Source organism: Helicobacter sp. WB40, from assembly GCF_027859275.1.
GTDB classification, from domain to species: Bacteria; Campylobacterota; Campylobacteria; order Campylobacterales; family Helicobacteraceae; genus Helicobacter_D; species Helicobacter_D ibis.
Genome location: NZ_JAQHXS010000002.1, coordinates 1 through 56,632, shown reverse-complemented (window position 1 = coordinate 56,632; position 56,632 = coordinate 1). Strand labels below are relative to the sequence as shown.

Here is a 56,632-nt window from a genome sequence, read left to right as displayed (position 1 = left end):
AGCATTTTGCGAAGTTGATTGTAGCCAGTCTCCTCTATTTGACTTTATGTTTATGCTACCATATACTACTTCTAACAGATACTCTCCATTATGTCCTAAAACATCAGTTGATACAAAACAACCGCTTTGAGATAGAGTGTTTTCTAGCATTGTCTTTATAGCATTTTCATCAATATTTAGCTGATTATACTCACCACTTTTGATACTACCCATTTTGTATGCAACAATTGGTTTATCGCATTGTTTATTTACTTTTATATTTGGTAAAACACTTGGTGGCTTGGAACATGCTACAAACATTGCACCAAGAATCAAAGTCATTAATTTTAATGTGAGATTTTTTGTATTCATTTATAACCCCTTTTGCATAAATGCTCTATTATATTGATAATTCTTTTTAACTTTGATAAAATCATAAATTTTATTAATGGATATTCATTTGGTTGGGGTTTTTTCAAAAAAATTAATTTTATTTCAATTAGTATTATTGTTGTTTACAATTGTTGCGTGTTTGTTTCAATACAATCAAGTTGTTACAACTTCAAAAAAGCAAGATGTATTGACATATTATATAAACATTAGTGGCAAACAGAGGATTCTAGCACAAAGAATCGTGTTTCTATCTCAAGTTATAGCTACAAATCAAGTCTTACATAGAGATAATTTTATTGCATTATCGGAGCTTAGGGATTGTATTATTCAGTTAAATTCAATACATGAAGTTTTACAAAACTTTGTTGTTTCTGTTGTGCTTACAAAAAAGGAAGTCTCAACCTTAAGTGATATTTACTTTGGTAGCGGGAATCTATCTTTAAAAATCCCAGAATTTTTAGAAGAAGCAAACAAGATTTTAATAGCAAATGATACAAACATTATTTTGCAAATAAACCAAAATTTACTATATCTATTAGAGGGAGATAATGGGTTGTTAAATACATTAGAGTTAGCCACACTTAGTAATCAGCTTTATGCACAAAACTATATAAAGCTTACTGCATTTAATAATAAGCTATTTTTGTCTTTTATAGGTATTTTGATTTTAATAGAATTTTTTATTCTGCTTAGAATATTTTTAAAAAAGGATTAATGGGTTAAGCAGATAGCTATCTGTATTGATTGTATATTCTATGATTTTTAGGATTATAAGCCCAAGTAGTCCAGCAAAGAAACCCGCCAATAAATCATCTCCTACAACGCCAAGTCCACCTTTTATATTTTTATCTACTTTGTTTATTATAGATGGTTTCCATATATCAAGGATTCTAAAAAGTATAAATGATAGAAATAATGATATGATGCTTAACCCAAGCATTGAAATTGCAATCCATACTCCTGTTAATTCATCTATTACAATTTCTTTTCTATCATGTGATAATCCATTTTGTTCATAGGAATCTATTATTCTAATTGCAAATACACCTAACAAAAGAGCTAGTAAAAATAATGTGCTAAGCGAATATGAACCAACTAAAAAGCCAAATGGCATAGCTACAAGCGTCCCTATTGTTCCGGGTGCTTTTTTTGATAATCCACTAAAAAAGAGTGTTAGATAACACTTTTTAATAAAGTCATTTTTGTCTTTAAAGTCTAAAAAAAAGTTCTTTTCCATTGTTATTACCTAGTTTAAATTATCCATTTTGTATAAATCTGCAATTTTGATATAGAAATCTTCTTCATTTATATCCTCTATGATTCCTCTATTTGCAAATAATGCACTATACTTTTTGATAAACGAACTAAACCTATCGGGGAATATATGACTTAGAATCTTAGCTGATACCTCCTTTCTTACTAGTAAAGTAGGTGGTATCAGCCCAGATTTTAGCATACCTTGTATAAAGCCAGAATCATAAGTTATATGATGATGTTGTCCATGTGGGCATGTTTTATTGCTTACTATCCCATAGCATTCATTGCAATAGAAAAACTCATTAACTATTTTTACTTTTATCTTTATATCTTTAGCAGTGTCAAAAATGGAATGTATTTTTTGATTGTCATAATATAGTGTTAGGTTTGGGTAGTTTTGTCCTATCATTATTTTATCGCAACCCATATTTTGAGAGATAATAGATTCTAATATAATGCCATGAGCACCAGCAAATAGATATATATCATCAAGTGGAACTATTAGGACTTTATTTTTTGGCAGGAAGTTTTCTATTACATATTCTAAGCATTTTTTTCTTATTTCAAAGTCAAGGAATTCTTCATTTTGCTCTCTTAGTAACATTAAGACTAATAATTCATTATTATCTAAGATTAGCCTAAAAATTTGTTCATGGATTCTTGTAACTGGTGATGCATTTAGCACCATAGATGTTGCTTTTTTTATTTTTAGGGATTTTTTTAGTAGCGGTATTTTTGATTTTGAGATTCTATCATGAAATATGTCGTCTTGGCTTATTATGATTTCATAATCCCCGCATATAGCATAATTACCAAGTCTATGCAGGATTTGTTTTGCTTTGGGTGAGTATATATCGCCACTCATGATTTTAAATAATCTTTCTTGCTTGTTGATTTTGAAAGTTTGACTTGTTTTTATGTATCCATATACTTTGCGTTCGCATATTATGTTGATAATTTCGCCTTCTTTTGCATTTTTTATTACTTCTTCATTTCTTCTTCCAGATGGTGCTAATATAAACGAAAATGGAAAGCTTTTTTGTTTGTATAATCCAGTGCTATCAACTTCATTCATTTCAGCTTCATTCATTAAGTGTGTTACTGGATATAGCAATCCCTCTTGACACAATAATAGTGCAAAAATTGCTTCTTTATCAATAAAAATAGACTTATTTCTTTTTAGATATTCCATATTTTTTTCTTTTCTCCCAAAGGCTTTTTCTTGACATACCAAGTCGTTTGCTAAGCTCTGTATCTGTATATTTGTCTTCAAATTTTAATATCATTGTTTTTGTGTATTCGTCTACGCTTAATATATCGTTTTGGTAGTCTTGTTCTGTGTTTGTTTGGACTTCATAAATGTTGCTAAACCCTTCTAAATCGCCACTAAGTGAAGATAGAATTACAGGAGTATTTTTTAGCATTTTTATACATTGTTCTTTATCCTCTCTTTTTAGTGTTTCAAATCCTATAACATAGGTTAGTCGTTGTCTTGGCAGATTCTTTAGAGCATGTTCATAATTTTTGTTTTTATAAAGAGAGATAAAGCTAATTGGTAGTTTTTTAAAGATTGCATAATTTACTACACATATATCTATTATTTTTTGTGAGATTCCTTTTATTATTAGCGGATATGAGACTTTTGTGTTTATTGTGTAGTTTGCACTTAATAAAGAATTGCAAAAATAATCTCTATAAAATGCAATTTCATTTTGTAATTGTCTATATGATGAATAATGTTCTATTTTTCTTATTAGTTCATCAATCATAAATGGCTTTACTATATAGTCGCTAGCACCAGCTTTTAGTGGTTTTGTAACTGTGTCATCATTTATATAAGGTATCATTAAAATTATTATTGAATCTTTGAAGTTTTCTATTAGAGGATAGAAGTTTTGACCTGATATGCTAGTAGATAGTAAAATTATATCCGCCTTATCGTGCTGCAATGCCTCTTTTGTGCTTGATGCTACTTCGCAGTTAAACCCAAAATAGCTTAGCTTAGATGATATGCTTTGTGCTAGATAAACTTCATTTTCTATTATCAGAATCTTCATAGATACCCCCTAGATGATTTTTCCAATCAAAATATTCCAATACCACATTACATTGAACCAATATGCCTTCAGCTCTGCCGATAAAGCCTAATTTTTCTGTTGTTGTTGCTTTTATATTTATGTGTGTTAGTGGTACATTTAAGAGATTGGCTATATTTTTTTCCATATCTCTTTTGTGTTGTGATAATTTTGGTTTTTGAGCAAATATCACTATATCCGCTTGTCTTATCTTGTATCCAACATTTATACTAAATTCGACTATTTTGGTTAATAAAATTGCAGAATCTGCATCTTTATAAGATTCGTCGGTATCACTAAACCACTCTCCAATATCACCAGCACCAATAGCACCTAATATAGCATCGCTAACAGCATGTAATACAATATCTCCATCGCTATGTGCAATTATTTCAAATTCACATGGTATTTTAATTCCACCTAAGATTATTTCATTACCCTCTCTTAGAGCATGTATATCGCTTCCAAACCCAACAAGAATCTTTTTGCTAGGAGGTTCTAGTGTTAATTTATGTATATCTTCTATTGTTGTAATTTTGTGAGATTGTTTATCTCCTTTTATGTATAGAATCTCACCATTGTTTGCTTGGATAGCACTACTTTCATCTGTGTATAAACCAAGTTTGATTGCTTCTTTTAGCTTTGAGGTTTTACTTAGTTGTGGTGTTTGTATTAGTTTTATATCCTCTCTTTTTAGATATTTATTATTGTATTGTGCAGTATCATTTATAGGTAAATATGGCACAACACAATCGTGTTTTCCTATATTTTGTAATATTTCATTAAATATATTTTTTGGAATATTGCTTCTTGCTATGTCGCTTACTAATATATATTCACTCTTTATTGTGCTTATTGCATTTTGCAAAGATTCTTGTCTTGTGCTTCCGCCACCTATTAGAGTGAAGTTTAGGCTATAAGAATCTAAAAATTTTTGCATATAAAATAGTTCATCATCAGATCCAACAATTATCATTTCGTTGAAATTGTAGTATGTGGCAATATTTTTTGCTACAACTAGCCATAATGGTAGCTCATCAATTCTAAGCCATTGTTTTTTTGGGGCTTGCAGACTTTCTTTAAATCTGCTACTCTTCCCAGCACCAAGTAATACTAATGCAACGCTATACAACCTCTTACCCTTTTAATTTTATATTTTAAAGTATTCCATGTGTTTTTTGAGTTGATTAGAAATGTCTTGTAGATTATTAGCTGCATTCGTTGAATCTTCCATTAGTTTTGAAGTATTTTTGGAATCTGTTGAAATATCTGTCATTTCAGATGATATGTGTTGCATACTATCTTGCTGTTCTTGTGTTGATTGTGCAACTTCTCTTGCTTTTTCTAATGAATCTTCAGCTTGAGTATTTATTTGCTCTAAGATTTCATTTGCTTCATTTGCTAGCCTCATTCCTTTTTCTACTTGAGGGATAGCCTCTCTTATTGCGTCTACTGCAGTTTGAGTTTCTTTTTGGATTATTTCTATCATTTTTGTAATTTCAGAAGTAGCCTCTCCAGTGCTTTCTGCTAGTTTTCTTATTTCATCTGCTACTACTGCAAATCCTCGTCCAGCCTCACCAGCTCTTGCTGCTTCTATTGCTGCATTTAGTGCTAGAAGATTCGTTTGATCTGTGATTTCTTTGATTAATTCTGCACTTCCGCTAATTTCTTGTGAATATTTTTCTAGTGCTCTTATGTGGTCTGCTGAATTAGAGACAGTTTGTGTGATTGCTTCTATTTCTTTTATTGTGGTTAGCATAGCCACTTTGCCTTGTTGCGATAGTTTTGTAGTTTGTTCTGAATTATCCTCTGTTTGTTGTGCTATTTGTGCTACTTGAGCAATTGTTATTACACAGCTATTTATATTTTTTGTTGCTTCTTCTGATTTGTCTAATTGTCTATATGATGAGCTTTGAGCCTCTTTTGAGCATTTTGACACTTCATTGGCCTTAATTCCTAGTTCATCGGAGCATCTTGAAACTTCAGAGACTATGTCTCTTAATTTATTTTGCATATGCACCATGCTTGATAGCATACTATTTTGGAATTGCACTTTTATGTTTGTATTTAGATTTCCATTTGCTATGCTAAGAACAGCTTTTATAGCTTCTCTTGGCTCACCACCTAGAGATGAGACTATCAATCTTGCAATATATCCAGCAATCAAAACTGCAAGAATAAAAGCTATTGCGGTAAGAATCATATTTAGTGTTAGATAATCTTTAATAGAAGAACTAGCCAACTCTGATAAATTTTTATTTTTAGCTTCTTGATAATCTATGAACTCATTAATAACAGCAAGCCATTCAGTAAAATATGGTCTAGCTAATTCTAGCAATAAATCATGTGCTTGTTCAGTTTGGTTTGATAATCTAAGTTCTATTATTTTATGAATTATAGGAGCAGTTTTTTCTTTTGTTTTGATGATTTTTTGCAATATTTCTTTATCTTTGTCATCTAACATATTTGGCATTGTTGCCATTTCATTCATTTTCATAGCAGATTCACTGTAGAAAGCTTCTAGTTTCTTTATTTCTTCTATTGTTTTTTGCATCTCTTGTGTATCTTCGTCATGTAGTAATACTACATCTCTTACAGCTATGGCTCTATCATGAACACTACCTCGAAAGTTGATTGCGTATCTTTGTTTAACAGAATTTACATCACTTATTTGTATAAGCGTATTATTAGCAAAATTTACTTTTGAATACCCTATTATCGTGAGTATTAACATAAACAATAGTATAGAACCAAATCCAATTCCTAGTTGAGCTTTGAGCGACATATTTTTACCAATCATTTAATTACCTTTGCAGTCTTTAGTGATTTTTGTTACAAGATTATACAAAAATAGCTTATAAAAATATTAGATATTAAGAGAAAATAGTTAAGGATAAAAATTATTGTCTTAATGCTTTGGCAATTAATTCTAGTGGATGTAAAAATGTAATATCAATTTTTTCATTATGTATTACATTGGTAAGTTGCATTCTGCACGCACTGCACTCCGCACTTACATATTTTGCTTTAGTTTTTTCTATCATTTTGGCTTTTTTGCTACCAACTTTTCTTGCAAGTTCAAATTTTTCGCTCTGTATAGTTACTCCGCCAAATCCACAACAAGCAGAAGAATCTTCCATTTCTATTATTTTATATGCTTTTGATAGTAAGGTTCTTGGTTCTTTGTAGATTCCTAGAACCTTTCTTGAATGACATGGGTCATGATATGTGATTTCTTCAGTTGTCGCATTTTGTTCTAGCATTGTTATTAGATTCGTATTATCTAGCAGATATTTGGTTGCCATTTGGAATTTTGGTTTTAGCTTTTTTATTCTATTTTTCATCTCTTCATCATTTTTCATAAATCTTTCCCAATCCTCTATCATCATAGCAGCACATGTAGCCTCTGGGATAAGTATTGCTTCTACTTCATCTATGAAGCTCTCAAAATATTCTACATTGTATCGAATAAGAGAATCTACACTATGAAAATCACCTGTAAAATACATTGGAGCACCACAGCATTTTTGGCTTTTTGCTATTTTGATGTTTATTTGTAGTTTTTCTAATATAAATAGTAGCGAATCTCCAACACTCTTATAATTATTATTTGCAAGACAACCTATAAAAATTGCTACTTTTTTATTTGAATCTTTTTTGATTATTTCTTCGTTATTTGAGGCAAGAAAGCTTTCTTTTTGTATGTTTGCTATTACTCTATTTTTTAAGAAAGGAAGTTTTATTCTTGGGATTAGACATGAAGAATCTTTTGATGTTTTAAATAAAATTGGCACAAAAATACTACCAAAAGATAATATTCTATCCATTACTTTTCTATTTTTTAGCAGATAAAATATTATTTTTTTGAATCTTGCTATACCGAATTTTTGGGCTATTTCATATCTTATATTTTCTATTAGTTCATCAGTTGGGAGGACATTTGGGCATACACTTACGCACGTGTTACACAAAAAGCAAGATTCAAAGATATTTTTTGCATTTTTATCTAATGGTAGATTGCCTCTTTCATATGCACCTAGCAAGTCTATAAATCCTCTTGGCGAAGTTACTTCATCGCCGTTGATGCTAAATATAGTGCAACTTGGAATGCACTTTCCACATTTCACACAAGAATCTGTAGTTGGTAAATAGCTAAATGAAGTAAAATGCACTTATATCCTTTATATTGTTTTACTAAATACTTTTTTATTATCTTCTATTTTATTTAGATATGAATCAAACGCCATTGCGATATTTCTTATCATTAGTGTACCTGTTGGACTTACTTCTATTTTATTATCTGCTATAGATATTAATCCAGCTTCTTCTAGTTCTTCTAAGTTATTTAGAGATTCTTTAAAATAATCTTTGAAGTTGATGTTAAATTCATTTTCTATGCTTTTGAAGTCTAGTTTAAAGTTGCTCATAAGATTCATAATGACTGCTTTTCTGCATATATCATCAAAGCTTAACTTTATTCCTCTAAAAAATGGTAGTTTGCCCGAATCTATTGCTTTTTGATAGCTTGGGAGATCTTTGTGGTTTTGTGCATAATAGTCAAGCCCTTCTCCTATTGAAGTTATGCCGATTCCTATTGTTTGTGTGCCACCTTTTGTGCTATATCCTTGGAAGTTCCTTCTTAGCTCGCCTTTTTGTATTGATTTAAAGAGTTCATCATTTGGCTTTGCAAAATGATCCATACCTATCATTTTGTATCCGTTTGATTGTAGGAACAAAATAGTATTTTCTAGTATTTGTAGTTTTTCGTCTGGAGTTGGAAGCTTGGTTTCATCTATTTTTCTCATTGTTTTTTTAATCCATGGGACATGAGCGTAGTTAAAAATTGCAAGTCTATCAGGATCTAATTTTATGCATGTCTCTAGTGTGGTTTTAAAAGTCTTTAGATTTTGATATGGCAAACCATAAATCAAATCAAAATTTATAGATTCTATTCCATATTTTCTCGCTATATTTGTTGCGTTTTCTACTAAGGCTAATGGTTGGATTCTATGAACTGCAGTTTGCACCTTCTCATCAAAGTCTTGCACTCCAAAGCTAAGTCTGTTGAATCCGCCATTTTTTAATGCTTTCATTTGATCTTCATTGAAGTATCTAACATCAACTTCACATGCGATTTCAGCATCATTGCTGAAGTTTGTAAAAGTGCTTTTTATCATGCTTATAATACATTCTAATTCTTGTGCATTAAAAAATGTAGGAGTGCCACCGCCAAAGTGTAGTTGATGAACACTCTTGGTGCAGTTTATGGAATCTTTTATAATATCTAGTTCTTTTTTTAAATATTCTATGTATTTTTGTTTGTTTTCATCTTTGCTTGTATAAATTACATTACAACCACAAAAATAACATGCGCTTCTACAAAATGGCAAATGTATGTATAAAGATAATGGGCTTGTGTCATTTTGTAAATCTTTTATATAAGATTCATATTTATAATCTTCGCTAAATTCTATTGCAGTTGGATAGCTTGTGTATCTTGGTCCTGCTTTTGAGTATTTTATAAATTTTTTAAAATCAATTTCTTGCACTTAAGATTCCTTATAGTTCTATGTCTTTAACTAAGTTTACAAAATTTAAAAATAAATATGGATATTTCTTTTTAATGTTTTTTACTATCACTTTTGGGTCTTTTTTGTAGTTTTTTACTTCCCTTATAGCTATACACCACACATCATCAAAATCTATTGGAGTATTTTTGTGAATCTCTTTTTCGAGCTCAAATAGATATTTATCGATTTCTAAGTCCTTTGCTAGTCGCATTACAGATTCCATTGCTTGTGGCGATAGTAGGTAAAATTCATTGTCATTGGCGTCTTTTATGAAAGCTAGATTCGTGCTAATATCTATTGTTTCGTTTATTTTTTGTGTATTGCTTCTAGCTTTTATTGCTTGTTGTTTTATGTTTGTATAATCATTTTTGTTTATTGTTAGTTGTTTTGATGTAGCCAAATTATAACTCCTTTTTGTGCGTGAAGCCTATTTTCTGCTTCTAAAAATACTCTGCTATTTGAGCCTTCTATAACTTCTGTGCTAACTTCATATCCTCTATAAGCAGGCAAACAATGCAAAAATATCGAATCTTGTTTTGCATGTTGCATTAGCGATTCATCAATACAGAATCCTTTAAAGTCTTTTATTCTTTTTTCTTTTTCATTTTCTTGTCCCATTGATATCCAAGTATCTGTATTTATCACATCGCAGTCTTTTATTGCTTCTTTTGGGTCATTGGTTAAGATTAGTTTAGCACCAGAATCTTGCGCAAACTCTTGTGCTTTTGCGAGAATATTACTATCCACTTCATAATTTTTAGGAGAGGCGATTCTTAGCTCGAATCCCAACTTTGAAGCCAACATAAGCCATGAGTGAGCCATATTATTACCATCGCCTATGTAGCATACTATTGGGTTTTTATCTTTGTTGCATTCTTGCATTGTTAGATAGTCTGCTAGTAGTTGCATTGGGTGATAGCTATCGCTTAGCCCATTTATCACTGGGACTTTTGAGTATTTTGCAAATTCTTCTAATCTACTATGTTCAAATGTTCTTAGCATTATCATATCAACCATTGATGATATTACCCTAGCAGTATCCATTATTGGCTCTCCACGACTTAGTTGTGTGTCATTGTTTGATAAAAATAATGCGTTGCCACCTAGTTGCTTTATCCCAACTTCAAAGCTCACTCTTGTCCTTGTTGAGTTTTTTTCAAATATCATAGCTAGGGTTTTGTTTTGCATTTCTGTGGAGAATACGCCCTTTTTTGTGTTCTCTTTTAGGGATTTTGCTATTTTTAAAATATCTAAAATTTCTTTTTTGTTAAAATCTGCTAGAGTTAAAAAATGCCTCATCTTTAACCTTAAAATATCGTAGTAAAATGGTATTTTACAATAAAAAATATAATTTATTTTAAAAGTTCCAAAAATACTAAGGGGTAAATATGCATGAATTTTCAGTAGTTTCATCTTTGCTTGATAATTGTGAGAAGATTGCAATTTCAAATAATGCTACAAAAATATTATCTGTATATGTTCAAATAGGGGAGAGAAGTGGGGTGAATCCTAAACTGCTAAAAAGCGCATTTGAGGAGTTTAAAATTGGAGGAATATGTTGTAATGCAAAATTATTTATAGAATATCAAAAGGTTGTATTGGAGTGCAAAAAATGTGGCAGTGTGTATGAGAGCAAAGAGATTGAATATGTAAAATGTGACATATGCAAGGAAGAATCTTTAAGCATAGTAGCAGGTAATGAAATGTTGCTTATGCGATTGGAGATGGAATAGATTCTAATATCTGTGGAATCTTTCGAATTGTTTTTTGAAAGTAGGGTAGAATTCCTCCATAGCCATGCATAACCTTTTATAATCCTAGTTATTGAGCCATTAGTAGTAAGCAATTCTCTCATAAAACTATAAAGCTCATATGCAACATAAATACTATGCACCAATCTTTGATCTTTTTCGCTTAAATCTTCGTATTCTTTGCCTAGATTTAGTAGATTATCGATATATACAATCACTATTTTGTTCTCAAGCAGACTTGTTGTATTCTTTGATAATGTAATGATTCTGCCGTAGTATTCTTGATCCATTTCATCAAATTTTTCCCTTATATATGAATGGCATGCTATTACGCCGATATTTTGGGTTTTTGTTTCACTTTTTTTAGTTCTTCTATTACGCTTGTGATTAACTACTTGTTGAAACCAAGTTTAGCAAAGTCATGTATTGTAAAGTTTGTATTTTAAAATGATTGAACTCTCTTATTAGTTCCATGATTTTAAATCTTTGTTTTTTTGGCAACGTTTTATAACCCCCCCTTTATTGCAGATATAATAGTTTCTGCTTTACCTCTCGCACAGCTTTGGATTTGGGGGAGGTGGTAAGGTTGTAAATTTACATGTATTATATGACTAGTTTATTAAGTAAATATAAATTTATAGTAAATATTAAATTTTATAGATTATAATCAAGCTATATACTAATAGTATTATTTACTAATAGATAATTAATATTATATAAGTATATTTTTTACTTTTGTGATAGTTTTCATAATTTTTAGGAATCTTACAAGTTTATAATTAGATTCTAAGTAGTTCTAAAATACTGGATTTATTGGCAAGACTTGAGTAGTTTAGTTTTTATTTAATGGTCGGAAAATCTAAAAGATAAATTTTAGTAAATTTTTAAACCATTGCCAATATTTATTTTTATTTGGAATCTTGGCAATTTGTTATTTTAATTTTAGTAGTTTGGAAAGGATTTGAAGTTTGTGGTTTTAAGAGTTTAAAAGTGGGAGAGGTGGAATTACATCATTCCACCCATACCACCCATACCACCCATACCGCTCATATCAGGCATAGCTGGTTTGTCTTCTTTAATTTCATGCACTGTTGCTTCTGTTGTTAGAAGTAGGCTTGAAACTGATACTGCATTTTGTAGTGCGATTCTTGCAACTTTTAGTGGATCAATAATTCCTGCTTCAAACATATCTACATAGCTTCCATTTGAAGCATCAAATCCATTATTTGCATTTGAATCTTTTTCTACATTATTTACTACTACACCATCATCAAATCCTGCATTTGTAGCAATTTGCTTAATAGGAGCTTTGATTGCTCTTTTTATTATTTCATATCCGATTTTCTCATCACCACTTAGATCTAAATTAACCTTAGCAGCTGCTCTAATTAATGCAGCTCCACCACCGATGATGATCCCTTCTTCAACAGCAGCTTTAGTAGCTGATAGTGCGTCATCTACTCTGTCTTTTTTCTCTTTCATTTCTACTTCACTTGCAGCACCAACTTTAATAACTGCTACACCACCACTTAGCTTTGCTAGTCTTTCTTGTAGCTTTTCTTTATCGTAGTCGCTTGTTGTGCTTTCAATTTGAGTTTTGATTTGTGCGATTCTTGCTTCTACTGCATTTTTCTCACCAGCACCATCTACAATAGTTGTATTATCTTTGTCAATTACGATTCTTGAAGCTTGTCCTAGATCTTCAATACTTGCATTTTCTAGTGTTTTACCAAGTTCTTCGCTAATTACTTCACCACCTGTTAGAGTAGCAATATCTTTTAGCATTTCTTTTCTTCTATCACCAAATCCCGGAGCCTTAACTGCTGCTACATTTAGCACACCTCTTAGTTTATTTACTACTAGAGTTGTTAGAGCTTCTCCTTCAATGTCTTCTGCGATGATTAAAAGTGGTTTGCCACTTTTCATAGTAGATTCTAAAAGTGGAAGAATATCTTTCATAGAAGTGATTTTCTTATCTGTTAAAAGAATATAAGGGTGCTCTAATTCTGTTTCCATTTTATCGCTATTTGTAACAAAATAAGGACTTAGATAACCTCTATCAAATTGCATACCCTCAACAACGCTTAATTCATCATTGATTCCTTTTGCTTCTTCAACAGTGATAACACCATCTTTGCCAACTTTTTCCATAGCTTCAGCGATTAAATCACCTACTTTAACATCAGAGTTTGCAGAGATTGAAGCAACTTGTGCGATTTCTTTTTTGCCTGAAACTGGTTTTGACATTTTCTTTAATTCTTCTGTGATAGCTTCAGCTGCTTTATCCATTCCTCTTTTTACTTCTACTGGGTTTGCACCTGCAGTTATGTTTCTTAGTCCTTCTTTAAAAATACTATATGCTAGAACTGTTGCAGTTGTAGTTCCATCACCTGCTGCATCTGCAGTTTTACTTGCTACTTCTTTTACAAGTTGTGCTCCCATATTTGCAATAGGATCTGCTAATTCGATTTCTTTAGCAACTGATACACCATCTTTTGTTATGCTTGGAGCACCGAAGCTTTTTTGAATTAATACATTTCTTCCTCTTGGTCCCATTGTTACTTTAACAGCATCGCTTAGTTGCTTTACGCCTTCATATAGTCTATTTCTTGCGTTATCTGAAAAATTAATTTCTTTACTTGCCATATCTTACTCCTTAAATTAAGCTAAAACGCCTAAAACATCTTCTAATTTTAAAATTAAATATTCTTTTCCGTCTAGTTTTACTTCTGTGCCAGAATATTTGCCAAATACAACTTTATCATTTACGCTCACTTCTTTTACTATGCTACCGATAGCTTTTACTTCACCCATTAGTGGTTTTTCTTTAGCATTATCAGGTATAATAATTCCAGAAGCGGTTTTAGTATCTTCTTCAAGTCTTTCTACTAAGATTCTCTCTCCAAGTGGTTTGAAATTCATAGGAATACCTCCGCATTTATTTAAGATTAAAATTTTAAAAAACACTGAAATTATATTTCAATTTTCATATGTTGTCAATACATTGAGTAAAAAATATCATTAAATATTAGTCAAATATACTAAAGTTATATTAGTTTTTATAGCTAATAATTATAAAGTCTATTTAGTTAAAGTTTCGTATGTTGTGTAGAGTTTTTAATTTACTGATTTATAATATTTTAAAATAAGTAGAAATATACTTATGGGATTTGACAAAAGTAGTGAAAAAGGATTTTTATGGAAAAAGTGTATTCTAAAAAAGTTGAGAATTTATCTGAATCTATAACCATAGCAATTAGCACACTTGCAAGGGAGCTAAAAGAACAAGGGAAAGATATATTGTCATTTTCTGCGGGTGAGCCTGACTTTGATACGCCAAAGGTAATTAAAGATGAGGCAATTAAGGCTATGGATAGTGGATTTACTAAATATACTGCAGTTGCTGGAATACCTGATTTGCTAAAAGCCATTAGCTTGAAGCTAGAAAGAGATAATAATCTAAAGTATGAAACAAACGAAATAGTAGTAAGCAGTGGTGCAAAGCATTCTTTATACAATGTCTTTGAATCTCTTATTAATGTGGGTGATGAAGTAATAATTCCATCTCCTTATTGGGTTACATATCCAGAGCTTGTTACATATTGTGGTGGTAAAAATGTATTTATACAAACAACACAAGAAAATAATTTCAAAATAACAAAAGAACAACTAAGAAATGCAATAACAAATAAAACAAAGTTTCTAGTATTGACAACTCCTTCAAATCCAACTGGTATGGTGTATTCTAAAGAGGAGCTAGAAGATATAGCAGATGCACTAAAAGATACTAATATTTGGGTTATAAGTGATGAGATATATGAGAAGTTAGTATACGATGGTAAGTTTATTTCAACTGCTAGTATTAATTCTCACATGCTTGAGAGAACAATTACCATAAATGGTCTTAGTAAGTCTGTGGCAATGACTGGTTGGAGAATGGGGTATCTTGCTACAAAGGATAAGAATCTAAGAAAACTAATAGTTAATCTTCAAAGTCAAAGCATGTCAAATATAAACTCTATTACTCAAAAGGCTTCTATTGCGGCACTTGATGGTAGAGCTGAAACTGATATAGAAAATATGAAAATCGCATTTAAAAAAAGAAGAGATCTAGCGTGTGAGTTATTCTCTAAAATAAATGGTCTAAAGGTTAGTAAGCCAGATGGTGCATTTTATTTATTTATAAATTGTGAATCTATCAATAAAAATTCTATGCAGTTTTGTAAAGATTTGCTAGAGAGAGAAGGTGTAGCAGTTGTTCCTGGTATTGGCTTTGGTATGGATGGATATTTTAGATTTTCATTTGCTACTGATTTAGATTCTATAAAAAAGGGAATAGAGAGAATATATAAATTTTGCAAATCATAGTAAAGTGCATTATTTGGAGGAACTTGTCATCTATTTGCTATAAAAATTAAAAAATATTATGGCAAAAAGAGAAAGGTATTTGGTATTTTGTGTATCCACACTTTTGTGGTTGTAGCAATCAAAAATGGAACAATATTTGCTTTAGATTCTAGTAACTCAAATTAAAGGGTAACTTATGAATGTGAATGATAAAAATAATTCTATGGTTAGTTTGTTAAGTCAGTCGTATAATAAGCAAAATAGCAATACAAATGATATTTCAGGTTATCAGCCAAAGGATTCTAATTCTATTTTTGGTGCTCAGAAGAGTAGCGAAACTTCAAATATCTCTAGTCTTTTTGATGCCGGTTCTATGTATCTTCCAAGTAGCGTAGAGGATAAATTTGAAGTAAGTGGTGAATTAGCAAAGTTACAACATTTTTCATCTAGCTTTGATGATGATTTAAAAGATTTAGGTCAAGCAATGTATGATAATGGAATTTTGAATGCAGAAGAAAAAATGGGATTTGATATTATTTTGAAAAATAATCCGACATTAGATGCAGGGGTTACGCAAAATTTACTGAAAAATCCAAATTTGACGCAAGAGAGTTTTAATTTGCTATCTGGTGTTGATAAGAAAATTAGTGCAGTTAGATATTTTGGCGGTTTTTAATTTCTTAGAATCTAAATTTAGATTCTAAGAAATCTATACATTAAATCTAAAGTGCATTACATCGCCATCGCATACTACATAATCCTTGCCTTCGATTCTTAAGACACCAGCTTCTTTAGCCTTTTGTTCTCCACCATGTTTGATAAAGTCATCATAAGATATTACTTCTGCTTTTATAAATCCTTTTTCAAAGTCATTATGTATGACACCTGCTGCTGCTGGAGCTTTATCGCCATTTTTGATTGTCCATGCTCTTACTTCTTTTACCCCAGCGGTAAAGTAGCTAATTAGCCCAAGCTTTGCAAATCCCAAATGTATTATCTTATCCAAGCCACTTTCTTTTACTCCTAGCTCTTCTAAAAACTCGACTTGTTCTTCATTACTTAAGCCTACTAATTCTTCTTCTATTTTGGAGCATAATTTTATTACATCACAACCATTATCTTGTGCGTATTTTTTGAGTTCTGTTACATACTTATTATCTTCTTTTAGAGATTCTTCATCTACATTTGCACCATATATTATTTCTTTATTGCTAAGAAGTCTTAGTTCTTTATCTAGTAATAAGAATCTATCGTCATCTTTTTTGCTGAAGATTCTAGCTGGTTTGCCATCTTCTATGTGTTTTAGTAACTCTATGGCTAGTTCTAAATTTGCTTTTGCTTCCTTATCAGTCCCACTTTTTGCTAATCTAGTTAGCTTTTCTACTCTCTTTTGCACGCTTTGCATATCTGAAATTAGCAGTTCAGTTTCGATTATTTCTATATCTCTTAGTGGGTCTATGCTGCCTTCTACATGTGTGATGTTTGAATCTTCAAAGCAACGAACGATATGCAAGATAACTTCAGTTTCTTTTATGTTTGCTAAGAATTGATTTCCTAAACCCTCTCCCTTACTTGCTCCTTTAACCAATCCAGCAATATCCACAAATTCTATTGTTGAGTGTTGAATCTTTTCTGGATTTACTATTTTTGCTAATTCTGCAAGTCTTCTATCAGGCACAGGAACTACGGCTTTATTTGGCTCAATGGTGCAAAATGGATAGTTTGCAGCTTGTGCATTTTGTGTTTTTGTTAATGCATTAAAAGTGGTTGATTTTCCAACATTTGGTAGTCCTACAATCCCTACGCTAAGTCCCATATTATTCCTTTATATTTCTTATAAATTCTACACAAGCCCTAACACCAGCACCGGTTGCTCCAAATGGATTTACCCCCCATGATTTCTCAACATATGCAGGACCTGCTATATCTAGATGAATCCATTTATCTTGCAAATCTTTACTTACAAATTCTCCCAAAAACATACCAGCACTAATTGCACTACCATATCTACTAGAAGGTATGTTGCACAAATCAGCTACTTCTGATGAATATAGCTTTTTTAAGTATGGATTAAAAGGTAGAATCCCACTTAGCTCACCAGCATTAAAGGCGTGTTTTGCAAAGTTTTCTTTTAGTTTTTGATTATATCCCATGATACCAATTGTATAATCTCCAAGTGCGACAACACAGGCACCGGTGAGTGTTGCTAGATCTATTAGATAATCAGGTTTTAAATCACTAGCATAGCTTAGACAATCAGCCAATACAAGCCTACCTTCAGCATCGGTATTTCTAACTTCTATTGTCTTTTTATTTCTAGCTGTTAATATATCATCTGGTTTGTAGGCATTGCCTCCTATCATATTTTCTGCTAAGCCCAAGATTCCATGAACTTCAACTTCTAACTTTAGTTTTGCAACTATTTCCAAAATCCCAATAACAGCACAAGCTCCACTCTTATCAGCCTTCATTGTGGTCATATAATCACCCGGTTTTAAGCTAAGACCACCACTATCATATGTTAATCCCTTTCCTACAAGTGCAATTTTTGGAACTTTTTTCTTTGTGTTTGGCTTGTAGTGTAAATGCACCATGAAAGGCTCATTGATACTTGCCTTTGCAACTGCTAAGAAGGCTTCCATATTTTCCTTTTTTAGGAATTTTGAATCATGTATTTTGCAAGAAATATTAGAATCTTTGGCTATCTTATGAGCAAAATTTGCCACATAATTTGGCGTTGCATCTTGTGGTGGAGTATTTATTAACTCTCTTATTTTGTTTATAGATTCTGTAATTATTTTGCTTTGTGATATTTGATTTTCGATTTGTGTTTTTGTAAGTTTTGTTGATTGTATATATATTTCTTTTATGTGGTTTTTTGATTTTTTAGTTTTGTAGCTATCAAAAGAATAGTTCCCAAGCAAAAATCCTTCGCAAATTTCTTTTAATTCAGATTCGCTACTAGCCTCTATTGATATGCTATTTATTTTTAGTGATTTTAGTTTTTGTATTGCTTGTGATATTGAATCTCTAATAGCATTTGGGAATTCATATCCACAATCATCAATTCCTATAAAAAACTTTTTATACTCTAATAGCATACATGATCCGCTTCCATCAAAGTCGTATTTATCTAGCGAATCTTTCTCTGCTTTGCTTAGATTTTTTGGTAATTTCTTATTTTTTATTAGTATTAATTCTATATCACCGATTTTGTCTTTTGCTAGTAGATTCATGTTCACTCCTTATCCAATCATTTTCTTTTCTACTTTTTGTGTTACCTTGTGTAAGTAGTAGTAAATTCCACCACCTACAATTATTACAAATGGTATTGCTATGTAATAATGTTGTTTTGCTATGTGAACTAATGCTAATAGTTCTTCCCCAAAGAAATAAGCAAGCAATATAGTAATTGCAGCCCAAACTAATGCACTAATAAAATTAATAAAAGCAAATGTCTTAGCATTATATCTGGTAACGCCTATACTCATTGGTATTACAGTTCGCATACCATATAGATATCTTTGGACAAATATTATAGGCCACCCATATCTTTGCAGGAGAAGATGAGCGAATGCAAATTTTCTTCTTTGTGTTTTTAGTCTTTTATATATGAATTGCTTGTTGTATCTGCCTATATAGAAATAGACTTGATCACCTACAAATCCACCAAAACCAGCAACAAGTATAGCAATTGGAATTGACATATGTCCAGTATGACACATAATACCAGCCATAATTAAGCCAAGCTCACCTTCAAGTGTGCTCCAGATAAATAAAATCACATACCCATATTCTTGTAACCAAGCTATAAACAATTCTTCCATGACGATAATTTTTTTCTTTCTTTAAAAATAATTTTTGTATTTTATCCAATATTTACTTAAAGCCTTGTTTGAAAAGTTTAGATAAAATCCCTTTGTCTTATCCCTTCATACAAAACTATTCCTGTGCTTGTAGCTAGATTTAGACTTCTTGCATTATTTGTCATTGGTATTTTAAAGCAATTATTTTCATTTTGTTTTAATATTTCTTCATTAAGCCCTGCATCTTCTCTTCCAAAGTGTAAATAAGCACCATTTTGCAAACAAGCATTATAATGAGCTTTATTTGCTTTTGTCGTTAGAAAATAATGCGGAATCTCTTTTGTAGATGATTGTAAAAACTCATCATAATTATTCCAAGTATATACTTCTAAATGCTCCCAGTAATCCATTCCAGCTCTTTTTAATTCTTTTTGCGTTAGCAAAAAGCCAAGGGGATATATCAAATGCAACACGCTATTGCTAGCATAGCATAGTCTTCCTATGTTACCGGTGTTTTGTGGGATTCTAGGTTGGTGCAACACTATGTGGAATCTCATCTAACCCTCCAAGTTTAGTGGTGATATTGCATTTGGTTTTTGTATTTGTGAAGTTTGTGGTTTATTTTGTTGTGCGTTTTGTATTATATCTTTTAGAGATTCTTCTTTTATGGCTTGTTCTGCTCTTATTAATGCTTTAAATAAGATTGCTAGGGTTTTTGCATTTTTCTTACAAAATGTGTTTAGCTGATATTTGATAATTGATATCTCAATAGAATTAACATCTTGCAATGATTCCATAAATAAAATCTCCAAAAAGATAGCATTATATCACACTTATTGTTTTTCTTTTGCTCTTGCTTCTTTTCTCTTTATTGCTGCTTGATATCTTTTTATTTCTGATTTTGTTTTTGGCTCTATGCTTGGGACTTTTGTTGGTTTACCATTTTCATCAACGCACACCATAGTAAAATACGCACTATTTGTATGTGTCACGACTCTTTTGTGTATATCTTCTGCAATTACTTTTATTCCGACTTCTAACGAGCTATTTCCAGTGTAATTTACAGAGGCTAAAAATGTAACTAGATTCCCAACCTCTATTGGATATTTAAATGTTACTCTATCCACTGATAGTGTTACTACATATTTACCACAATATCTTGAAGCACAAGAGTATGCTACTTGATCTAGAATCTTTAATAAATCTCCACCATGAACTCTGCCTCTAAAGTTGGCAACTTCAGGTGTCATTAGCATAGACATTGTAAGGGATTTTATATCAAACACATCTTCCATATTTTCTCCTTTTAGCTATTAGAATTATATATTATCACTTTTTAGTCAAAAATTTTTAAAAAGTTTATAATTTTTTTACTTTTATCTAAAAAATGAGTATTTTATACATTGCAATATTTTATTATAATTTCATAAATTTACTTATTAGGGATTCTTGTGAGAGTAGTTATTGCAGGTGGTGGAACTGGTGGGCACTTAAGTGTTGCAAGATCTTTTTTAGAAGAATTGCATAAAGGTGGTTATGAGTGCATATTTATAGGCTCTTGTAATGGGCAGGATAAAATGTATTTTGAAAATGATGATAGATTTTTTAAAAAATATTTCCTGGAGACTAGCGGTGTAGTAAATAAAAGTGGAATAAATAAATTAAAGTCCATATTTATGCATTTAAGAGCTTTAAAGGAAAGTATTAGTGTGCTAAAAGAAAATAAAATAGATTGTGTAATATCAGTTGGCGGGTATTCTGCAGCACCTGCTTCTTTTGGTGCTATTTTTTTAAAGATACCTTTAATCATACATGAACAAAATGCAAAAATAGGTAGATTAAATAGAATCTTAAAGCCATATGCTAAGGTGTTTTTCTCTTCATATTTAGATTCTTCTCCTTATAAATACTATCCAATAGGAGAAGCATTTTTTAATACTGCACGAATTAGAAGAGAGGTTAAGACATTGTTATTTATGGGGGGGTCTCAAGGTGCAAAGGCTATTAATGATTTTTCTCTAAGTGTATCTAGTGAATTAAAAGAACGAAAAATTAGAATCTTTCATCAATGTGGTAAAAATGATTTTAGCAGAGTGCTTGAAGAATATAAAAGTATGGGATTTAAAGTTAAAAGTTTAGATGATGATTTAAATTGTGAATTTGATGTTTGTGTTTTTGATTTTAGTAAAAATATGCCAAATATTTATAATCTATGTGATTTTGCAGTGTGTAGAGCAGGGGCTAGTTCTTTATGGGAGTTATGTGCTAATTGTTTGCCAGCATTGTTTATCCCATATCCACATGCAGCATCCAATCATCAATACTACAATGCAAAATTTATAGATGACTTGAATCTTGGATTCTTGTGTGAGGAGAAAGATTTATTTTGTGATGTTTTGTGGAATGTGTTAAATAACTTGGATAACATTTCTAGCATTAGTAATGAGCTACAAAAGCTATGTAGGATAGATGCTTTAAGAGAAATGATAGAAATAATAAAAAGGGAAGTGCTTAAAGAGAACTATTAAAATGTTCTCTTTAGTAATTCTTCAGGTGATAGAATTGTAATTAATCTATTATCTTTTTTGCCAACACCATATATTAGGTTTTCATTTTGACTTACCGTATCTGGTGCAGGATCTATGTCTGATTGCTTGATTCTAACTGCTTCTGTTAGTTTGTCAATTATAAAACCAGCTCTTTCTTCCTCTTGATTCTTGATTACTATGTATCTTGTATCTTCAGTTGGTCTTTCATATTGTAAGCCAAATCTTAATCTAAGATTAATTAAAGGAACAACAATACCCCTCATATTAAACACACCCAATACATAATCAGGCACTCCCGGAACTCTAGTATATTCTAGTGGCTTTATTATTTCTTGTATGCTTAAGATTGGCACTGAAAATTCCTCTGAGCCAACCACAAATGCTACCAGCTGTATTATATTTTCTGTTTCAGCTTGTGGTTTTTTTTGTTCTTGTTGTTTTTGTAATACATCTTGTAGTTGATTGCTCATTATTCAGTTACCTCCATTGTTAAGTTGATATTTCTCTTCACAACATTTGTTAGATATTCAGCAGAGTATGGTTTTGTTATATATTCTGTCATACCAGATTCTACACCTCTCATTCTATCTGTTTTACTTGTTCTACTTGTTACAGCAATCAGTGGTAAGTTCTTGAACTTAGCATATTTTCTAATCTCACCTGCTAGTGTATATCCATCCATTTTAGGCATTTCTATATCAATCAAAATAGCATCAAATACATTGTCACCGGTTTTGATTATTTCTAATGCTTCAAGACCATTTGTAGCTTCGGTTATTGTTATACCCAATGGTTTTAATGATTTTTTCATTATAGCCCTATCTGTCATTGAATCATCAACTATTAGAACTTTGTAGTCACTTGGAGAATTTTTTTCTTTTTTTCTTTCACTTTCTTGCATTAATTTATTTATGCTTACTTTTACTTGTTTAGCCATTTGCATCATTGCCGCTATATCTACAATTAGTGTAACTCTACCATCTCCTCTAATTGTAGCACCAGCGATTCCTTCTATGCCTTTTAAGTAAGAGCCAAGTGATTTAATAACAACTTCTTCTTGCCCTATTAAGAAATCAACAATTACGCCTATTTTGTTTTCAGCTAAGCCAATAACTACAACATACGCTTGTTCTGAATTATCAAACACAGCATCAACACCAAAAATATCAGCTAATCTAACAAGAGGTAACACTTCGTTTCTAAGTCTTAATACACTTTTGCCCTCAACCAAATATACTTCATCTTGTGATATTCTTACTGTTTCTATTACAGATGCTAGAGGTATAGCATAATATTCTTCTTGGACACCTACCAATAGAGATTGAGTGATAGCAAGAGTTAGAGGAATTTTTAATTTTAATGTTGTTCCTTCCCCATAAACACTATCTACATCAATAATACCATTTAACTTTTCTATATTTGTTTTTACAACATCCATACCAACGCCACGACCACTTACATTTGTGATTGTTTTTGCTGTTGAGAAACCTGCTTTAAAGATAAGAGAATAAGCGTCTTTATCTGTCATTGTATCAGCTTCTTTTTCGCTAATTAATCCTTTTTCAATACCTTTAGCCTTAAGAATCTCAGGATTCATACCCTTACCATCATCTTTTATTTCTACAACTATATGGTTACCCTCGTTGTATGCTTTAAGATCAACGGTTCCTTGTTCAGGTTTCCCAGTGGCTAATCTTTCTTCTTTTGATTCAATACCATGATCGCAAGCATTTCTAATTAAGTGAACTAGTGGATCTCCAATTTCTTCAACTATCGACTTGTCAAGTTCTGTTTCCTCACCACTTATTATTAGTTCTATATTTTTACCAAGTTCTCTTGATAAATCTCTAACCATTCTAGGAAATTTATTAAATACTCTACCAACGGGAAGCATTCTCGTCTTCATAACAGCTAATTGTATATCAGTAGTAACCATAGAAACTGATGCAACAACTTGATTTAGTTCTTCTAGGAATTTTTCTCCCTCATATCTTTCTTCAACATCGTTATATATTTTTATAAGTCTATTTTTACCTAAAACAAGCTCACCAATTAGATTCATTAAACTATCAAGCCTTTTGACATCGACCCTAATTGTTTGTTCAACAGCAGTTGCAGGAGCTTTATTTTCAGCTTGCTTAGCTGCTGGTTTGGCTTCAGTCTTAGGTGTTGTTGCTTTTGGTGCAACAGGAGCTGGAGTTTGTTTTGCAGCAGGAGCTGTAGCAGGTTTATCTTCTGTTACTTCGCTAGGTGCTTGAATCGCATCTAATTCACCTTTTGCTCTTTTTGCTTCCCTTTTTTTCTTGTCTTCTTCTTGTCTTTTGTTTAGAAGTCTTTCGATTTCTTTTTCTACATCTTCTGCAGACATATTTGCATAATCAAGCTCTGGCTCTTCCTCTATTGGGGTTTCTGCAGTTTCTTGTTGCACTTCTTCTGTTGGTGCTTCATCGGAGCTTCCTGCAGGAGTTTCACCTTTTGATACTGCATCTAATCTCTCGATTACATTAGCTATATCATTATCCATACCAGTATTTGCGTCTGTGCCAGAATCTCTAATAGCATTTAGCAATTTTTTCATAAAGTCTATTGATTCTAAGATTACATCCATAATATCTGGAGTAATTATTAATTCACCATGTCTAGCCTTATTTAGAACATCTTCCATGTGATGTGTCAAATGTGTTAAGACAGAGAAATTTAAAAATGATCCAGAGCCTTTAATAGTGTGTGCAACTCTAAAGATTCTGTTTAGTAGATCTAAATCTTCAGGTCTAGTTTCAAGCTCAACCAAATCTTGGTCAAGTTGTTCTATCATTTCGAAAGCTTCAATTAAAAAGTCTTCTAATATTTCTTGCATTTCATCCATGTTTACTTCCTTATTCTAAGTTTAGTTTGCTATTTGTTGTTCATATTGAGTAACTATTCTAGATACTTCATCGTAGAATTTATTGCCATCAAATTTAACCAAATAAGATTCTGCACCAGCTTGCTTACCTCTAGTTTCGCTAAATTTATCGCTTATAGATGAGCTAAAAATTATAGGAATTTTTGCAAATCTCTGATCCTCTTTTGCCTTTGCTGCAAAATGGAATCCGTCCATTTGTGGCATTTCTATATCTGATATTATCACTTTTAATTGTTTGCTTAAATTATCGCCATAATTTTCATATAGTTTTTCTAGCTTTTGCAAACCGGCTTCTCCGTCATTTGCCTCTGCAACATCGAATCCCATTTTCTCTAAGAATTCTTTTACTATCTTTCTAGCAACAGAACTATCGTCTAAGACTAATGCTAATCCGCTAAAGGTACTTTGTATTTTTTCATCACTTATTTCAGGTTGATAGAACCCTAAGTCTTGAACTATGCTTTCCAAATCTAAGATTAGTAGGACTTGATCACCTTCAATTCTAGTTACTCCAGTTATTTTACTTTTATCTACTCCACCAGCTTCTGATGATGCACTAAAGTTTGCTGGTTCTATATTCTTCCAGTTGATTCTTCTAATTCTCTTAGCCTCATGCACTATAAAGCCTATTGCTATATTGTTGAATTCAGCTATTATAACTCTTGGCTTTATTTTTTTGTTTTCGGGTATTGTTACATTCATCCATTTGGCAAGATTAATGACTGGTATTACAACCCCTCTTAAGTCGAAAATGCCTTCTATATAATCTGGCACACCCGGAAGCTCTGTTAATTCTGGTAATCTTATGATTTCATTGACTTTTGCAACATTGATACCATAGATACCTTCATATTGTTTGCCTCTCTCTATTTTATGAATCCTAAAATCAACAAGTTCCATTTCGTTTGAGCCGATTTTAGTGTTGTCTTGTCTATCGAAGTCTGTCACCTAAACTCTCCTTCTTGTTTAAAGGATAAACAATAATTTTCCGTTAATTCTACAAAAAAAAAGTTTTTTTTACAATAAAATAAAGGTAGACCGATGTAATTTATTTTATCTATATTTTCTATAATGCCTAAGTGAAAATGTCCTTCTATTATGTATGAATATACTTGCGTGTCTAGCGAGTTTTTGTATTTTTGGATTCTATTTGTTGCAAATTTAATAGAATCCACCTTTTTAGTTTCTATTATTTTTGATTTCAAGTGCGATTTTAATTTTGGATATATAAAAGATTTAAATAATTTTAGAAATTGTATAAATAGTGGTTTTCGTATTATTTTTGTATATAAATTATATTTCCAATCTAAAAATATATCTCCATGTGCTAAATATGCCTTTTTGTCTCCCAACTTGAATGCTACTGGCTGCGTTTGTAGTGAAAAATAAGAGATATTTTTAAAGTATTTAATATCTTTTAATAAAAAATCGTGATTGCCCTCAAAATAATATACTTCATGTCTATTAGATAGTTCTTCTAAAAGCTCTAGTGTTTTTTTATTATCTTTTATGCATTCTTCTATATCATATATTAGCAGGTCAAATATATCTCCCATGAAGAATATCTGTCGCTTGTTTAGATTCATTAGTTTTTTTAAAAATGCATTTAATATATCCCTATAATCATCACTACTATGTGCGTCTGATATAAAAATAGCATTTGGTTTTATTTCTAAGTTATGGTGCATATGCTATCTTTGGTAGTGCTAAGTCTTCTTTTAGGTTGAACATCAAGTTTGCATTTGCTATTGCTTGAGAACTAGCACCTCTTAGTAGATTGTCTATGCATGAGTTTATAAATATATTAGAGCCTTCCTTTGTGGCGTAAATATCGCAAAAATGCGTTCCTGCGACATTCTTTACTTGCACACAATTTTCTCTAATTCGAATAAATTTTTCATTTTTATATGAATCTTTTAGCAACATAATTGGGTCTATGTCTTCTTTGAGTCTAGCATATATTGATATTAGCATTCCTCTTGTAATTGGAATCAAATGTGGCACAAACATTATGCTTACATTTTTATTTGTGATTTTAAAGATTTGCTCTTCAATCTCTGGTGAATGTCTATGTGATATTGGCGAATATGCAAAAATGTTTTCATTTATATTTACAAAGTGTGAATTATAGGCTAATTTCTTCCCAGCACCACTAACACTGCTTTTAGCATCTATAAATATGCTATGACTTAGGTCTAAAAATGGCAAAAATGGCAATAATGCAAGCAATGTAGCAGTAGGGTAGCAACCAGGGTTTGCTACTAGGTTTGTTGTTTTTATTTTTTCTCTATTGTATTCTATTAACCCATATACTGCATTATCTATGTTGTTTTTGTCGCTATGTGTTTGATAGTATTTTTCATACTTATTATGTGAAAGTCTATAATCAGCTGATAAATCAACAATTTTTACTCCACTATTATATAGTTTGCTCACATATTCTATCCCCTGTGTATGAGGTAGTGCTAGAAATACAAGTTCGGATTCTTGAGATATTTTATTTATGTCTCCTATTTCTATATTTTTTTTATACACACAATTAAGACAAGTATGAATCTTATCTAGCTCACATTCTTCAGTTCCATATATAGAGGATATTTTAAAGACCTCGTGATTTAAAAGCATTTTTACTAATTCTAGTCCAGTATAACCACCAACGCCAACTATTGAAGTTTTAATTTTCATATCAGCCTCCGCCAAAGAATGATAAACATTCTATTACATCATTATTTTTTATACTTGTGGTTGCCCATTTTTCTTGCTTTATTATTTCCATATTGATTGCAACTGCAATGCTTTTTGTATCTATACTATATTCTTGTAGCAGTTCTAAGAGCATTTTAGAATCTGTGCTTATATGTTGCCCATTAAGTTTTATATTCATTTATTATTCTCCTTTATTGAAGAATTTATAAAAAAAGCCACTTTTTCTTATTTCTTCACCTTTTGTTAGGTATAGTTCTCCACTCTTTACATTGCTTCTTATAGTGCTTCCAGCACCTATTATGGAGTTATCCTCGATTGTTAGCGGTGCTACGGCTTGGACATCACTTCCTATAAATACATTTTTTCCTATTATTGTTTTGTGCTTACTTTTGCCATCATAGTTGCAAGTGATAAATCCAGCACCTACATTGCTTCCTTCTTGTATTTGGCTATCTCCTATATAGCTTAGGTGTCCTGCTTTTATTCCATTTAGTTCTGACTTTTTTACTTCTACAAAATTGCCTATATGAGTATTAGCTATATTGCACTTTGGTCTTATATGTGCTAGAGGTCCTATATCGCTATCTTCTATTATGCTATCTTCTATTATGCTATTTTGTTTAATGTGAGAATTTATAATTTTGCTATTGCCATAGATTCCAACTCCACTCTCTATTATGCATTCTCCACTAAATATCACTGAATCTTCTATATATATAGTATCTGGTAAGTGCATTATTACGCCTTCTTTTAGCCATTTATTTTTGATTCTACTGCACATTATAGTTTCAGCTTGGCTTAAGTCTATTTTGTCATTTACTCCTTTATAGTTTTGCATCTCAACAAACATCGGTTTTATAGCTACATTATCCTTTTTTGCTAGCGTTATTACATCTGTTAAGTAATATTCCTTTTGGTTATTGTTATTATCTAGCATTGGAATATATTTATCTAATATTTCTTTGTTAAAGCAATATACTCCAGCATTTAGTGTGCTAAGGGATAGTATTTCTTTATTGGCGTCTTTTTCTTCTATGATTTCTTGCACTTCATTATTTTTAATCACAACTCTTCCATATCCATTGGTATTTGGCTTATTGATTACACTCATTGTAATTTTTGAATCTTGTTTTAGGAATTCTTCTAATTCACTTGCTTGTATCAAGGGCATATCACCATTTAAAACCAAAATTTTGTTGTGTTTTGGTGTGTATGATTTTAGAGCACCTCCAGTGCCGGGGTAATTTTCTAAATCTTGTATGAAAAAGTTTAAGTCAGATTCGTATTTATTAAAGTGTTGTAACATTGAATCTTTTATTTTTTCAGATTCAAAGCCTAATATAACACTTACATCATCGCTTATTTTTAGGGCTTCTCTTATTGAGTAATATAGCATTTCTTTACCGCATATTTTATGTAGCACTTTTGGCGTGTTTGACTTCATTCTAGTGCCTTTACCAGCAGCCAAAATTACAATTGAAATATTATTTTTATTCATTATAGATTCCTAAATTTAAGTTTAATGAGATTTTAACACAATAAATTGTAGAATGTAGCAATTTTTTCTTTAATTAAGGACACTATAAATGGATTTAGGTTCAGTTGCAGGTATTTCATTATCTTTGATATTGCTTGGCACCGCGATGATGTTAGGTGTTGGTATTGCTCCTTATCTTGATGTTCCTTCGATTCTTATTACGGTTGGAGGTTCTTTTACTAGTTTGCTAATAGGTTATAAAATGGAAAACATGAAAAAAATGTTTACTTATTTTATGATTGCTTTTAAACCACAAACTTTCGATGTTCCAGCATTAATTAAAAAATTGGTTGATTATTCTACTCAAGCAAGGAGAGATGGAATCTTATCTTTAGAACAACAATCAAACCAAGAAGAAAATGCATTTTTAAAGCGTGGATTAAATATGGCAATAGATGGTGCAGAGCCAGATGGGATTCGAGATTTACTGGAGACGGATATGGATAGGACGCTTGAGAGACATAAGGCAAATGCTAGTATTTTTGATACTTGGGGTGCTTATGCTGGTGCTTATGGTATGCTTGGGACGCTAATTGGACTTGTTGCCATGCTTTTGGATATGTCAGATCCAGCTTCTATTGGTCCTGCGATGGCAGTTGCACTTTTGACAACATTTTATGGTTCATTTATTGGTAATATTTTTGGAGCACCTATTGCAAACATTTTAACCGTTCGTGCTAATGATGAAGCTATGGTAAAGCTTTTGATAATAGAGGGTATTATGTCGATTCAAGCGGGAGACAACCCAAGAGCATTAGAAGCAAAGCTTCTAACATTTTTACCGCCAAATGAGCGTATAAGTCAGTTTGAGTAAAATATGGCTAAAAGATGTCCTCCTTGTGATTGTCCTAATGTTCTGCCTTTGTGGTTAGGAACTTATGGGGATATGGTTACCCTTATTCTTACATTTTTTATTTTGCTTTTATCAATGGTTACATTTGATGCAAAAAAGCTAACAGAAGCAGAGGGTAGTCTAAAGGGGTCTTTAAGTCTGCTAACAGGTGGGATTAAAATAGAGCCGGATAATACTAGGATTCAACAACAAGCGGATATAACAAATGAGCCAGAGAGTGCAGAAGTTGTTAAAAAAATAGAAAGCGAAATACTTGATTTTAAAGAAAATGTAAAAGTATCGCTTGGTCCTTCGGATATAGTAGATGATGGTAGCAATGGTTTTATTTTGAGATTCAATGGTAAGTTACTTTTTGATGAGGGTGAGACAGAGCTTACAAATGCTGATGATGTGTTGTTTTTAAAAAGAGTTGCTTTGATTTTGCAAAAAATGCCACCAAATTTACATACAGATATAATAGGATATACGGATAATAGAAACATTGCTCCAACTGCAAAATATAGTGATAGTTTGGGGCTTAGTGCATTGAGGGCATTAGGCGTTACTAGGATTTTGTTAAGCAATGGCGTATCTCCTAAGAAAGTTACCTCTTTTGGGGCTGGTGCTACGAATTTTGTCTTGCCAAATACAAGCAGTGAAAACAAAGCTCAAAATAGGAGAGTTGAGTTTAGATTCTATCCTGTTGATAGGCATTTGCATAAAACAATGAATGTTTTGCAAAAAGCCATTGAAACAAAAGGGTTGCAAAATAATACAATCCCAAGTGGGAATCTTTAAAGTTAGAGGTGTGTATGGGTTTTAGGATTTTTTTGTGCTTGTTTTTTAGTGTATTTATTTCTTATGCAGCACCAACACAAGCCCCTATACTACCTCAAAGCCCAACTATACCAACTGTTGATTTAACTCTTAGTGCTCCAAGTGAGCCAGGTGATTTGGTAACAACGCTAAATATAGTCATTATCTTAACGCTTCTAGCACTTGCCCCATCTTTAGTGCTTATGGCAACTAGTTTTGCTAGAATCTTAATTATCTTTTCATTTTTAAGAACAGCTATGGGGACGCAACAATCTCCGCCAACCCAACTTCTAGTATCTTTTGCATTGATTTTAACAATGTTTATTATGGAGCCTGTAGCAAGAGAGGGCTATGAAAAGGGGATTAAGCCATATATAGCAAAAGAGATTCCATATGATGAAGCCTTCATCTTAGCGGCACAACCTTTTAAAGACTTTATGATAAGAAATACTCGGCCGAAGGATTTGGCGTTGTTTTATAGGATACGAGGACTAGAAAATCCACAAAGTGTAAATGATGTACCTTTGACAATAGTGCTTCCGGCATTTATTATTAGCGAGATGAAGACTGCTTTTCAAATAGGATTCTTGCTTTATCTCCCATTTTTAGTTATTGATATGGTTATTAGCTCTATTTTGATGGCTATGGGTATGATGATGTTGCCACCAACTATGATTTCGTTGCCATTTAAATTGCTTATATTTATTTTAGTAGATGGATTTAATCTCCTTACTATGAACTTGGTGGCTAGCTTTAAATGACATGTGAATATGTTGGGAAGTGTGGTGGTTGCACTTGTGAGACTTTGGATTATAAATTAAATTATGCAAGTAAGATTTTAAATATCAAGTCTTTTGAGATTTTTACTTCCAAGCTTAGCGGATTTAGAAGCAGATGTGAGCTTAGTGTTTTTCATAAAAATGGAGTTATATCTCTTGCTATGAGAGCTGGAACTGGAGAGAGCAAGAGAGAAAGAAAGAGATTTGTAGAAATTAATACATGTATAAATTTAGTAAAACCACTGAGAGAAAGCTTGGAGTGCTTCATATCTCAAATAAACTTAGAAGCTTTTTGCGATTTTAGAGATGGATTATTCAGTATAGAGGCACTATATACTAATAGCGATTCTTTGCTATTAACTTTGATATATCATAAAAACATAGATGAAAAGTGGCTAATAGAAGCTAAAAAATTAAAAGATTTCTTGTGCGAGGTGCTTAATTACGAGATAAATATAATAGGGCGAAGTAGGGGTGTTAAGCTTATTTTAGATTCCGATATTGTATTGGAGAGATTAAAGATTTTTGGTAGAGAGTATGTGTATTATTACAAAGATACAGGATTTACACAACCAAACACAGAAATAAATAAACAAATGATAGAGTGGGTTTTGAAAAATGTAGAATCTAGAGGAGATTTGTTGGAGCTTTATTGTGGAAGTGGTAACTTCACTCTTCCATTAAGTAGTAAATTTAAAAATATTTTTGCTACTGAAATATCAAAAAGCTCAATTAAATCTGCTATAAATGCTGCATTGCACAATAAAATAAACAATATAAATTTTGTTAGGCTTAGTGGTGATGAATGCATTGAGGCATTAAATAAAGTTAGAGAGTTTAATAGGCTAAAGCATGTAAATTTAGATTCATATAATTTTAGTAGCGTATTTGTTGATCCGCCAAGGGCTGGATTGGGAGAGAAAATGTCTAGGTTTATTTCACGCTTTAGAGAGATAATTTATATTTCATGTAATGTTGAATCTCTAAGAGATGATTTAAAGATACTAAAAGAAACACATGAAATATTTAGATGTGCTTTTTTTGATCAGTTCCCACATACTAGACATCTAGAATGTGGAGTGATACTCAAGAGAAAAACTAGTTAAATATTTGATTCTAAAATCAAATTAATAATTATTTTATCGGTATTTAAAAAAATATAGTAAAATTTTAATTATGTTTTAGAATATTTAGTTAGGGATAGTTTAATGCTTATTTTGTCAAGAAAAGAAAATGAAAGTGTAACAATTGGAGAAAATATTTCAATTAAAATAATATCAATAGATAAAGGCAGTGTTAAGCTTGGGTTTGAAGCGCCACCGAATCTTTTAATCTTGCGTGAAGAGCTTAAAATGGCTGTTTTAGAAGAGAATAAAAAATCTCTAAATATAAAAGATGATGATATAAATAAATTAGTAGCTGCAAAAAAGAAACTATAAAGAATGATAAAGTCCTTTGCTAAGATTAATGTTTTTTTGAAAATCAATGGGCAAAAATCAATAAATAGTCACAAGTATCATACTATCACCTCTAGGTTTATGAAAGTCTATTCTTTATATGATGAAATAGAGATAGTAAGCAATGATGGATTCTTGCTTTGTGGTGATTTTGGTTGTGATATGTGTGATAATAGTGTTTATAAGGCATATAAAACATTACTCCGGCATTTGGATTCTGCACAGCAAAAGTTGGTAACAAACTTAAAAATAAGCATAAATAAAAATATACCAAAAGGCGGTGGGCTAGGTGGTGGTAGCTCTAATGCGGCTGAATTTTTATTGTATGTAAATAGAGAGTTTGATTTGGGTTTATCACAAGAACAATTATGCGACATAGGGAGAAGTGCTGGACTTGACACTTTGTTCTTTTTAAGTGGTTTAGATGTTGCAGATGTAAGCGGTGTTGGAGATGTTATTAATAAAAGTAATGAATCTTTATTTAGTGTTGATATAGTGGATAGTGGAGTATTTTGCGATACTTCAAAGATATATAAAGAATATGCCAAGAATTTTTATAGAGAAAAAGATTTTGTATTTTTTAGCAATGAAGAGGTGTTTTTAAATGATGCTTATATGAATAATGACTTATTAGCTCCTCTTTTAAGGTTATATCCTAGTTTGCAAGAATATGTAGATAGAGGATATTTTTTAAGTGGTAGCGGAGGTTGCTTTTGGAGGAAAGTGGTATGAAGATAATAGCCCTAAATAAAAAAGCAACTTATGACTTTAGTATTTTAGAGAAATATGAAGCAGGAATCGTGCTCTTAGGTAGCGAAGTAAAATCAATTAGGGCAAATAGGGTGAATCTAAGAGATAGCTTTATTAAAATAATTAAAGGCGAGGCATTTTTGTTTGAGGCTCATATATCAACTCTTGGCACTACAAATATGCACTATAAACCAGATGAGAAACGCCCAAGAAAGTTACTCTTGCATAAAAAGGAAATAGATAAATTATATGGCAAGTCTCAAGTTGGTGGATTTTCAATAGTAGCTTTGAAGTTGTATTTTAACACTAGAAATAAAGCAAAGCTAGAAATAGCACTAGCTAAAGGCAAGAATCTGCATGATAAAAGAGAATCTCTAAAAGAAAAGATTCAAAATAGAGAAATAGCACAGAGCTTAAAAGAATTTAGCAGGAGATAAGGTGGAATTTACATTAAAAGAATCGGTCGAATATGGTGTGATTGGGGTTTTGGTACTTATGAGTATAGTTTCATTTTGGGCTACATTTGAGAGACTTTTGTTTTACAAATATATAAAGCTTGTTTTATATGAAAACAAAACAGAACTAGAGCTTGATCTATCGAGAAATTTAACCCTAATCGCTACTATAGGTTCTAACGCACCATATATTGGGTTGCTTGGCACGGTATTTGGGATTATTTTAACCTTTGTTCAAATAGGACAATCAGGCAATATAGATACAAGTAGTATTATGACTGGTCTTGCCTTAGCGCTACAAGCTACTGCAGGTGGATTATTGGTTGCTATTCCTGCGATTATTTTTTATAATTTATTGCTTAGAAAGTGTGAAGTTTTAATCGCACAATGGGAAATTATGCAAGAGAAAAAACAAAACGGAAATAAAGAACTATAAATGGCGTTTAAAAAAACCAAAATGGATTCCATAAATATTGTTCCTTTTATTGATATTATGCTTGTATTGCTTGTTATTGTGCTTATGACAGCTACATTTATAAGTTCAGGTAATATTCCAGTAAATCTCCCAAAGGCAGAGGGTGCAAGTAGTGAAAATAATAATTTAAAAGAAGTTGAGATAACTATTAACTCAAATGGTGAATATTATTTAGATAATCAAGCGGTATCTTTAGAAGTATTACGATTAAAATTAAGTGATATGCCACAAGATACGCCTATTTTACTAAGAGGAGATTCTAAGAGTTATTTTGAGAAATTTACTGCATTAATTGGGGTTTTAAATTCTATAAATAGAGTTAATGTTGAAATACAAGTGGAGCAGAGAAAATGATTTGGAAAGATGGATATGATATAGGAACTATTATTTCGGCTATTGTTACGCTATTGGTAATTTTATTATCTATTAGATTTGTGCTCTATCTAGCAAATAGGAAGCGACCAAAGATTCAAAAGCCAGATTGGCTTGATGATGATAGATTTACTATGGATAGAAAAAAGAGGAGATAGTTATGGAAAATATAGTTGTTAATGTCGTATTTACCATTGTTATGCTTGGACTTGCTATATGGGATTTTATAAGCTATGGCAAACAAAAGCATAGAGATTTTAAATCTATAATAATGAGTGCTGGTGTTTTAGGGACATTTATTGGAATCTTTATTGGTTTGCAAGATTTTGATGTTGTGAATATCGAATCTTCAGTACCTTCTTTGCTAGCTGGTCTTAAGACTGCATTTTATACTTCTATTTTGGGTATGGCACTAGCTATTATTCTATCTATATTGCAAAAGAGCAAGGCAGTAAAAAGCGACTTTGATAATATGCTTGAGTATTTTTCACTACAAATGGGAAAACTAGATGAACTAACTTCTCTAAAAGATATAAATAATAATTTAAAAGAAATATCGCAAACTAGCAAGAATCTAAATGAGATTCAAAACAATATAAAAACCATACAATTAGAATATAGTCAAATGCAAGGAGAAAATACAAAAGCTATAGAAAATAATTTCTCCAAAATAAATGAAACTCTAAAAGAGGCAATGTATCATCTAGCACAGGGTGCAAGTAAGGAGCTAATAGGTGCATTAGAGGGTGTTATTAAAGACTTTAATATGAGAATTACAGAGCAGTTTGGGGATAATTTTAAAGAATTAAACTCTGCAGTTACTCAAATGATAAATTGGCAAAACCAATATAAAGATTCTATATCTTCGCTAAATGAAAGCCTAAAGGATACTCTAAAGGTTCTAGAATCTTCAAAAGATTCAATATCTCTTGTAGCTAGTAGAAACTCTGAAGTGCTAGAAGTATATAATGCCCTAGCACATAGCATAGAAGCATCAAGAATAGAAAATGAAAAGCTATCAAATCTTCTATCTGGCTTTAGCGATATGCACAATGAAGCACAAAATGCACTAAAATCAGTAGATGAGCTAACAAAGAGCTTGGAGAGCTCACAAGCCCAAACGCTAGATATTACTAAGAATAATTTAGAAAATATAAAAGCATTTTTAGAGCAAAGCACCAATGAATATAAAGGAAATGCAAAGGAAATATTGCAAAATAGTATAGATAACTTAGAGGAAAACTATGATAAGGCAAATTCAAACTTAGTAGCATTACAGGATAGCTTTAGTGGGTTTAATGAAAAATATCTAAATAACAATAAAGAAACATTGGATAGATTCTTAGAAGAGTTAAATTCTAAGATATTTAATTTTATAGATGAGTTTGAAAAAACAGATTCTCTACTAAAGCATAAAAATTTAGAGATGATATCAAATATACAAGATAGCATAAAAGGTAGAGTAGAAGAGATAAAAGAAAGCTTCAAAGAATCGCTAAGTGTGCTAGAAGAAGCACAGAGACAATCTTTATTGTTAATTGAAGAACAAGCAAATAAAAGTGATGGAATCTTAATTAAGCATACTCAAAATATGGAAAGTTCACTAGAGAAAGCAAGTGTAAGCCTTCAGGATATGACAGATAAGACAAAAGACAACTTACTAAATAATGCCAATGCACTAGAGCAACATATAACAAATGCAATTTTGAATCTAGATTCTATGCTTGGCAATAGCACAAAGGCAATACAAGATAACTTCAGCGAGACAAAAGAAGTCCTGCTATCTCTATCAAAAGAAATAGAAAGCTCAATGCTAACAACAACAAAGAGCTTGGATACCCTACTAAATGATACTGCAGATACTCTAAGTAAAAGCACTCAAAACATCGAAGAATCTTTTGTATATACAAATAATGCAATTACAACAAACTTAAAAGACACTACGCAGAATATAGGCGATTGTTTTAGGGAAGCAAGCAATGCATTAAGTAGTAAATTAGAAGAAACTACTAAGAGTATGGGGGATTCTTATGCAAGCTTAAATGAGGCTTTAAGTAAGAATCTAAAAGACACAACGGATGATATAGGAAATAGAGTAAGAGAGCTAATAGAGCACAATAAAAACAGTAGCGATGATATAAAGGGATTTATGAATAAGAATCTAACAGACTTTAGCGAGAATCTAACAAAAAATTCAGCACTTATAAAGACATATAATGAAGAGATTCAAAATAATCTTAGAAGTAGTTTGGCTGAATCTTATAAAAACACACTTGAGGGCTTGAGTGCATATATGAAAAATACAACAAATACATACCAAGCACAATTAAATAAAATCTCAACAGCAAACTTTGAAGAGCTAAAGAAAAACCACTTTCAAGTAATCTCAAGCAATGAAAAGCTGCAACAAGATTTGCAAAATAGGCTAAGTGAGATAACAAAAAGCACAGAGAGCTTCAGTAAAGAATTATTAAAAGACGCAAAAGAAACACTACAAACTCATTCAAAAGAAGTAATTGAACAATATAGTGCGTTGCAAAGCAGTGTTAGGGCTAATTTGGGTGAGGTTGCTAAGACTTATTTAGATACTCTATCAATCCTTACAAACAAAAGCCTTGAAGTACCAAAAAATGTAAGCACAGAGCTTGTAAATGAGTTTAATACTCTTCAAAAAAGACTTGGAGAAGCATTGCATAATACATATCAATCGCTAGAGAAAAATTCACAACAAATTGATACTATCTTAAAGATAATGGAAGCAAACATTGCATCATCTCTATCACAAACATCTAGCTTAAATGAGAATTTGTGCAAATCTTTGGGCGAATTAGATTCTGCACTAGGCAATATTACCCTAGGATTTAGACAAGATTATGAGTGGTTTTTAAGAAGAATTAGAGAATTAATGGGAGCTAGAGGATAATGACTAGCAAAAACACAGGTAGCGAGTGGATTAGCATATCAGATATGATGGCTGGTGTTATGATGATATTTTTGCTAATTGCAGTTGCATATATGGTTGTAATTAGTAAAACAGAAAAAACTCTAGCGTTGCAAAATGCGGAGTTAAAAGAGTTAAATAAACAAATGAGTGATATAGCAAAAACTCATAAAGATTTGCAAACGGAGCTTTTTAATGACCTTGTAAATGAATTTTCCAAGAATCTAGATTCTTGGAATGCAGAAATTGATGCTGATAATACATTTAGATTTAAAGAGCCAGAGATACTATTTGACCAAGGTAAAAAGGAAGTTAAGGATAGATTTAAAGAGATCTTAGATGATTTTTTTCCGCGATATATAAAGATATTAAGCCAAGAAAAATACAAAGATGATATAGAAGAAATAAGAATTGAAGGACATACTTCAACAGAGTGGCAAAATGCAAAAAGCCTAGAGGCAAGATACTTAGGTAATGCTGAATTATCACAAGCAAGGGCATTGGAGGTATTAAAGTATTGTTTTAATAATAAAGCAATAGATAAAGATAAAGAGTGGTTAGTCTCTGTGCTTAGGGCTAATGGATTATCTTTTGCCAAACCGCTTGAAAGCCCAGAATTATCGCGTAGGGTTGAGTTTAAAACACTAACAAAAAGTAATCAAAAAATCTTAAAGATTCTAAATGTAAATGAAGAACTTAGTGATAATAATTCTACCAAGATAGAAAGGGACTAATATGCTCTTTAGCTCATACATATTTATCTTTGCATTTCTTCCAATTATGCTAATTGGTTTTTATATATTGCGTTTTTATAATTTTGTCTATGCTAAAGTATTTTTATTATGTGGTAGTTTATTTTTCTATGGATTTTGGAATTTTTTATATTTACCACTTTTATTATTTTCAATAATTATAAACTTCCTTTTACATAAAAGCATACTCTCTGCGGGGGGGGGGGCAAAATATAGACTAATAGTTGGTATTTGTTTTAATCTTTTATTGCTATTTATATTCAAATATACGACATTTTTCTTAGAAAACTTTAGACTTCTAACTTTGTTTTTTAATATAAACATTGAAGTTCCTATATTAAATATAGTTCTTCCTTTAGCTATTTCATTTTTTACATTTCAACAAATTGCATTTTTAGTTGATACTTATAGGCAAAAGATAGATAATAATACATTTTTAGATTATTGTCTATTTGTTAGTTTCTTCCCTCAACTAATAGCAGGTCCTATAGTTCATCATAGTGAGATGATGCCTCAATTTAAAAACAATAATGTTTCTTTGCAAAAGGCAATAAAAGGAATCTTTATATTTTCTATTGGACTTTTTAAAAAAGTATATATTGCAGATTCATTTGCTAAATGGGCTGATAGTGGATTTAAGATAGTTGAAGGTGGAGGAGTTTTAAATATCTTTGAATCTTGGGTTACTTCACTATCATATACATTTCAACTTTATTTTGATTTTAGTGGTTATTGTGATATGGCTATTGGATTAGGATTATTGTTTGGGATAATGCTACCAATAAACTTTAATTCTCCATATAAGGCATTAAATATAACTGACTTTTGGCGTAGATGGCATATTACTTTAGGGAGATTTCTAAAAGAGTATTTATATATTCCTCTTGGAGGAAATAAACTAACATTTGGTAGAACTTTAATTAATTTATTTATAGTAGCTTTTTTAAGTGGTATATGGCATGGAGCTGGATATGGGTTTGTTATTTGGGGTGCATTACATGGTATAGCTATGGTTAGTCATAGAATATATAGCACTATAAAAAAAGATTTTGCATTTTTTAATACATTATTCTATAAAGCATTATGTTGGTTTATTACCTTTAACTTTTTAAATATATCTTGGATATTTTTTAGAAGCGAGAATGTAAGTGGGGCTATTAATCTACTAAAAGGTATGTTTGGGGTGGTTTGGATAGGTGAATTAAGCATTGACTATATGAAGCTTTTAGTTTTGGTGTGTGGGGTGCTATTTGTTTTATACCTTAAAAATAGCATAGAAATGTTAGAAAATTTTAAGGACAATAAAAAGAGTGCTATTTTTTCTGGAATCTTATTTTACGCTTCTGTTATTTATATGGGTGCTGTGCCATATGTGAAATTTATTTATTTTAACTTTTAGGTTTTAGTATGCGATTTTTTATTTATTTTTTTATTTTTCCATTACCTTTTGTTATTTCTCTTGTGGCTTTGCTTTATGTTTATGACCCATTTATGATATACCATAAACCTTACTTTAGAGATGAGAGTTATAGTGATGATATGAGGATTCAAGCTAAAGGAATCATTGATAATTACGACTTTGATTCATATATCTTGGGTAGCTCTATGCTTACTTGGAGCTCTGCTAAGAAGGCTAGTGAAGTTTTGGGTGGCAAATTTGTAAATATCTCACTAAATGGTTCTACATTTAATGAAAGAGAGGTGGTTTTAAAATATATACTAAAACACAAAAATCCAAAACACATAATATACTCACTAGATCCACTAATGCTACTAATGGCAGTAACGCAAGATGTAATTAAATTTGATTATTTGTATGATGAATCTTTTTTGAATGATTTTAAAATTTATTACAATGTTAAATTTTTGTTTTGTGCATTAAGATATTCTACTTCTGAAGATTGTGTTGGTAAAAAGGTGGAGTTAGAGAAGCTTATGGACTGGGAGCAATTTAATATAAAGACTTTTGGTGGATTTTCTAATTGGATTAAATATTATGAAGATGAAGACCAAAGTGTCGAGTTAAGATCTGTTATGAGGCAACTAAAAAATGTAAAAACTTTAGGGGCATTCACTCCTATAAATAACACACTAGATATACAAAAGCAACTTACTTATGCAAAAAGGCATTTATTTTCTATAATAGAACAATACCCAAATGTTAGATTTTCAATCATTATCCCACCTTATAGTAGGCTATATTATAGGATAAATAATCCAACTATATAAAGGAATCTTTAGAAACATTTTGAAGTTTAGGTAGGGGGGTAGTAGCCCACCCTATATAAATATAGAAGCCTCTAACAACTGAAAGTTACTCCTAAAAATAAGCTTTATAAATTTCATAAAATAAGAATATATAATTAGCTAAAAACTCCCATAAATAGCATTTTGTTAAATTACGCCTTTTAAAACAAGGAGTAAAAATGCGACAAAGATTGGTAAATAGAAATGGTAAGCTACACATAGATACCACAATTAAAAATAGAAGGATAAGATTTTCAACTGGACTGGTTTATAATAAAGAAAATCGTCAATCAGTAATGGCACACTTTTGTGATTATGTGTCAGATTATTTGGCACAAAATAGTCAAATTTTAGAAAATTCGCCCTCTCATGTCGTTGATGAGATTATAGAAAGTGGCGATGTTACGACTTTAGAGAGGGTTGGCACAAAAAACGCAAAAATTAGAAGATTGGCAAGACAAATAGCAAAAACAAAGAATATCGATTCAATAACTTCCATGTTACAAGATTTTGAATCTAAAAAAGATATTCAAGTCATCGATGATACTAAGCTTAGTGATTATTCTAATTTATTGCTTCACACATATACACATTTAAAACCAAACACATACAAGGCAATAAAAACATCTCTAAAGAGATTACTAACAATATTTGGTGATAGAGTGGTTTGCACTATTGGTTCTAAAGATATAGAAGAACTTCAGCGAGAATTAGCAATAAGAGAGTATTCAAAAAGCACCATATCATTAACTACATTTGCATTAAATGAGATTTTACGCTTAGCTTATAATGATGGTGTTATAGATCAGATTCCACAAGCAATTAAAAAGATAAAAGCTAAAGTGCAAAAAAAGGAAAACAAACCTTTTAGCTTAAATGAAGTAAAAAGCATTCTAAGTGTTGCAAAAACAATGGACATAACTACTTATTGTTATTTGAAGATAGCCTTTTTTACAGGTGCTAGAAAGGGTGAGATTTTAGCATTAAAATGGCAAGATATTGACTTTACTAACAATAAAATTAATATAAGAGCAACAATAGGAGACTATGAAGAAGGCACTCCAAAGACTGCAAGTTCATTTAGAATAATTGATATGCTCCCTCCAGTAAAAGAAGCACTAGAACTTCTAAAATCTCAAAAAATGAAACCTACCTATTATGTGTTTTTAAAACACGATAAACAAGCAACTAAAGTTGAGCGTAGTATACAAACTAGGTATAAAAAAGCCTTAAGAAATCTAGGATTAGAAGAGAGGACAATTTATACGACAAGACATACATTTGCTTCAATAATGCTACAGCAAAAGGAAAACCCAATGTGGGTAGGGTGCAAGATGTTAGGACACAAGAATCTAAATATGACCTATCAAGTCTATGCAAAATATTTAGATAATGAGAATGAACAAAGAGCAATATTTTTAAACAATATAAAAGAACAACTCTAAAGAAAGGTTAAAAATGGTTTTTATTGGCAGTAATGGTTTTTATGATTCAAAGTTTTACTATGTGTTTGAGGGGCTTATATTTCTAAAAGGCAATAGCTTGAAGATAGTGGATGTGTTTAAAGGAGTGAAAAAATGAGTGATTTTTTTCTTTCATGTTGGGTGTTGGTGTAGGGTTTAGCGTGTATTTGGCTATAGCTTTTGATAGCAAGGAGGGTGTATGAGATACTATAACTTAAGCATGTTAGCTAATTCAAATATTCGTGCGTGTTTTATGGCTTACATAAGAAGTAGAGGTTATATCATACCTAAGTCTAATATCAAGCTAAAACCTGCAGGTGTTTGGTATAGACTAGATGAACTAATAAAGCTTAAAGATAGCTACAAGAAAGCAAATAAAAAGATTCGCTTTGCTTTTGCAGATACGAATCATTCAATATTCGCCAAAAGACTAGATGAGTTTATAGATTCTATTGAGAGAGGTGAAGATCTAGGAAAATATGCAATAGAAATTAATCCAATGTTTTTAATAAAGGATACACAATGACACTAGCAGTGAAGTATTACAAAAGACCAGATTCCACATATATACAACTAAATGATGTAAAAGAGATAGTAAAGTGGGGTGGAAGTGAGAAGTATCTAATAATAAGAGAAAAGGACTACACTAGACTACAAAACAAGATAAAAGAGCTAGAAGCAAAGATAAACGAACGAAATATTTTTATGGAGGGATTATGAAACTACAAAATTTTGATTTTAGGATTTGGGATAAAAATAAAAATAGGTTTAGAACTAAAGATTGTTCTATAAATTTTCATTTTAATGAAGAACATAAAAGAGAAAATTGGTTTAAGGTTTTTGTCTATAGTTATGAAAATGTTAACGGTATAAGAGATAAAAATCTCTGGGGAGTGCATGCAGAATATTATAAAGATGATGAAGCTGAAATCGAGCTTTTCACAGGGCTAAAAGATAAAAATGGCAATGATATATACGAAGGGGATATTTTACAAGATAGCAAAGGCAATATAAATGTAGTTAGTTTTTCATACGATAGCGGTTTTATTGTGTTTGAGGATAGCTGTTTGCATGAACTTAATCTAAAATCACTTGAAGTTATAGGCAATATACATAAGAATCCTGAATTACTAGATAAGGAGTAAGTATGACTAAAATAGATTTATACAATAAGATTATGAAAATATTAGATAACGCACTAAAGAAAGATGTTTCGGAGCATAAATATTATACTCTTAAATGGGATATTTTTAAGCGTGTTGCTAACCGTGATAAGTTTGATATATGTATTTACATATATGATAGTATAAAAATAGCTTATTCAGATATGTTTATAAGTCTTGATGTAGTCTATGAATATCTAATAGATTTGCAAGAAAATATAAATAAGGAGAACAAATGGAAAAATTAACATTAGACTTTATAAACTTTATGAGAGGAAACAAATTTGACAAACTAACTAACTGTCATTCATGTTCTACCCAGTTTGAAATTCCTTATAAACTTAATGAGGTAATTAAATATGAATGTAAGTGTGGTGCCACTTATGAAATAACTGCCAAAAATGTCCATGCAGTAACGATAAAGGAAGTGTGAGATGACTATTTTAAAAATAATTGGAGCTAAAATTTTTCCTTTTTCTATTAGGCTAGAGGATATAAAAAGCATTACAGATGAGAGAACAGAAGATGAGTATGTAATTATCAAAAAATCTAAATACGAAAAGCTAAAACAACAAGTAGAAAAATATAAAAGGAGTGCAAGATGTTGGTAAGTAATAACACATCTAAGAAACTAGAAGGTAGCTTTTTTATCTGCACAAATGAAATATTTGAGCTAGAGCTAAAGCCACTTAGTAAGCTACTTTATATGTATCTTAAGTCTTTGCCGAATTTGTGGCAGATTCATGTTGGCAAGGTTGCTAGTGTTCTACAAAGTAGTGAGAGGGCTATTAGATTATCGATTAAAGAGCTAAAAGAAGCAGGGTTATTAAAATATGAGCAAATAAAGGAAAATGGCAAGTTTTTAAACGCACACTATACCTTGTGCGATTTTGTAGCTAAAAGGCTAGATTCTGATAATTATATAGAAACAAAAGAGCAATTAGAAGTAGGAATAAATGCTTCTTTAGAATCTTTTAGTATTGAAAACAATTTTGAAGATAAGAAGATAGAAACCACACAAAACACACAACTTCTACCGCTTGACAAAAAACCGCATAGCGGAAAAGTGCAAAGCATTATAAAAAATAATATATATAATAAAAAACAAGAATCTTTAATGGAGCCAATTTTTAAAATTGAAAAAGGGAAACAACTTATCTCCCTAATCCTAAAAGCAGGTAAGAAGGCTAAAGAATCTTTAGAAGACAAATTAGATACTACTATGCTAGATGAACGAGAGAGGGAGAAGCTAAAGGAGTTTCTAGCTTATAGGCGTGGTATTAAAAAGCCTCTAACGCTTCTATCTGTGCAAAATCTCTTAAAAAAGCTAATAGGCTACAAGCAAAATGGAAGCGATATTGTCTCTTGTTTGGATAATTCAATAGCAAATGGCTATCTAGGTGTATTTGAATTAAAGCCTAAAAGAGGTGCATTAAAACCGCTACAAAAACAAAAAGACAAAAAAGAAAGCTACTACACAAAGGCAAGAGAGCTACTAGCAAATAACAAAAATCTAAGCCAACAAGAAGCCTTTTTTATGGCGAAATACGACATAAGCCTAGAAGAAGCAAGAGCAAAAGTAGAAGAATACAGGAGCTAAAAATGAAAAAGAAGAGAAAAAAGGTAAGAAGCGTATTTACAAAAGAGCATAGCAGTCCATTTTCTCTAACTGATGAGGAATTAGAGCTAATAGCAATGTTGGCTGATTTTAGCGGTGTGAGCAGGAGTGCAGTTGTTGAGAGAGCTTTAAGAATGAGGATTTATGGAGGCAATGAAGATGGTTTTAAAAAGGCAAAAGCTTTCCAAAAAGCGAAAAAAATTCAAACTAAGAAAAGTAACAATAAAAAACCTACACAGATATTCAAAGAGAGAGCATATATCAAAGAATCGATTTTTGAAACTTGCCTTGCGTGAGTATGTAGAGGCATTAGGGAGGGAGAATTTGTTTTTTAGTTGTGTTAGTTTGTATAGTGTGAAGGATTAAATGTGGATTGTTATGAGTTTTGTGATGAAATTAGAAATCTGCTAAGAGATGAAGCAGTAGAAAATGAAGTCTTTGCACTCTTTTGTGAGCTACCTTTTACTTTGGATTTTAGAGAATTTTATTTGCTTTTAGTAGCTAAAGAAGCAAGGAGTTTAAAGGATATTTTACAAGCACTCTTTAGTGTTTTAAAAGAAGAATCAAATAAAAAAGCAAAGAAAGCAAAGATAAAAAACTTTGAAGGAAGCAGATATGAAGAGGAGTTAATACTAACTTCTTATTTTTTAGATGAATTACTCTTAAAGCTTCCAAAATGGTATAAAAAGGCTATTAGGTGAAAGAGCTAGAATTAGAAATTCTAATATCTTTTGTGTATTATCCAAGCGATATTGATAACTTTTTAGAGAAAGTAAATGCTAGGCTTTTTAGTGTCCAAGCTAGAGAGATTTTAGAGGTTATTTTAGAGCTAAAGGATAAAGGTGTATTAACTTTAAGCACTTTAGAATCCTCTCTAAGTGATAAAGTTAAAAGTGATGGATATTTTGCTGATATGCTATTAAGTGAGCCAAATCCAAGCTATATAAATCTAGCTGGAATCTTTAAAGAAAGCTATAAAATAAATTTGCAAAAAGACATAGGCAAAAGGCTTCTTAGTGCAAGTGCAACTAATACTTTGCTTGATTTAACTGCTTTTGAAAAAGAGCTAGAGATAGATATTAAAGAATATCTAAATTTAAACGAATGGCTAGAAATCTACAAAAACAAAAAGAAATATCCAAAGTATAAAACAAATATGAGCTTTTTTGATAATGCACTTGAAGGAGGCTTGGAGCTAGGGCAGTTAGTGCTAATTAGTGGAGATCCTGAAGCTGGGAAGACTATGTTTGGATTGCAGTTAATCGAGGAGATTACACATTTAACTAAGGCTTGTTTTTTCTCTTTTGAATTTACCATTGATAGCTATCTTAAAAGGCGGGAGAATAGTGAGCTAGTAAATGCTACAAATCTAATAATCATAAATGATGGCTATTGCATAACTGAAATAGCAGAGAATATTAAAGCACTCTCTAAAAAGGGCGTGAAATTCTTCTTAATAGATTCACAAATGAGAATAACAACACCAAAATCAAACAAAAGAGATGAAGAAGATGAAAGTTCGAAATTTTCAATACTTGCTAAGCTTTGCCATTCTTTAGAGATTGTAGTGTTACTTATAATTCAAACAAGCAAAACTGACAAAGATACTCCACTAGGAAGCAAAAAGGGTGGGCATGAAGCAAGTATTATTGTTAGACTAGAGAGAGTTAAGCCAAAAAGTGATGATCTAACAGAAAGGCAAAATGAGTATGATTCAAAAAGAAGGCTGTTTTTAATAAAGAAAAACAAGCAAACAGGCAAACACTTCAAAAATGAAATATATTTTAATCCTAAGAGCTTACGCTTTAGTGAACAAGAAATAAAAGATGAAATTGAAATTGTATTTATCTAGCCAAAAGGCTAGATAAAGAGAGAAAGATTGGGTAAAAATGGTTTGCCTTAAAAGGCGAGATAATTATAAGAAAATACAATAAACATAAAAAGGGATAAATTTGGTTGAGATAATAAAGAGCAAGGCTGATATAGTTGAGATTATTAGCGACTTTTTACCTTTAAAGAGAAGTGGAGCTAACTTTGTATGTGCCTGTCCGTTTCATAGTGAAAGGAGTGCATCTTTTACAATTAGCCCTAAAATGCAGATATATCATTGCTTTGGCTGTGGAGAGAGTGGAGATGTAATAAAATTTATCGAAAAATACAAGCACATAACTTTCAAAGAGGCAATAGAGTTTCTAGCAAATAAGCTAGGAGTAGAATTAAAAAGCAGTAGTAATAATAAAGTATTTTTTAATGCATTAGAGAAGTTAAATGCACTCTTTTTAGAATCTCTAATAGATGAGAGAATAATTAAATACTTACAAAAAAGAGGACTAGAGTTAGAAGACTTTAAGACATATAACATAGGGTTTGTGCCTAAAATAAATCTAAATGCCTTTAGTGTTGAAGAGATAAAGGCACTCCATACTCTAGGTGCTGTGTATAATTACAAAGACTTTAAGTATTTTTCTCTAAATAATAGAATCTCTTTTGGTATATGTAATTCTAGTGGGAAGATTGTTGGGTTTTCTGGTAGGACCCACCCATTTTATAACTTCAAAGATCAAGGAAAGTATATAAACTCCAAAAACTCACATATCTTTAATAAAAGCGAGATTCTATACAACCTACATTTAGCCAAAGATTCTATTATTAAAAGTGGAGAAGCATATGTTTTAGAGGGGTTTTTTGATTGTATTGCACTCTCTAAAATGGGCTTTAGTAATTGCGTTGCTACTTGTGGCACTGCCTTTTGTCTCTCTCATTTGTCATTATTGTTAAAATTAAGAGGAGAGGTGAAGATTATCTTTTGCTTTGATAATGATAGTGCGGGAGAGGCGGCGAATTTACGAGCATTAGAGGTATGCTTTAAGGCTAGTGTGTTTGATTGCTTTGTTGCTACTTTGGAAAATAATACTAAAGATATTGGAGAAGTCTTGCAAAAAAGAGAGGAGTTAAAGCTAAAAAAAGAAGATGGTTTTAGGTATTTTCTAAAAAAATTAGACAAACAAGTAGCACTAAAGAACGCAACAGAAATAATAAAAGCACAAAACAACTACTTCCTAAAAGAGAGGCTAATAAACGTAACAAAAGAAGTGCTAGGAATTAGAGAGAGCATATTTTATAACACAAAGCAAGTATTAGTTAGTAGAAAGGACAATAACGCAAGATTTATAAAAACGCTAAGCCAAGAAGAATCCTATATAAACAATGCAGTAAATTATCTAAGTGGAGAGGAGCTAGGAGAGTGGGAGAGCGATTATAAAGAGCTATTGTTAGGAAAAAAAACTAAAAGAGTGTTAGAACTAGAGCTAGATTCTAAGATAATACCCTTTAGCTATGAAGAACTAAATAAAATGATAAAGCAAATATACCTAAAACACTTAAGAACACAAGCACAATATGCAAGAAATAAAAATGATATAAAAAAGCTAGTAGAATTAAATGAGAAAATAGCGTATTTTAATAGGTAGATAAATGAGAAAGATTGTCCTAATAATATATCTTGTTTCTTTTTCTTTTTGTAAGGATATTTATGTAGTCAGTATTTACGATGGTGATACTTTAAGAATAATGCTTGATGGCAAAGAAGAAAAGTTGCGACTATATGGAATAGATACACCAGAGCTAAAACAGGAATATGGAAAAGAAGCAAAAGAAGAATTGCAAAAAATGTGTAAAAATAAAAAGGCGAAGGTAGAACTTAAGGGCATTGACAGATACAAAAGACATCTTGGAGTTTTGTATTGCGATGAAAGAAATGTTAATAAAACACTCTTGCAAAATGGATATGCTTGGAGTTATAATAATTGGAACAAAAAACTGGAAATAAAAGCAAGAAGAGAAAAGCAAGGTTTATGGAAAGAAGATAATCCTATAAACCCAAAAGAATACAGACGCAAATAGCCAATTCCTAAATTATCCCTTATTTTTACTTACTTTTTACTCTACAATCTAGCTTAAATTTTGCAAGGATTAAATATGATCGGTTTGTTTTTGGGATTTTGTGTTGGTTTTACTTTTGTTGTGTTGTTTTTTTAGCTTCTTGCGGTTATTTGAAAAATGAATGTAGAAGAATTAAAACAACTCTTTAATGTTGATTTAGAAGCCTCTAGCTCTAGTTTTAGAGAATATAAAGAAGCACTAGAATACTATCACGGCAATCAACTTCCACAAGCGGTTTTAAGCATAATTGAAAGCAGAAACCAAGAACCAATAGTTGAAAATCTATTTCGTGCTATTGTAAATAAGATTCTAGGCTATAAAACTCAAAGCATACAGGAAATAAAAGTAAGCGGGAGACAAGAAGAAGACAAGCCTTTAGCAAATATGTTAAATGATCTTCTAGGCGTCTTTTCTCAAAGTGAGCATTATGATAGAGAAATAATTAAGCGAGATTTATCGCTTATTTTGGGAATTGGAGTTGTTGAGATATTTGTAGAAAAGATAGACGATGATGTTCTTATTTCTCTAAAAGAAATACCGCCACTTTCTTTTGTTATTGACAAATACTCACTTGATAAAAACGCACTAGATGCTAAGAGATTCCATAAAGTGCTTGACATGGATATAAAAGACGCAGAAGAACACTTTAATTCAAAAGATTTTAATACCTACAACGACGGAGAGTTTATAGAAAGAGTGGTGCTAATAGAAAGCTGGATTAAAGAAAACGGGTGCTGGAACAGATACATTTGGCAAATGGATAATAAAATATTTCTAGCCGAACAATCTCCCTTTAAAGATTCTAGTCACCCATTTATAATTTCAAAATTCAACATTGATTATAAAAACAACTTCTATGGAATCTTTAGAGACATAAAGCCTATGCAAGATTATATAAACTATGCTGAAAATAGAATGAGCAATATGATAGGCTCTTTTAAGGCATTTTACGAAGAAGACGCAGTAAGCGATAAGGAAGCCTTTGTAGAATCTGCCTCACTTGATAATAGCTTCACTGCTATTAAGCCAAATGGGCTAGAGAAAATAAAATTCATTGATACAAAAAGCGATATAGGAATAATTAGCCAAAAAGTAGCAGAAAAAAGACAACTAGCAAAAGTGCTAAGCGGTGTAAACGATGAAGTAATGGGACTAGGTGGCACAAGACAAAGTGGCTTAGCAATACAGCAAAGAAGAGATGCGGGGCTTATGAGTTTGCAAGACTACATTAAAGTTAGTGATGATATGGATAGACTAATTTTTAGCAAAGTGATAAATTATATAAAACTCTACTACACAAAAGAGCAAGTCTTTAAAATAGTAGATAAAAAGGTGGGTGATAGATACTTTAAACTTGATAGCGATTCAATTAATAAAATCCAAGTAGGCAAATTTGATCTAGCCTTTAAATCAAGCTTGAAAACACTAGGAAGAGAAGAGAGATTTGCTCACTGGAGTGAGATACTAAAGACTATTGCTTCTGCTAATCCTTCATTGGCTCCAGCGTTATTGCCACTAATGCTAAAAGATACAGATAGTCCAATAATTGCAGATATAGAAGAAGTCATACAGGCCCAAGAGGCAAAAAAACAACAAATACCACAAGAGCAACAAGCATTAATGCAACTAGAGCTACAAAAGCTACAAGCACAAATAAACGAACTAAATGCAAAAGCACTAAAATATCAAGCACAAGGTGAAGCAGCAAGGAATATAGCGGAAAATACAAGTGGTGAGATAGCTAGCAAAAATGGCGTAGATATGAGGTAGGTTTGGTCTCTCAATTTTCACCCTTACAATAAAGCACAGAAAGCCCTAAAATACAAAGAAAAAAAGGCTACACATGGAAAGAGATGACTTGGAATCCTTGCTTGAAATGATAGGTAAAAACACGCCATTTCTAGCACAAATAAGCAACACACTAATCTTAACACAAGAAATTTACAACTCACATTTAAGCTTGATAGATGAGTTTAAAGCAGCAATGGAGCTATTAAAAGATTCTTCTCTTAGCCTAGAAGAGGCAAAAGAGGAGTTTAACAAAAAAGTAGATGAGTTTTTAAAACAAAATGCAGAGTTATGGGAGAGGGCAGAAGAAGCGGTTAAAAAAGTAGAAGAAGCAGAAGCAAATGTAGAGACTGCAATAGGTGATATGAATGCAAATTTAGGAATCTATGAAGCAATAAAAGCAGCAATAGACGCCCAAAGAGAGCAAATAGAAGTAATAGCAAGTGAGATAAATTCTAAGTGGGAAGTAATAAAAGACTTTGATTTTGATGCGGAGTTAATTAATGGAATCTTAGAAGAGCTAGAGGGGCAAAGAGAAATAATTGAAAGTAACCTAAACTACTTTAGGAGTGAGAAAGAAAAGATAATACAAGCCTTTGAAGATGAAAAAAACAACATAATAGAATCTTTTAAAGAAGAAATAAAAAACGAAGTAGATAGCTTTGCATTGCAAAGCGAAGAGGTATTGCGACGGCTAGGTGAGTTAGCAAGGGAGTTTTTAAGTGAGTTTGAAGAAATGGCACAAAGCACACTAGATAGATTTAAGCTAGACTTAGCCTCACTAGAAGTGCAAGTTAAGAATCTCCAAGATCTAATAAGCACTGCACTAGATAATGATGCACTAATGAATGCTAAGCTAAATGAATTTCGTGTGCGATGTGTGGAAGCCTTAGAGTATGCAAGAGGGGCATTTTCTACCCTAAATATTGCTGATAGTGAGCTAGTCTCAACAATTACAGAATATCTAAATAGGAACAACAAACAACTCTACGCTCATTTAAATGAACTAAAAAAATCTTGGGTGGAAGAGTTTAGGACATCTAAAGAGTATTTAGATTCTATAAAAGCAGAAAGTGCATTAAATATCGAAGTAATTACAAAACAAAGAAAAGAAATAATGTTCCTATCACTACTTAAAAGAAGCAGTTGCTAGAGGCTTTTTAGTAGTTTTTCTAGCTCTTGTGTGCTTAAACTATCCAGTGGGTTTTCTTTGCTTTCTAAAGATTCCTTGCCATAGATTGCCTCTTTTAGCTCGATATTCATTCTTTGCACCTTTTCAGCTGCTGCAATTAGTATCGGATCTCCCTTTTCTTTAGCGACTTTTGCCATTTTTAGCATTTCATTTTTAGCTATTAGTGCAGAGAGTGCTATGTTTTTATTTACCTCATTTAAATTCATAGCCTCTAGTAGAAGCTTACTTGTTGTATCTTCTAGTATTGAATCTAAAATAATCTGATCTACAAAATGCACTTCATCGCCTAGATTGTCTTTTATTTGTTGTTTTATGCTTTCACTTTGGAAATATAATGCACTGCCAAACTCTTTTTTTAGTAGCTTATTTTGCACTACCTCGCCTTTTATAGATTCTAGTGCTTCTCCTTTTTGCCAACCTTCATTTTTCACCCAGTGTGCTAGTGTGCGATAGCTTATGTCAAATCTCTTTGCTACTTCTCTAATTGATTCTTTGTGTGTTTTGTAATAGATTTTTATCTCTTCTTTATTCTTTAGTGCCATATTTAGCCTTTTTTGATAATTGTAAGAAGTTAGGAGAAGTTTTGTAAGTGGTAAAAACCAAAGGCGGAAAACCGCCTTGCTTTAAAGCCTAAACCTAAATTCAAATAGAATCTTAAAGAATCTAATTTTTAGGTATAATTCTTTAAAGCGTTTTTTGGAGTTTTTCATAAAACGCCTTTGGTTTTGAATTCCCACCTTAATGGTGGGATAAAATTATACAAAATACTGCTTTAAAACTACCCCTTACAAAGATTTCTAATTATTTTTATTATTCCTTAAAAATCAAATTAAGGAGCAACAATGGCGGATTTAAATAGCATTAAGCTAAATGAATGGAGAGATGATCCAAATGTAGCGGTAAATATCGCAAAGCATATAGAAAAAGCTAGTTGGGAAGATTCTGTGTGGGAGCCACTAATAGGAAAAGGAGAAGAAAGAGGCTTAAGAGCATATGAGGTAAAAGGAAATGCACTAGAACCATATCGCCCAAGACTAAAGGGAGCTCTAAGCGGTAGTGGTGTGGTTGGAAATGCTGACTTTGATACAAATTATGACAAAATGACAATTTATTCTCTAACGACCTATCCTGAAGTAATAGGTAATGCACTTAAAAGCAAACATAAGTTAGAGCACGCAATAACACAAATTGACTTTTTAAAAGAGGGCATTGATAGCCTTAAAAACTGGATGAGAGATAGAAGAGATAAGCAAATAATCGCCTCTTTAAGCAATGACTTTACAAATTGTGTCGTATGTGATGGAACTACTGGATACAAGGACACTAAAGATGATGCAGATGTCCAAACTTCAACAAGAAAGATAGTAAGAGGTGATAAGCTAAATGTAAAGGCAATTAGAAGAGCAATTTACATGGCTAAGCGTGGGATAGGGTTTAATGGTATGCCAAAATTCCCAATAAAGCCACTAAAAATCACAAAAAAGACAATAAATGGCATCCAAACAAGGGTGTATTCTTATGCGATACTAATTGATACTATTGGTGCAGAGCAATTGCGAAACGACCCTGAATGGATAGAGCTACAAAAAATGGACAAAAGAGGACTAGATAATAACCTCTTTAGTGGATTTATAGGTGTGATTGATAATTGTCCTGTAATTGATATGAATACTTGGAGTGATATGCAAGTAGGATTACTTAACTCTGATGTAAGTGAGAGTGAATTTAGAGCAAATCTAAATATAAAAAATGTCCAAAAAAACAAAATAACACCGCCACACTCATATGCTGGAGATCAAAGTGTGTGTATTGGTGCGTTAATTGGTGCTTCTTCGCTTGTGTTTGTAGGACAAGAGAAACCAACGGTATATATTGATGATACACAAGATGTAGGAAGGAAAATGGTTGTTGGTATTGATAGGATTATGACTATTGCCAAGGCTAGATTTATAAATGATGAAGATGTAAGCAGTCCATACCACGATACAGACTTTGCAACTATTGGCATATTTTATTCTAAGGAGGATTAATGAGACAGAGAGTTCATAATGTAGCTTATCTTGCAGTATCAGGGCTTAAGGCTGATATTTCTAAAGGCACTAGGTATCCACTTTGTGCATTAAGAGAAGGAGCTGAAGTTATTTCTGTATCTTTAGAAATAGTAGAACCTTTTGATTTAGGAGTTACTGCGTCAATTGGTTTTAATGATGAAAATGAGCTATTTTCTAGCAATCTAGCATTAGATGAAAAAATGGTGCATACGGCAAGCCGTCCGCTACATGCAAATGAAATGGGAAGTATCAATGTAACTCTAAGCGGGGCGTCTTCTAAAGGTGAAGCAAGACTTAGAGTTATGTATTTTCTACCATCAACAATTTTAGTCGAGTATTAAAATGCTGCTAGAAAAATTACAAAAAATAGAGCAAATAGCACAAGACTTTGAAATAGCAAAAGAGGAACTACTATCCTCTTTGCCACAAAGAAGCAAAGAAATACTAAAAGATGACTTCAAAACCTTAAGTGTGAGCTTCAAAGATGAGTTAAAAGCCCTCCAAAACTTAGAATTAGAATCTCTAAAGACAAACACACAAGAGCAAGTAAATACTAAGCTAAATGAATTATTTTTTGAAAATTTAGAAAATATAGTAGAAAAGTTAGAAGTAAATTTGCCTCTAAATACTATCTCACAAAAGGTAGCACTAGAGTTTAAAGAGCAAAATAGACTAGAGAATATAAAAGTTATTAACGAGGCTATTAGCAATAAAGAAGGTGAATACTATACATTCCTTGATAATTCTAAAAAAGAAATAGAACAAAAGAAAAATGACACAAAAGACAAACTAGATTCTATCCCAGAAGTTATAACTAATAATGCTAATAGCCTCCTTAATGATTTTTTGAGTGCTAACAAGAATGAATTACTAAGCATTCCTAAAGATGTCTTTATAAAATATCTAAAAGAAAATGGGAATCTAGAATCTGTAATAGAAAGTGAAGTAAAAGAAGTAGCCGAAAATGAGTTTTTAAAAGTAGATGCAAAAGAAGAACTAACTAAAAAGCTAGAAGAAAAGGCAGAAAAAGCTTTTGTAAATGTGCTTGATTATAAGCATTTAGTAGAGCAACGCTTTATGGCGTCACTCCATCTTCAAGCAGTTTCTCTTCAAAGTGAACTTTTTAGTTTTATTAGAATCTTAGAAATACTAAGTGAGCTAAAATACAAAAAACTACAACTAGAAAAGATTAAAGAGCTAGAAGATGAGATACTAGATATGCCAAAACAAAATATTTTCAAGGTCATCTAATGCTTGTCTCTGACTTAATACTAGCATTAAGAAGCAGACTAAGGGATTTGCCAAATTTGCAAAAAGATGTTAGTTTTAGTGATTATGAGCTTCTTTGTGAATTAGAAAATGAAGTAAATAAGATAGTTTCTGATTATTCACTAAATATCCAAAGCTACATAATTAAAACTGGAGAAGTAAGACTAAATCTAAGCAACGCAGCACTAGGATTTAAAAGTGCAAAGGTAGGAGGTGTAGAGCTAGAGTTAAGCCATCTAAATGGGATTTGTTATATCAATCCTTACTGCTATGTTTTAACACATATATTAAACTCCGATGTAGAAGTGAGATTAAATATGAGCGTAAAGCTAGACAAAGAGACAAGATTAACAATGCTAAGTCCAAAGGCTAGAGATGTCTTAATCTATGGAGTGCTAAAAAGTCTTCTATCGGTGCAAAATACACAAGATTCAATAGCAAAACTAAGTGTATATGAACAACTATACACTTTAAGCGTAGAAAAATTCGTAATCGAGCTTAACTCTCTAAGAGAGAATAAATATATAAAAACCCCGTGCGTGATGGTATAGCTACTTTTTCACCCTTACAAATTCACTTAAATCTTCCTAGAATGCAAAGCAAAAAGGATTGAAAATGATTAAAAACTTAAGTGGACAAAGTCCTTTTAGAGTGCCATTTGCATTTGGCTCTAGTGTGGATGTTTTTATAAATGGAAATAACGGCGGAAATGTAAAGGTCCTCTCAAGCACAGGAGAGGAGTTAGCTAGACATGAGTTTTCTGGGAAGATTATAAGAGATTTAAAGGTATCGCAAAACCAAAGCCTAGAATGCGAGGTAAATGGTGGTGGAGATGTTATTTTTTCAATCTTAGAAGAAAATGCCTCTCTAAAAGGTGGCACTGCTGTTGGTAGATTTGAGATTGTTGCAAATGGTGAAGATTTAAGCTTTCCACTTGCCTACACACTTGTAAGCAAGGCTGAATGTATGTGCTTTATAAATGGTTCTTTGTTTTCTGATTTTGAAATAGAAGAAAATAGCATTGTCTTTAATGAGCCGGTTTTTAAAGGTGCAAAAATAGAGCTACAACTAATAAAGCCACAAGAATAAGCTATGACTTAAACTCTCTAGCACTAAGGGCTATTTTTAAAGAGGCTATTTCTTCTTTTAGCTCTTTTATTTCTTTTCTTTTATCTTCTATCTCTTCAACCCTTCTTCTTTCTGCTTTGTCTAGTTGTTCATTTTTATCTTCTATTTCTCTCCATCTGTTTTTTATTTCTTTATCCTTATGCCATCCCATACAAAAGCAACCAAAAATAAACCCAACCAAAACTCCAGCATTAAAACTCCCATCACTTAGCATTAGCTTTATAAACTCTACATATTCCATAAAAACTCCTAAAATAAAGATTATAC

The 56,632-nt window shown here is 31.6% G+C and carries 67 protein-coding genes (1 of these 67 cut by a window edge); 40 read left to right on the top strand and 27 right to left on the bottom strand.

What is annotated here, in order from left to right; translation table 11 throughout:
* Positions 1 to 351, bottom strand: the 5' portion of a protein-coding gene (locus tag PF022_RS01775) for a hypothetical protein (protein WP_271020822.1). It extends 204 nt beyond the left edge of the window; the window shows 351 of its 555 coding nt (coding positions 1–351); its start codon is at positions 349 to 351; its stop codon lies off the left edge, out of view.
* A 139-nt stretch (positions 352 to 490) separates the two neighbouring features.
* Between PF022_RS01775 and PF022_RS01770 the strand changes: the two genes are divergently transcribed.
* The gene (locus PF022_RS01770) at positions 491 to 1,087 is read left to right on the top strand and encodes a hypothetical protein (protein WP_271020823.1); all 597 of its coding nucleotides are present in this window, start codon (positions 491 to 493) and stop codon (positions 1,085 to 1,087) included.
* Here the strand turns inward: PF022_RS01770 and PF022_RS01765 are convergent.
* The 9 genes from PF022_RS01765 to argF form a co-directional block, all read right to left on the bottom strand.
* Complete coding sequence (locus tag PF022_RS01765; RefSeq protein WP_271022600.1) at positions 1,073 to 1,609, bottom strand: phosphatidylglycerophosphatase A family protein; 537 nt, start codon at positions 1,607 to 1,609, stop codon at positions 1,073 to 1,075. The two genes, PF022_RS01770 and PF022_RS01765, sit on opposite strands and share 15 nt — an antisense overlap.
* A 9-nt stretch (positions 1,610 to 1,618) precedes the next feature.
* A complete protein-coding gene (locus tag PF022_RS01760; RefSeq protein ID WP_271020825.1) occupies positions 1,619 to 2,821 on the bottom strand; it encodes a sulfate adenylyltransferase in 1,203 nt (400 codons plus the stop codon).
* On the bottom strand, positions 2,799 to 3,686 hold the full coding sequence (locus PF022_RS01755) for a response regulator (RefSeq protein WP_271020826.1): 888 nt from the start codon (positions 3,684 to 3,686) through the stop codon (positions 2,799 to 2,801). Before PF022_RS01755 ends, PF022_RS01760 begins: the two co-directional genes overlap by 23 nt.
* Positions 3,661 to 4,836, bottom strand: coding sequence for a bifunctional 2-C-methyl-D-erythritol 4-phosphate cytidylyltransferase/2-C-methyl-D-erythritol 2,4-cyclodiphosphate synthase (locus tag PF022_RS01750; protein WP_271020827.1), 1,176 nt, complete (start codon positions 4,834 to 4,836; stop codon positions 3,661 to 3,663). The genes PF022_RS01755 and PF022_RS01750 overlap by 26 nt, the downstream gene beginning before the upstream one ends.
* Positions 4,837 to 4,854: 18 nt before the next feature.
* Entirely contained in the window at positions 4,855 to 6,504 is a 1,650-nt protein-coding gene (locus PF022_RS01745; RefSeq protein ID WP_271020828.1) for a methyl-accepting chemotaxis protein, read from the bottom strand.
* Between the two features lie 100 nt (positions 6,505 to 6,604).
* Complete coding sequence (locus PF022_RS01740; RefSeq protein WP_271020829.1) at positions 6,605 to 7,876, bottom strand: (Fe-S)-binding protein; 1,272 nt, start codon at positions 7,874 to 7,876, stop codon at positions 6,605 to 6,607.
* A gap of 9 nt (positions 7,877 to 7,885) precedes the next feature.
* Positions 7,886 to 9,253, bottom strand: coding sequence for an oxygen-independent coproporphyrinogen III oxidase (gene hemN, locus PF022_RS01735; protein WP_271020830.1), 1,368 nt, complete (start codon positions 9,251 to 9,253; stop codon positions 7,886 to 7,888).
* A gap of 10 nt (positions 9,254 to 9,263) precedes the next feature.
* Entirely contained in the window at positions 9,264 to 9,674 is a 411-nt protein-coding gene (locus tag PF022_RS01730) for a DUF2603 domain-containing protein (RefSeq protein ID WP_271020831.1), read from the bottom strand.
* Positions 9,653 to 10,573 (bottom strand): ornithine carbamoyltransferase, encoded by a 921-nt coding sequence (gene argF, locus PF022_RS01725; protein WP_271020832.1) that lies wholly within the window; start codon positions 10,571 to 10,573, stop codon positions 9,653 to 9,655. The genes PF022_RS01730 and argF overlap by 22 nt, the downstream gene beginning before the upstream one ends.
* An 89-nt stretch (positions 10,574 to 10,662) precedes the next feature.
* On the opposite strand from argF, the gene hypA reads away from it, so the two are divergent.
* On the top strand, positions 10,663 to 11,007 hold the full coding sequence (hypA, locus tag PF022_RS01720) for a hydrogenase/urease nickel incorporation protein HypA (RefSeq protein WP_271020833.1): 345 nt from the start codon (positions 10,663 to 10,665) through the stop codon (positions 11,005 to 11,007).
* A 1,023-nt stretch (positions 11,008 to 12,030) separates the two neighbouring features.
* On the opposite strand, the gene groL is transcribed toward hypA, so the two are convergent.
* Together groL and groES are read right to left on the bottom strand one after the other, a co-directional pair.
* Complete coding sequence (gene groL / locus PF022_RS01715) at positions 12,031 to 13,671, bottom strand: chaperonin GroEL (RefSeq protein WP_271020834.1); 1,641 nt, start codon at positions 13,669 to 13,671, stop codon at positions 12,031 to 12,033.
* A gap of 15 nt (positions 13,672 to 13,686) precedes the next feature.
* Positions 13,687 to 13,947: a co-chaperone GroES gene (gene groES / locus PF022_RS01710; protein WP_271022598.1), complete on the bottom strand. Its 261-nt coding sequence runs from the start codon at positions 13,945 to 13,947 to the stop codon at positions 13,687 to 13,689.
* Positions 13,948 to 14,223: 276 nt separating this feature from the next.
* On the opposite strand from groES, the gene PF022_RS01705 reads away from it, so the two are divergent.
* Entirely contained in the window at positions 14,224 to 15,393 is a 1,170-nt protein-coding gene (locus PF022_RS01705; protein WP_271020836.1) for a pyridoxal phosphate-dependent aminotransferase, read from the top strand.
* A gap of 175 nt (positions 15,394 to 15,568) precedes the next feature.
* Complete coding sequence (locus tag PF022_RS01700) at positions 15,569 to 16,048, top strand: hypothetical protein (RefSeq protein ID WP_271020837.1); 480 nt, start codon at positions 15,569 to 15,571, stop codon at positions 16,046 to 16,048.
* A gap of 33 nt (positions 16,049 to 16,081) precedes the next feature.
* Here the strand turns inward: PF022_RS01700 and ychF are convergent, their stop codons facing one another.
* From ychF to PF022_RS01670, 6 genes are all read right to left on the bottom strand, one after another.
* Positions 16,082 to 17,188: a redox-regulated ATPase YchF gene (gene ychF, locus PF022_RS01695; RefSeq protein WP_271020838.1), complete on the bottom strand. Its 1,107-nt coding sequence runs from the start codon at positions 17,186 to 17,188 to the stop codon at positions 16,082 to 16,084.
* A 1-nt stretch (position 17,189) separates the two neighbouring features.
* On the bottom strand, positions 17,190 to 18,608 hold the full coding sequence (locus tag PF022_RS01690) for a leucyl aminopeptidase (RefSeq protein WP_271020839.1): 1,419 nt from the start codon (positions 18,606 to 18,608) through the stop codon (positions 17,190 to 17,192).
* A 9-nt stretch (positions 18,609 to 18,617) separates the two neighbouring features.
* Positions 18,618 to 19,199, bottom strand: a complete 582-nt coding sequence (locus PF022_RS01685) for a DedA family protein (RefSeq protein ID WP_271020840.1) — start codon at positions 19,197 to 19,199, stop codon at positions 18,618 to 18,620.
* Between the two features lie 77 nt (positions 19,200 to 19,276).
* Entirely contained in the window at positions 19,277 to 19,735 is a 459-nt protein-coding gene (locus PF022_RS01680; RefSeq protein ID WP_271020841.1) for a tRNA (cytidine(34)-2'-O)-methyltransferase, read from the bottom strand.
* Entirely contained in the window at positions 19,736 to 19,975 is a 240-nt protein-coding gene (locus PF022_RS01675) for a hypothetical protein (RefSeq protein ID WP_271020842.1), read from the bottom strand.
* Between the two features lie 36 nt (positions 19,976 to 20,011).
* On the bottom strand, positions 20,012 to 20,473 hold the full coding sequence (locus PF022_RS01670; protein ID WP_271020843.1) for an acyl-CoA thioesterase: 462 nt from the start codon (positions 20,471 to 20,473) through the stop codon (positions 20,012 to 20,014).
* A 156-nt stretch (positions 20,474 to 20,629) separates the two neighbouring features.
* On the opposite strand from PF022_RS01670, the gene PF022_RS01665 reads away from it, so the two are divergent.
* Positions 20,630 to 21,706: a UDP-N-acetylglucosamine--N-acetylmuramyl-(pentapeptide) pyrophosphoryl-undecaprenol N-acetylglucosamine transferase gene (locus PF022_RS01665; protein WP_271022597.1), complete on the top strand. Its 1,077-nt coding sequence runs from the start codon at positions 20,630 to 20,632 to the stop codon at positions 21,704 to 21,706.
* Here PF022_RS01665 and PF022_RS01660 read toward each other — a convergent pair.
* From PF022_RS01660 to glmU, 7 genes are read right to left on the bottom strand one after another with little or no spacing between them, the layout of a single operon-like run.
* The gene (locus tag PF022_RS01660) at positions 21,703 to 22,197 is read right to left on the bottom strand and encodes a chemotaxis protein CheW (RefSeq protein ID WP_271020845.1); all 495 of its coding nucleotides are present in this window, start codon (positions 22,195 to 22,197) and stop codon (positions 21,703 to 21,705) included. The genes PF022_RS01665 and PF022_RS01660 overlap by 4 nt on opposite strands.
* Positions 22,197 to 24,593, bottom strand: coding sequence for a hybrid sensor histidine kinase/response regulator (locus PF022_RS01655; protein ID WP_271020846.1), 2,397 nt, complete (start codon positions 24,591 to 24,593; stop codon positions 22,197 to 22,199). The genes PF022_RS01660 and PF022_RS01655 overlap by 1 nt, the downstream gene beginning before the upstream one ends.
* 21 nt (positions 24,594 to 24,614) lie before the next feature.
* Entirely contained in the window at positions 24,615 to 25,532 is a 918-nt protein-coding gene (locus tag PF022_RS01650) for a chemotaxis protein (RefSeq protein WP_271020996.1), read from the bottom strand.
* Between the two features lie 44 nt (positions 25,533 to 25,576).
* A complete protein-coding gene (locus PF022_RS01645) occupies positions 25,577 to 26,320 on the bottom strand; it encodes a UDP-2,3-diacylglucosamine diphosphatase (protein WP_271020847.1) in 744 nt (247 codons plus the stop codon).
* Positions 26,310 to 27,317, bottom strand: coding sequence for an N-acetyl-gamma-glutamyl-phosphate reductase (gene argC, locus PF022_RS01640; RefSeq protein ID WP_271022596.1), 1,008 nt, complete (start codon positions 27,315 to 27,317; stop codon positions 26,310 to 26,312). Before argC ends, PF022_RS01645 begins: the two co-directional genes overlap by 11 nt.
* Position 27,318: 1 nt before the next feature.
* Entirely contained in the window at positions 27,319 to 27,516 is a 198-nt protein-coding gene (gene thiS / locus PF022_RS01635; protein WP_271020849.1) for a sulfur carrier protein ThiS, read from the bottom strand.
* 3 nt (positions 27,517 to 27,519) lie between these two features.
* The gene (glmU, locus tag PF022_RS01630) at positions 27,520 to 28,836 is read right to left on the bottom strand and encodes a bifunctional UDP-N-acetylglucosamine diphosphorylase/glucosamine-1-phosphate N-acetyltransferase GlmU (RefSeq protein ID WP_271022594.1); all 1,317 of its coding nucleotides are present in this window, start codon (positions 28,834 to 28,836) and stop codon (positions 27,520 to 27,522) included.
* A gap of 88 nt (positions 28,837 to 28,924) precedes the next feature.
* On the opposite strand from glmU, the gene PF022_RS01625 reads away from it, so the two are divergent.
* The 30 genes from PF022_RS01625 to PF022_RS01480 all read left to right on the top strand — a co-directional run bounded on the left by PF022_RS01625 (position 28,925) and on the right by PF022_RS01480 (position 51,878).
* Complete coding sequence (locus PF022_RS01625; protein WP_271020851.1) at positions 28,925 to 29,689, top strand: motility protein A; 765 nt, start codon at positions 28,925 to 28,927, stop codon at positions 29,687 to 29,689.
* Positions 29,690 to 29,692: 3 nt separating this feature from the next.
* Positions 29,693 to 30,505 (top strand): flagellar motor protein MotB, encoded by an 813-nt coding sequence (locus PF022_RS01620; protein WP_271020852.1) that lies wholly within the window; start codon positions 29,693 to 29,695, stop codon positions 30,503 to 30,505.
* Positions 30,506 to 30,519: 14 nt separating this feature from the next.
* Positions 30,520 to 31,284, top strand: coding sequence for a flagellar type III secretion system pore protein FliP (gene fliP, locus PF022_RS01615; protein WP_271020853.1), 765 nt, complete (start codon positions 30,520 to 30,522; stop codon positions 31,282 to 31,284).
* Positions 31,281 to 32,408: a tRNA (uridine(54)-C5)-methyltransferase TrmA gene (gene trmA / locus PF022_RS01610; RefSeq protein WP_271022592.1), complete on the top strand. Its 1,128-nt coding sequence runs from the start codon at positions 31,281 to 31,283 to the stop codon at positions 32,406 to 32,408. Before fliP ends, trmA begins: the two co-directional genes overlap by 4 nt.
* 102 nt (positions 32,409 to 32,510) lie before the next feature.
* The gene (csrA, locus tag PF022_RS01605) at positions 32,511 to 32,741 is read left to right on the top strand and encodes a carbon storage regulator CsrA (protein ID WP_271020855.1); all 231 of its coding nucleotides are present in this window, start codon (positions 32,511 to 32,513) and stop codon (positions 32,739 to 32,741) included.
* 3 nt (positions 32,742 to 32,744) lie between these two features.
* Positions 32,745 to 33,491 (top strand): 4-(cytidine 5'-diphospho)-2-C-methyl-D-erythritol kinase, encoded by a 747-nt coding sequence (locus tag PF022_RS01600; protein ID WP_271020856.1) that lies wholly within the window; start codon positions 32,745 to 32,747, stop codon positions 33,489 to 33,491.
* Positions 33,488 to 33,946 (top strand): SsrA-binding protein SmpB, encoded by a 459-nt coding sequence (smpB, locus tag PF022_RS01595; protein ID WP_271020857.1) that lies wholly within the window; start codon positions 33,488 to 33,490, stop codon positions 33,944 to 33,946. The genes PF022_RS01600 and smpB overlap by 4 nt, the downstream gene beginning before the upstream one ends.
* Position 33,947: 1 nt before the next feature.
* Entirely contained in the window at positions 33,948 to 34,400 is a 453-nt protein-coding gene (gene exbB / locus PF022_RS01590; protein WP_271020858.1) for a TonB-system energizer ExbB, read from the top strand.
* Positions 34,401 to 34,793: a biopolymer transporter ExbD gene (locus PF022_RS01585; RefSeq protein WP_271020859.1), complete on the top strand. Its 393-nt coding sequence runs from the start codon at positions 34,401 to 34,403 to the stop codon at positions 34,791 to 34,793.
* Positions 34,790 to 34,969, top strand: a complete 180-nt coding sequence (locus PF022_RS01580; protein ID WP_271020860.1) for a hypothetical protein — start codon at positions 34,790 to 34,792, stop codon at positions 34,967 to 34,969. The genes PF022_RS01585 and PF022_RS01580 overlap by 4 nt, the downstream gene beginning before the upstream one ends.
* Before the next feature lie 2 nt (positions 34,970 to 34,971).
* Positions 34,972 to 37,734 (top strand): hypothetical protein, encoded by a 2,763-nt coding sequence (locus PF022_RS01575; RefSeq protein WP_271022591.1) that lies wholly within the window; start codon positions 34,972 to 34,974, stop codon positions 37,732 to 37,734.
* The gene (locus PF022_RS01570) at positions 37,734 to 38,486 is read left to right on the top strand and encodes an OmpA/MotB family protein (RefSeq protein WP_271020862.1); all 753 of its coding nucleotides are present in this window, start codon (positions 37,734 to 37,736) and stop codon (positions 38,484 to 38,486) included. Before PF022_RS01575 ends, PF022_RS01570 begins: the two co-directional genes overlap by 1 nt.
* 1 nt (position 38,487) lies before the next feature.
* Positions 38,488 to 39,903, top strand: a complete 1,416-nt coding sequence (locus PF022_RS01565) for an MBOAT family O-acyltransferase (protein WP_271022589.1) — start codon at positions 38,488 to 38,490, stop codon at positions 39,901 to 39,903.
* A gap of 8 nt (positions 39,904 to 39,911) precedes the next feature.
* Positions 39,912 to 40,733, top strand: coding sequence for a hypothetical protein (locus tag PF022_RS01560; protein WP_271022588.1), 822 nt, complete (start codon positions 39,912 to 39,914; stop codon positions 40,731 to 40,733).
* Between the two features lie 197 nt (positions 40,734 to 40,930).
* A complete protein-coding gene (locus tag PF022_RS01555) occupies positions 40,931 to 42,196 on the top strand; it encodes a tyrosine-type recombinase/integrase (RefSeq protein ID WP_271022587.1) in 1,266 nt (421 codons plus the stop codon).
* 13 nt (positions 42,197 to 42,209) lie between these two features.
* Positions 42,210 to 42,332, top strand: coding sequence for a hypothetical protein (locus tag PF022_RS01550; protein ID WP_271022586.1), 123 nt, complete (start codon positions 42,210 to 42,212; stop codon positions 42,330 to 42,332).
* An 81-nt stretch (positions 42,333 to 42,413) separates the two neighbouring features.
* Positions 42,414 to 42,740 carry a hypothetical protein gene (locus PF022_RS01545; protein ID WP_271022584.1) on the top strand — a complete coding sequence of 109 codons (327 nt, stop codon included), beginning with the start codon at positions 42,414 to 42,416 and terminating at the stop codon, positions 42,738 to 42,740.
* Positions 42,737 to 42,934: a hypothetical protein gene (locus tag PF022_RS01540; RefSeq protein ID WP_271022583.1), complete on the top strand. Its 198-nt coding sequence runs from the start codon at positions 42,737 to 42,739 to the stop codon at positions 42,932 to 42,934. Before PF022_RS01545 ends, PF022_RS01540 begins: the two co-directional genes overlap by 4 nt.
* On the top strand, positions 42,931 to 43,359 hold the full coding sequence (locus tag PF022_RS01535; RefSeq protein WP_271022582.1) for a YopX family protein: 429 nt from the start codon (positions 42,931 to 42,933) through the stop codon (positions 43,357 to 43,359). Before PF022_RS01540 ends, PF022_RS01535 begins: the two co-directional genes overlap by 4 nt.
* A gap of 2 nt (positions 43,360 to 43,361) precedes the next feature.
* Positions 43,362 to 43,625, top strand: coding sequence for a hypothetical protein (locus PF022_RS01530; protein ID WP_271022580.1), 264 nt, complete (start codon positions 43,362 to 43,364; stop codon positions 43,623 to 43,625).
* The gene (locus PF022_RS01525) at positions 43,613 to 43,810 is read left to right on the top strand and encodes a hypothetical protein (protein WP_271022579.1); all 198 of its coding nucleotides are present in this window, start codon (positions 43,613 to 43,615) and stop codon (positions 43,808 to 43,810) included. Before PF022_RS01530 ends, PF022_RS01525 begins: the two co-directional genes overlap by 13 nt.
* Position 43,811: 1 nt before the next feature.
* Positions 43,812 to 43,988, top strand: a complete 177-nt coding sequence (locus PF022_RS01520; RefSeq protein ID WP_271022577.1) for a hypothetical protein — start codon at positions 43,812 to 43,814, stop codon at positions 43,986 to 43,988.
* Entirely contained in the window at positions 43,979 to 44,977 is a 999-nt protein-coding gene (locus PF022_RS01515) for a hypothetical protein (RefSeq protein ID WP_271022576.1), read from the top strand. The genes PF022_RS01520 and PF022_RS01515 overlap by 10 nt, the downstream gene beginning before the upstream one ends.
* Before the next feature lie 2 nt (positions 44,978 to 44,979).
* Positions 44,980 to 45,291, top strand: a complete 312-nt coding sequence (locus tag PF022_RS01510; RefSeq protein WP_271022574.1) for a ribbon-helix-helix domain-containing protein — start codon at positions 44,980 to 44,982, stop codon at positions 45,289 to 45,291.
* 72 nt (positions 45,292 to 45,363) lie between these two features.
* Positions 45,364 to 45,696 carry a hypothetical protein gene (locus PF022_RS01505; protein ID WP_271022572.1) on the top strand — a complete coding sequence of 111 codons (333 nt, stop codon included), beginning with the start codon at positions 45,364 to 45,366 and terminating at the stop codon, positions 45,694 to 45,696.
* Positions 45,693 to 46,847, top strand: a complete 1,155-nt coding sequence (locus PF022_RS01500) for an RAD55 family ATPase (RefSeq protein ID WP_271022570.1) — start codon at positions 45,693 to 45,695, stop codon at positions 46,845 to 46,847. The genes PF022_RS01505 and PF022_RS01500 overlap by 4 nt, the downstream gene beginning before the upstream one ends.
* Positions 46,848 to 46,947: 100 nt before the next feature.
* Positions 46,948 to 48,465: a DNA primase gene (dnaG, locus tag PF022_RS01495; protein ID WP_271022568.1), complete on the top strand. Its 1,518-nt coding sequence runs from the start codon at positions 46,948 to 46,950 to the stop codon at positions 48,463 to 48,465.
* 4 nt (positions 48,466 to 48,469) lie between these two features.
* Positions 48,470 to 48,898, top strand: a complete 429-nt coding sequence (locus PF022_RS01490) for a thermonuclease family protein (protein WP_271022567.1) — start codon at positions 48,470 to 48,472, stop codon at positions 48,896 to 48,898.
* Positions 48,899 to 49,054: 156 nt separating this feature from the next.
* Positions 49,055 to 50,707 carry a portal protein gene (locus PF022_RS01485; protein ID WP_271022565.1) on the top strand — a complete coding sequence of 551 codons (1,653 nt, stop codon included), beginning with the start codon at positions 49,055 to 49,057 and terminating at the stop codon, positions 50,705 to 50,707.
* Positions 50,708 to 50,780: 73 nt separating this feature from the next.
* A complete protein-coding gene (locus PF022_RS01480) occupies positions 50,781 to 51,878 on the top strand; it encodes a hypothetical protein (RefSeq protein WP_271022564.1) in 1,098 nt (365 codons plus the stop codon).
* Here the strand turns inward: PF022_RS01480 and PF022_RS01475 are convergent.
* On the bottom strand, positions 51,875 to 52,459 hold the full coding sequence (locus tag PF022_RS01475) for a helix-turn-helix domain-containing protein (protein WP_271022563.1): 585 nt from the start codon (positions 52,457 to 52,459) through the stop codon (positions 51,875 to 51,877). The two genes, PF022_RS01480 and PF022_RS01475, sit on opposite strands and share 4 nt — an antisense overlap.
* Before the next feature lie 300 nt (positions 52,460 to 52,759).
* Between PF022_RS01475 and PF022_RS01470 the strand changes: the two genes are divergently transcribed.
* From PF022_RS01470 to PF022_RS01450, 5 genes are all read left to right on the top strand, one after another.
* Positions 52,760 to 53,947, top strand: a complete 1,188-nt coding sequence (locus tag PF022_RS01470; protein WP_271022562.1) for a phage capsid family protein — start codon at positions 52,760 to 52,762, stop codon at positions 53,945 to 53,947.
* Complete coding sequence (locus PF022_RS01465) at positions 53,947 to 54,309, top strand: hypothetical protein (protein WP_271022560.1); 363 nt, start codon at positions 53,947 to 53,949, stop codon at positions 54,307 to 54,309. The genes PF022_RS01470 and PF022_RS01465 overlap by 1 nt, the downstream gene beginning before the upstream one ends.
* A 1-nt stretch (position 54,310) precedes the next feature.
* Complete coding sequence (locus PF022_RS01460) at positions 54,311 to 55,219, top strand: hypothetical protein (RefSeq protein ID WP_271022559.1); 909 nt, start codon at positions 54,311 to 54,313, stop codon at positions 55,217 to 55,219.
* Positions 55,219 to 55,788, top strand: coding sequence for a hypothetical protein (locus PF022_RS01455; protein ID WP_271022558.1), 570 nt, complete (start codon positions 55,219 to 55,221; stop codon positions 55,786 to 55,788). Before PF022_RS01460 ends, PF022_RS01455 begins: the two co-directional genes overlap by 1 nt.
* A gap of 64 nt (positions 55,789 to 55,852) precedes the next feature.
* Positions 55,853 to 56,326, top strand: coding sequence for a hypothetical protein (locus tag PF022_RS01450; RefSeq protein ID WP_271022557.1), 474 nt, complete (start codon positions 55,853 to 55,855; stop codon positions 56,324 to 56,326).
* Position 56,327: 1 nt separating this feature from the next.
* Here PF022_RS01450 and PF022_RS01445 read toward each other — a convergent pair.
* On the bottom strand, positions 56,328 to 56,632 hold a 305-nt coding region (locus tag PF022_RS01445), incomplete at its 5' end, for a coiled-coil domain-containing protein (RefSeq protein ID WP_271022556.1).

What these genes read in the sequence shown, in the direction of transcription:
- PF022_RS01530 (WP_271022580.1), top strand. Translation starts at nt 43,362, where the DNA reads ATGACTAAAATAGATTTATACAATAAGATTATGAAAATATTAGATAAC.
- PF022_RS01600 (WP_271020856.1), top strand. Translation starts at nt 32,745, where the DNA reads ATGATAAAGTCCTTTGCTAAGATTAATGTTTTTTTGAAAATCAATGGG.
- PF022_RS01745 (WP_271020828.1), bottom strand. Translation starts at nt 6,504, where the DNA reads ATGATTGGTAAAAATATGTCGCTCAAAGCTCAACTAGGAATTGGATTT.
- groL (WP_271020834.1), bottom strand. Translation starts at nt 13,671, where the DNA reads ATGGCAAGTAAAGAAATTAATTTTTCAGATAACGCAAGAAATAGACTA.
- PF022_RS01755 (WP_271020826.1), bottom strand. Translation starts at nt 3,686, where the DNA reads ATGAAGATTCTGATAATAGAAAATGAAGTTTATCTAGCACAAAGCATA.
- PF022_RS01520 (WP_271022577.1), top strand. Translation starts at nt 43,812, where the DNA reads ATGACTATTTTAAAAATAATTGGAGCTAAAATTTTTCCTTTTTCTATT.
- PF022_RS01620 (WP_271020852.1), top strand. Translation starts at nt 29,693, where the DNA reads ATGGCTAAAAGATGTCCTCCTTGTGATTGTCCTAATGTTCTGCCTTTG.
- PF022_RS01680 (WP_271020841.1), bottom strand. Translation starts at nt 19,735, where the DNA reads ATGAGATTCCACATAGTGTTGCACCAACCTAGAATCCCACAAAACACC.
- PF022_RS01705 (WP_271020836.1), top strand. Translation starts at nt 14,224, where the DNA reads ATGGAAAAAGTGTATTCTAAAAAAGTTGAGAATTTATCTGAATCTATA.
- PF022_RS01675 (WP_271020842.1), bottom strand. Translation starts at nt 19,975, where the DNA reads ATGGAATCATTGCAAGATGTTAATTCTATTGAGATATCAATTATCAAA.
- PF022_RS01670 (WP_271020843.1), bottom strand. Translation starts at nt 20,473, where the DNA reads ATGGAAGATGTGTTTGATATAAAATCCCTTACAATGTCTATGCTAATG.
- trmA (WP_271022592.1), top strand. Translation starts at nt 31,281, where the DNA reads ATGACATGTGAATATGTTGGGAAGTGTGGTGGTTGCACTTGTGAGACT.
- thiS (WP_271020849.1), bottom strand. Translation starts at nt 27,516, where the DNA reads ATGAATATAAAACTTAATGGGCAACATATAAGCACAGATTCTAAAATG.
- PF022_RS01685 (WP_271020840.1), bottom strand. Translation starts at nt 19,199, where the DNA reads ATGGAAGAATTGTTTATAGCTTGGTTACAAGAATATGGGTATGTGATT.
- argC (WP_271022596.1), bottom strand. Translation starts at nt 27,317, where the DNA reads ATGAAAATTAAAACTTCAATAGTTGGCGTTGGTGGTTATACTGGACTA.
- PF022_RS01700 (WP_271020837.1), top strand. Translation starts at nt 15,569, where the DNA reads ATGAATGTGAATGATAAAAATAATTCTATGGTTAGTTTGTTAAGTCAG.
- PF022_RS01540 (WP_271022583.1), top strand. Translation starts at nt 42,737, where the DNA reads ATGACACTAGCAGTGAAGTATTACAAAAGACCAGATTCCACATATATA.
- PF022_RS01460 (WP_271022559.1), top strand. Translation starts at nt 54,311, where the DNA reads ATGCTGCTAGAAAAATTACAAAAAATAGAGCAAATAGCACAAGACTTT.
- PF022_RS01765 (WP_271022600.1), bottom strand. Translation starts at nt 1,609, where the DNA reads ATGGAAAAGAACTTTTTTTTAGACTTTAAAGACAAAAATGACTTTATT.
- PF022_RS01760 (WP_271020825.1), bottom strand. Translation starts at nt 2,821, where the DNA reads ATGGAATATCTAAAAAGAAATAAGTCTATTTTTATTGATAAAGAAGCA.
- PF022_RS01510 (WP_271022574.1), top strand. Translation starts at nt 44,980, where the DNA reads ATGAAAAAGAAGAGAAAAAAGGTAAGAAGCGTATTTACAAAAGAGCAT.
- PF022_RS01470 (WP_271022562.1), top strand. Translation starts at nt 52,760, where the DNA reads ATGGCGGATTTAAATAGCATTAAGCTAAATGAATGGAGAGATGATCCA.
- PF022_RS01585 (WP_271020859.1), top strand. Translation starts at nt 34,401, where the DNA reads ATGGCGTTTAAAAAAACCAAAATGGATTCCATAAATATTGTTCCTTTT.
- PF022_RS01475 (WP_271022563.1), bottom strand. Translation starts at nt 52,459, where the DNA reads ATGGCACTAAAGAATAAAGAAGAGATAAAAATCTATTACAAAACACAC.
- PF022_RS01650 (WP_271020996.1), bottom strand. Translation starts at nt 25,532, where the DNA reads ATGGAACTTGTTGATTTTAGGATTCATAAAATAGAGAGAGGCAAACAA.
- fliP (WP_271020853.1), top strand. Translation starts at nt 30,520, where the DNA reads ATGGGTTTTAGGATTTTTTTGTGCTTGTTTTTTAGTGTATTTATTTCT.
- PF022_RS01480 (WP_271022564.1), top strand. Translation starts at nt 50,781, where the DNA reads ATGGAAAGAGATGACTTGGAATCCTTGCTTGAAATGATAGGTAAAAAC.
- PF022_RS01575 (WP_271022591.1), top strand. Translation starts at nt 34,972, where the DNA reads ATGGAAAATATAGTTGTTAATGTCGTATTTACCATTGTTATGCTTGGA.
- PF022_RS01455 (WP_271022558.1), top strand. Translation starts at nt 55,219, where the DNA reads ATGCTTGTCTCTGACTTAATACTAGCATTAAGAAGCAGACTAAGGGAT.
- PF022_RS01515 (WP_271022576.1), top strand. Translation starts at nt 43,979, where the DNA reads ATGTTGGTAAGTAATAACACATCTAAGAAACTAGAAGGTAGCTTTTTT.
- smpB (WP_271020857.1), top strand. Translation starts at nt 33,488, where the DNA reads ATGAAGATAATAGCCCTAAATAAAAAAGCAACTTATGACTTTAGTATT.
- argF (WP_271020832.1), bottom strand. Translation starts at nt 10,573, where the DNA reads ATGAGGCATTTTTTAACTCTAGCAGATTTTAACAAAAAAGAAATTTTA.
- PF022_RS01550 (WP_271022586.1), top strand. Translation starts at nt 42,210, where the DNA reads ATGGTTTTTATTGGCAGTAATGGTTTTTATGATTCAAAGTTTTACTAT.
- PF022_RS01565 (WP_271022589.1), top strand. Translation starts at nt 38,488, where the DNA reads ATGCTCTTTAGCTCATACATATTTATCTTTGCATTTCTTCCAATTATG.
- PF022_RS01645 (WP_271020847.1), bottom strand. Translation starts at nt 26,320, where the DNA reads ATGCACCATAACTTAGAAATAAAACCAAATGCTATTTTTATATCAGAC.
- groES (WP_271022598.1), bottom strand. Translation starts at nt 13,947, where the DNA reads ATGAATTTCAAACCACTTGGAGAGAGAATCTTAGTAGAAAGACTTGAA.
- PF022_RS01465 (WP_271022560.1), top strand. Translation starts at nt 53,947, where the DNA reads ATGAGACAGAGAGTTCATAATGTAGCTTATCTTGCAGTATCAGGGCTT.
- PF022_RS01545 (WP_271022584.1), top strand. Translation starts at nt 42,414, where the DNA reads ATGAGATACTATAACTTAAGCATGTTAGCTAATTCAAATATTCGTGCG.
- glmU (WP_271022594.1), bottom strand. Translation starts at nt 28,836, where the DNA reads ATGAATAAAAATAATATTTCAATTGTAATTTTGGCTGCTGGTAAAGGC.
- PF022_RS01580 (WP_271020860.1), top strand. Translation starts at nt 34,790, where the DNA reads ATGATTTGGAAAGATGGATATGATATAGGAACTATTATTTCGGCTATT.
- csrA (WP_271020855.1), top strand. Translation starts at nt 32,511, where the DNA reads ATGCTTATTTTGTCAAGAAAAGAAAATGAAAGTGTAACAATTGGAGAA.
- PF022_RS01450 (WP_271022557.1), top strand. Translation starts at nt 55,853, where the DNA reads ATGATTAAAAACTTAAGTGGACAAAGTCCTTTTAGAGTGCCATTTGCA.
- hypA (WP_271020833.1), top strand. Translation starts at nt 10,663, where the DNA reads ATGCATGAATTTTCAGTAGTTTCATCTTTGCTTGATAATTGTGAGAAG.
- PF022_RS01525 (WP_271022579.1), top strand. Translation starts at nt 43,613, where the DNA reads ATGGAAAAATTAACATTAGACTTTATAAACTTTATGAGAGGAAACAAA.
- ychF (WP_271020838.1), bottom strand. Translation starts at nt 17,188, where the DNA reads ATGGGACTTAGCGTAGGGATTGTAGGACTACCAAATGTTGGAAAATCA.
- PF022_RS01570 (WP_271020862.1), top strand. Translation starts at nt 37,734, where the DNA reads ATGACTAGCAAAAACACAGGTAGCGAGTGGATTAGCATATCAGATATG.
- PF022_RS01625 (WP_271020851.1), top strand. Translation starts at nt 28,925, where the DNA reads ATGGATTTAGGTTCAGTTGCAGGTATTTCATTATCTTTGATATTGCTT.
- PF022_RS01560 (WP_271022588.1), top strand. Translation starts at nt 39,912, where the DNA reads ATGCGATTTTTTATTTATTTTTTTATTTTTCCATTACCTTTTGTTATT.
- PF022_RS01660 (WP_271020845.1), bottom strand. Translation starts at nt 22,197, where the DNA reads ATGAGCAATCAACTACAAGATGTATTACAAAAACAACAAGAACAAAAA.
- PF022_RS01535 (WP_271022582.1), top strand. Translation starts at nt 42,931, where the DNA reads ATGAAACTACAAAATTTTGATTTTAGGATTTGGGATAAAAATAAAAAT.
- PF022_RS01690 (WP_271020839.1), bottom strand. Translation starts at nt 18,608, where the DNA reads ATGAATCTACTAGCAAAAGACAAAATCGGTGATATAGAATTAATACTA.
- PF022_RS01490 (WP_271022567.1), top strand. Translation starts at nt 48,470, where the DNA reads ATGAGAAAGATTGTCCTAATAATATATCTTGTTTCTTTTTCTTTTTGT.
- PF022_RS01485 (WP_271022565.1), top strand. Translation starts at nt 49,055, where the DNA reads ATGAATGTAGAAGAATTAAAACAACTCTTTAATGTTGATTTAGAAGCC.
- PF022_RS01655 (WP_271020846.1), bottom strand. Translation starts at nt 24,593, where the DNA reads ATGGATGAAATGCAAGAAATATTAGAAGACTTTTTAATTGAAGCTTTC.
- PF022_RS01555 (WP_271022587.1), top strand. Translation starts at nt 40,931, where the DNA reads ATGCGACAAAGATTGGTAAATAGAAATGGTAAGCTACACATAGATACC.